A 57,338-nucleotide genomic window follows, 5' to 3' on the forward strand; every position below is an offset into this window, starting at 1 on the left:
CGCGCCTCGGGTGACAAGGATTTCCGCCCCGTTTACAACATCTACGTCGCGGTTGGCCAGAAGCAGTCCAACATCGCGCGCGTCATCGCCGAGTTGGAGAAAGCGGGCGCGATGGAAGACACGATCGTGGTCGCCGCCGGCGCCGACGCCCCGGCGTCCGCCCAGTATCTCGCGCCGTTTGCCGGCGCGGCGATGGGCGAATGGTTCATGGACAACGGCATGGATGCACTCATCATTTACGATGATCTCTCCAAGCAGGCCGTGGCTTACCGCCAGGTGTCGCTCGTGCTGAAGCGCCCGTCCGGTCGTGAGGCGTATCCCGGTGACGTGTTCTATCTCCACAGCCGCCTGCTCGAACGCAGCGCGCGCGTCAACGAGAAGAACGGCAACGGTTCGCTCACCGCGCTCCCCATCATCGAGACGCAGGCGGGCGACGTGTCCGCCTACATTCCGACGAACGTGATTTCCATCACCGACGGTCAGATTTATCTCGAAACCGACCTGTTCTATCAAGGTGTGCGCCCGGCGATTTCCGTCGGTCTCTCCGTGAGCCGCGTCGGTTCCGCCGCGCAAATCAAGGCGATGAGGCAGGTGGCCGGCCGCATCAAGGGCGACCTCGCTCAGTTCCGCGAGCTGGCGGCCTTCGCCCAGTTCGGTTCCGATCTCGACGCGAAGACGCAGGCCATTCTCGAGCGCGGCAAGCGCATCGTGGAATTGTTCAAACAGAACCAATACAACCCGATTGCCGTGGAAGTGCAGGCCGCCGTGTTGTGGGCGATGCAGAACAACTTCCTCGACGACGTCGCGGTCGAAAAGGTGAAGGATTTCCAGACGAAGCTGACTGACTTCCTGACGAGCCGGAAGACGGCCCTGCTCGACAAGATTCGCACCGAGAAGGCGATCAGCGACGCGCTGGCGGGCGAACTCAAGGCCGCCGTCGCCGAGTTCAAACAAACCTATCGTTAATTTAGTCAACGCAGCCGCTCATGCCGAGCACACGCGACATCCGCCGACGCATCAAGTCGGTCAAGAACACGGCGCAGATCACGAAGGCCATGCAGATGGTGGCCTCCGCGAAGATGCGCAAGGCGCAGCAGGCCGCCCTCGCGGGCCGGCCTTACGCCGCGTTGATGAACAAGGTGCTGGCGCACGCGACCGCCGGCGCGGGCGACTTCGCACATGCACTGCTCGATAAGCGCGAAATCCGCAAGCGGGCGGTGATTCTGATCAGCACGGACAAGGGGCTTTGCGGCGCGTTGAACACGAACTTGCTGCGCGAAGCCGCGAAGTTTGACAAGGACACGACGGTGTTCATCTGTGCCGGGAAGAAGGCAGCGCAGTGGGCCGCGCGGACCCGGCGCACCATCGCCGCCGAGTTCACCTACAAGGACAACCCGCAATTTGCCGAGGCCCGCGCCATTTCCAAGTTTGCCCAGGACCTGTTCATCAAGGGCGAGGTGGACGAAGTGGTGGTGCTCTTCACGAACTTCATTTCGACGCTGACGCAGAAGCCCGAGGCGCGGCCGATGCTGCCGATTGCCGAAATCAACGGCGTCCATGCTGGCGTGCACGGCGAACGGCCGACGCTGCCGCTGGAGCAGACCACCACGGAATATTTGTTTGAGCCCTCGGCGGAGGCGGTGCTCGGCGAACTGCTGCCCCGCGCGCTGAATTTTGAGATTTACCAGTTCCTCCTCGAAGCCAAGGCGTCCGAGCACAGCTCGCGCATGGTGGCGATGAAGAACGCAACCGACAACGCCAAGCAACTCATCAAGAGCCTGACGCTCGAATACAACAAGCTGCGGCAGGCCAACATCACGAAGGAACTTTTGGAAATCACCACCGCCCAGATGGCGATGGGCTGAGGACCAGACCCCAATTCTAAGCGCCCATGAACAAAGGCAAAATCGTTCAAATCATCGGCCCGGTCGTGGACATCGAGTTCCCCGGCCAGCTCCCGGCCATTTACAATGCGCTCACCGTGGATTTCACGCCGCCCGGCGGCGTGCCCACCAAGTTGACGCTCGAGACGCAGCAGCATCTCGGTGACAACTGGGTCCGCTCCGTCGCCATGAGCAGCACCGAAGGTCTCAAGCGCGGCATGGAGATCACCGACACCGGCAAGGCCATTGCCATGCCTGTGGGTGAAGGCGTCATGGGCCGCGTGTTTGACGTGACCGGGCAGGCCGTGGACGAGCAGGGCGGCGTCAAAGCCGACAAGTTTTACCCGATCCATCGCGAAGCGCCCGCGTTGGTGGACCAGTCCACCACGCCGCAGGTGCTGACCACCGGCATCAAGGTCATCGACCTCATCTGCCCCTTCTTGAAGGGCGGCAAGGTCGGCGCGTTCGGTGGCGCCGGCGTCGGCAAGACCGTCGTCATCATGGAGCTCATCAATAACATCGCGAAGCTGCACGGCGGCGTTTCGATGTTCGCGGGCGTCGGTGAACGCACGCGCGAAGGCAACGATCTTTACAACGAAATGATCGAGGCCGGCGTCATCAAGGTGAAGAAGGACGCCAAGGGCCATCCGGTGAAGGGCGAGAACGGCCTGCCGATCATCGAGGAAGGTTCCAAGATCGGTCTGGTGTATGGCCAGATGAACGAGCCCCCCGGCGCGCGTCTGCGCGTGGCGCTTTCGGCGCTCGCCGTGACGGAATATTTCCGTGACGAAAAGAATCAGGACGTGCTCCTGTTCGTGGACAACATTTTTCGCTTCTCGCAGGCGGGTTCCGAAGTGTCCGCGCTCCTCGGCCGCACGCCGAGCGCCGTCGGTTACCAGCCCACGCTGGCCGCCGAAATGGGCAACCTCCAGGAACGCATCACCTCGACGAAGAAGGGTTCCATCACATCGTTCCAGGCCGTTTACGTGCCTGCGGACGACTTGACCGACCCCGCGCCGGCCACGACGTTCGCGCACTTGGATGCGACCATCGTGTTGGAGCGCTCCATCGCGGAACTCGGCATTTATCCCGCCGTGGATCCGCTCGCATCCAATTCCCGTGCGCTCGCGCCTGAGTTCGTTGGTGAGGAACACTACAACGTCGCTCGCGGCGTGCAGAAGGTGCTTCAGCGCTACAAGGATTTGCAGGACATCATCGCGATTCTCGGCATGGACGAGCTTTCGCCCGAAGACAAGCTCACGGTGTTCCGTGCGCGCAAGATTCAACGCTTCCTCAGCCAGCCGTTCTCGGTGGCCGAAGTGTTTACCGGCCGTCCCGGCAAGCAGGTGCCCGTCGCGGAAACCGTGCGCGGCTTCAAGGAAATCCTCGAAGGCAAGCACGACGACGTGAACGAAATGAACTTCTACATGAAGGGCGGCATCGACGAGATCAACGAGGCGTAATTTGTGGGATCGTTGCATCGTTACCCCGCTGCAACGGTTCGCGAATCAACGATTCAACGAACATAATGGCCAGCACGCTCAAATTGGAAATTGTCACACCCGAAGCGGTGACCTACTCCGACGACGTCGAAATGGTCACCCTGCCGGGCATTGAAGGCGAGATGGGCATCTTTCCGCAGCACGTGCCGATGATGACCCAGATAGCCCCGGGCGAAATCAGTGTCCGCAAAGGCGGGCAGGATAGCCTGCTGGCCGTGGGCGAGGGATTCGTCGAAATCACCGCCGACCGGGTTTCGGTTCTGACCGACATGGCCGTGCGTGCCGAAAACATCGACGAAGCGGCGGCCGAGGCGGCCCGCAAGCGCGCGGAAGCCCGCCTCGCCGAGAAGCTCAATGGCGAGGAAGAGGCGTTGGTCCGTGCCTCCTTGAGCAACGCCCTCGCGCAAATCAACGTCAAGCGCCGCGTCCGGCACTGAGCCGTCTGCGATTTCGCGTCTTTCCACCAGCCACCGCGAGCGTGCGGTGGCTTTGGTTTTTCCGGCCTGTGCCGGTTGACGTCCGGGCGGGTTTCGGCCAGCGTGCGCCGTGATGGAACAGTTGCCGGCCTTTACCCTTGTCCTCATCGTCTCCACGGTGATGGTCTCGCTGCGGGCCTTCCAAAGCCCGGCGTTGCGCGAAAAACTCATCTTCGAGCCGCGGGCGATTCTTGAGGGGCGGGAATACCATCGGCTGCTCACTTCGGCGTGGCTGCACCTCGATGGCAATCATCTCTTTGGCAACCTGTTCACGCTCTACTTTTTTGGGCGCGACATCGAACTGGGAATGGGCGCCGGAGTGATGCTGGGCATCTACTTCGCCAGCATCCTCGGTGGCGGCCTGCTTTCACTCTGGCTGCACCGGCATCATGAGTATCGCGCGCTCGGCGCTTCGGGCGGCGTGTGCGGCATCCTGTTCGCGTGGATCCTGTTCTTCCCCGGCGGCGGCATATTCCTGTTCTTCATCCCGATTGGAATTCCCGGCTGGCTGTATGCCATCGGCTACCTGGCGTATTCGTTCTTCGCGATGAAACACGGCTGGAGCAATGTCGGTCACGACGCGCACATTGGCGGGGCGGTGATCGGACTCCTGCTTGCGGCAGCGATTCAACCCGCGGCCGTCGCGCAATCGCCCTGGCTGTTCATCACGATTCTTGCGGCGGGCGGCCTGATGTTCCTTTATCTGTGGAAAAACCCGCTGAGGCTGCCGCTGAAACATTTTCTTCCCGAGCGGCGTTCACCGCCAAAACCGCGGCCGCACCATCCGTCCGGGCCGGCGGAGGACGAGGTGAATGCGGTGTTGGAAAAAGTTTCGCGCCGCGGCATCCAAAGCCTCAGTGCGAAGGAGCGGCAAATCTGGAACGGGCGGCCCGGAAGTAGCGGCAGTCGTGGAGGCATTAACCTTCGTTCGCCAGCTGCAGAGCCTCGTCCCTCACCGCATCAGAGAGATACAAGCCACCTTTGGATTCAAGCTGGTCCAGCGTGTTGCGGACGGACTTGATGCAGCCCAGCCTCCTGGCTTGGACGATCATGCCGACCAGGCCAAAGCAGGGAATGTGCAGCCGTCGGGCGGCGAGCCGGGCTTTACGATCATCGGTCAGCAGCAAGCGGACATTCAATTCCCTGGCCAGCAACAACGCTTCAGCCTCCCCGCGCCCGAGCAGTTCAGTTCCCGGCAGACGCCCTTCTGGATTGGTCACCGGACGAAGCTCGATGAATGCGGGAAGTGCCGTGTGAAAGGCGCTCAACTCGTCCCAAACGGCCTGTGGAACGAGAACGCATTCAAACAACCGCTGAAGGAGGTGCTGTTCTCCGGCTTTGAGCAGGGTGGTAATGGCGGTGGTATCGCTGACGACACTCATGCCTGTTGATTCAGGGTTTTTCGTTCAGCGTGGCAAGGTCCGCCCGCAAATCATCCGGACCGTAATTGATGGGAATATGTCTGCGCCCCAGTTCGCCCAGCATTTGCACGGAGGAAATGCCCGCCACTTCCGCCGCCCGTCCAAGGGAAATTTCCTCCCGTTTGTAGAGGCCAATGGCGATATCCACCAGCGCGTCCTGCTCGCTCAGGCTGAGGTTCCCGAGCCGTTCAGATGGAATTGTGAGCGTCATAACGGAGCCAAGTTAGTCTTAATCTCAAGCGCGGGCAACTTGTCAGAACGGAACACGCATTACGCCTCACTTCGGCTTCATCTGCGGGAAGAGGATCACGTCGCGGATGCTTTCCTGGCCGAGGAGCATCATGCAGAGACGGTCAATGCCGATGCCGATGCCGCCGGCCGGGGGCATGCCGTGTTCGAGGGCGACGAGGAAATCGTCGTCCAATTTCTGCTGCTCGCCGCCGGCCTGGTGCTCCAGCGTGGCGCGTTGCACGATGGGATCGTTCTGCTCGGTGTAGCCGGGCGAAATCTCCTGCCCGTTGATGCAGCACTCGAAGACCTCGACGGTCGTCGGGTCGTCGGGGGAAAGCTTGGCCAGCGGCACGAGTTCCTTCGGCAGGTGCGTGACGAATGTGGGGTTGATGAGCGTGGGTTCAACGAGCTTCTCGAACACCGCGCCGGTCACTTCAAAGTCTTCGTAGCCGGTGGCGATTTCGCCTTCCATCTTCAACTCCTCGATGGCGACGCGACGGCGTTCGGCGGGACTGAGCGCGAACCAATCGGCAACTTTGCCCTCGGTCTTCTCGGCGACTTTTTCGCGGACGAGGTCTTTATATTTTGCGCACTTCCACGGCGTCTGTAGGTCGATTATTTCCTCTGTTGTCAGCTTCTCAAGCTCGGCAAGGTGTCGATCGACCTGTGGAGCCCAAGAATCTAATCCGGCTGGATGATCTGGATCATTCCAGTTCTTAAGTGCTTCTTTTGTTCGTTCGAACAGGGGGCGAATATCATTCAAGGCTGCGCGGGCAATTTCCCAATGCGGCTTTTCACTTCGGCTTGAATTGTATTTCTCACGCGCTTTGAAGATCTCACCAAGCAGCGATTTGGCAGCGTTGTGTTCTGCGGACGATGAACTTGAGGTTGCTTCAATAAACCGCCCTAAATTAGACGAGCAATAGACTAACGATTGCAGAATCTCCCTGCTCGTTTCGCCATGTCGCACGCGTGGGAACTTCAGTTTCCTCTCGGGAAATACGCTTTTTGCAATGTGAACAATCAGCGATTCTACGGTGCTCTTCATCGTCTCGTAATCGCCAAACGCGCAGTAGGCTTCAAGCATCGTGAACTCGGGATTGTGCCGGCGCGAGAGGCCTTCGTTGCGGAAGTTCTTGCCGATCTCGAACAGCTTGTGGATGCCGCCGACGAGCAGCCGCTTGTGGTAAAGCTCCAGCGCGATGCGGAGATAAAATTCGCAGCCGAGCGCGTTGTGGAAGGTCTTGAACGGTTGCGCCGCCGCGCCGCCGGGAATCGCCTGCATCGCGGGCGTCTCGACTTCCACGTAACCGCGCCCATGAAAGAACTGGCGAATCTCATGCACGATGGCGCTGCGCTTGAGAAAGGTGGCGCGCACCTCGTCGTTCCCGATGAGGTCGAGGTAGCGCTGGCGGTAGCGGATTTCGGTGTCTTCAAGGCCATACCACTGGCCGGGCGGTGGGCGGAGCGCCTTGCCGACGATGGTGAAGCGCTCGACCTTCACGCTCGGCTCGCCGGTCTTGGTGCGGAACATCGTGCCCTTCACACCGATGAAGTCGCCCATGTCGAGATGCTTGAAGACGTCGTATTGCTCGTCGCCGAGGACGTTCTTCTGTGCGTAAATCTGCACGCGGCCCGAAGTGTCCTTGAGGTCCATGAACTGGCTTTTGCCCATGTCGCGGTGCGCGGTGATTCGGCCGGCGACGGCCACGGGGGCGCCTTCGGTGAGTTCGCCGGCTTCAAACTTCGTGCGCGCCGCGCCACATTCGGTGTCGGGCGTGAACTTGTTCATAAAGGGGTTGAGACCCTTGGCGTTCAGCGCGGCGAGCTTGGCCTTGCGTTGTTCGATCAATGAATTCGTGTCGTCCATGGACATGCGACACACATGAAACACGATGCGGCCACGCCCGCCAAGTCTGGAGACGGGGCGAATTTGGAACTCAGGAAATCAGGAACCTCGGACTGTAACCGCGGAGGCGCGGAGGCGCAGAGATGCAGAGAATGAAGGCCTGCTCTCCTCTCCGCGCCTCTGCGCCTCCGCGGTGAATCTTGTTTTACCAGCCACTCCGAACTTCTTCTGGTCCGCGGCCTTGTTCGCGCAGGTGGCGGAGGCTCAAGGCGTCGTGGCGCTTGGCAAGGCGGGTGCCATGTGCGTCCGTCAGCAACGGGCAATGAAAGAAAGCCGGCGCCGGCAACTCCAGCGCCTGGTAGAGCAGGATCTGGCGTGCGGCGGAGACGAGCAGGTCCGCCCCGCGGACGACTTCCGTGATTTGCATCGCAGCGTCATCGGCGACGCAGGCGAGCTGGTAGGCGGGCACGTCGTCGTGCCGCCAGATGACGAAGTCGCCGAAGTCACGTCCGGCGATGAACCGCTGGGGGCCGAGATTGCCGTCCACGAAGGAAATGGTTTCGCCGTCGGGAACGCGGAAGCGCCAGGAGAAGCGGAGTGATAAGTGACGAGTGATGAGTGATGAGTTGGTTGCCTGCCCCGGCTGCTTGTCACTTGTTACTCGCCACTCATCACCCTTGTTCCGACAGGTTCCCGGGTAAATCGCTTCGTCATCGGCGGCGTGCGGGGCGGTGACGGCGGCCTGGATGTCTTTGCGGGAACAGGTGCAGGGATAAACCGCGCCGCGTTCAATGAGTTTGTTCAGCACGTCGCGATAGAACGGCAGGCGCTCGCTTTGGTTGTAGGGCGCGAACGGTCCGCCACAGTCCGGGCCTTCGCTCCACTCGAAACCGAACCAGCGCAAGTCCTCGAACATGGCGCGGACGAACTCGGGTTTGCAGCGGGCACGGTCGAGGTCTTCGTTGCGCAGAATGAGCGTGCCGTCGTGTTCGCGCGCGCGTTGCTGGGCGGTCCAGAACGTGCGCGCGTGGCCGAGGTGCAAATAACCAGTGGGCGAGGGGGCAATGCGGCCGCGGTATCGTGGATGGACGATTGCAGATTGTGGATTCATTCGCAACGGGTGGACGCTAGCCAATCGCTGTAACGCGGTAGCGGAAAGGAAAGCAGCGCTTGAACTTTGGCGCAGTTGAGCGAGCAATCGGGCGGACGCGGGGCGCCGTGATACTCCTTGAGCGAGGCAGCTTCGATGCGCGGATTCAACTCAGGCCAGCGGGCGGCAAGGAGTTGACCGAGTTCGAAGCGGCTCAAGCGTTCGGCACCGGCGACGTGGAAAAGCCCGGTGGCGTTCGCGAGTGCGAGTTCCCAGATGGCGCGGGCGGTGACGGAGGCGTCAATCGGGCTGCGGAATTCGTCGGTAAACAGGCGGAGCGACTGGCCTGCGTGCCACGCGTTGCGGGCTTGCTCGTCGAAGCCGCGATTGCCCTTGGGCGACTTGCCGCCGTTAAGCGAAGTGCGGACGATGGTGTGGCGTGGATTGGCGAGGACGATTTGTTCGGCGGCAACTTTTGTTTCGGCGTAGATGCCGAGCGGACTCACAGAGTCAGCTTCGGTGTAGTTGCCTTTGCGGCCATCGAAGACGAGGTCGGTGGAGAGGAAGATGAACTGAGCGTTGGCGCAAAGCTCCGCGAGTCGCGCAGTGACTTCGACATTTTGCACGCGTGCGAGCGCGGGGGTTTTCTCGCACTCGACGCTGCTGGAATTCGCGGCGCAGTGAATCACCAGGGCGGGGGACTCGGCGTGGAAACGACGGATGACGGCATCAGCGTCCGTGAGGTCCAGTTCGGCGCGAGTGAGGCCAACGACCTTCCAGTCCGATGCGAGCTTTTGGGTGCTGACGAGATGGCTGCCGATCAAGCCACCGGCGCCGGTGACCCACGCGACGGGGTTGGGGCGCGGCTCAGTCAACGAAGCGTTGGGTGAGGTTGCCGTAGGCGTCGATGCGACGGTCGCGCAGGAACGGCCAATGCGTGCGCGTGGTGTCCACGTTTGCGAGGTCGAGGTCGTGGAGGAGGATTTCCTCCTTGTCCGCGCTCGCCTTGCAGAGGATTTCACCCGACGTGCCCGCGATGAAACTTTGCCCCCAGAATTCGATGCCGTCGCCGCCCACGCCGTCGAGCACTTCGTGGCCGATGCGGTTGGGCACGCAGACGTAACAGCCATTCGCGACGGCGTGCGCGCGCTGGATGGTTTCCCACGCGCCGTGCTGGCGCGCGCCATACTTGGTCTTTTCGCCGGGATGCCAGCCGATGGCCGTCGGATAGAACAAAATTTCCGCGCCTTGCATCGCCGTGAGCCGCGCGCCCTCGGGATACCATTGGTCCCAGCAGATCAGCACGCCGATCTTGGCGTATTGGGTCTGCCACGCCTTGAAGCCGAGGTCGCCGGGCGTGAAATAGAATTTTTCGTAGTAGAGCGGGTCATCCGGGATGTGCATCTTGCGGTAGATGCCGAGGAACGAGCCGTCCGCGTCAATGATGGCGGCGGTGTTGTGGTAGAGGCCGGAGGCGCGCTTCTCGAAGAGCGAGGCGATGATGACGGATTTGTATTTCTTCGCGAGCTTGCAGAAGGCGTCGGTCGTGGGGCCGGGAATTTTTTCGGCGAGCTTGAAGTAATCGTGGTTCTCGCTCTGGCAAAAATATTGTGAGCGGAAAAGTTCCTGCGTGCAGATGATCTGCGCGCCACGTTTCGCGGCTTGTTCAACGCGGTCGAGCGTGAGGGCGAGATTCTTCTTGGGGTCGGCGGAGCAGGCGGTTTGCACCAGTCCGACCCGGACGGTGGAGGAGGAACGTTTCATCAAATCAGGACTTGGGCTGGTTGAGGCGGACGGTGGAATCCATGGCGCCGGCGGGGCCGGTGAGATGCGGCGTCCGGTTGGTGGGTTGCTGGTCGAACAACTCACGGATGAACTTGCCCAGTGTTTCGTTCGTGGGGCCGTAGCCGGAGTGGTAGATGTAGTGCTCGAGATCGTAGAGCATTTCATCGGCGTTCGGGTAGCGCGCCTCCACATCGCGCGCCAGGGCCTTGTGCAAAATCTCGTTCAACCGGTCGTCCACGCGCGGGTCCAGCGCGCGAAAATCGGGAATGGTGGTGTTCATGATGCGCCCACGGGATTCCTCGGCGGAGTCGCCCTTGAAAATGTTTCGTCCCAGCAGCAGATGGGCGAGCACGACGCCGGCGGAAAACAGGTCCGAACGTTTGTCGGTGATCTTGAAGTCCGCCTGTTCGGGACTCATGTAATCAGGCTTGCCGGCGACGACTTCGCCCTCCTGATCCACGAGAAAGCCCTTCGCCTTCGCAATGCCGAAATCGGTCAGCTTCACGTCACCTTCGAAGGCGATCATGACGTTTTTGAAGCTGACGTCGCGGTGCACGATCCCCAGCGAACGTCCATCCTTGTCCATTTTGGCGTGCGCGTAGGCCAGACCGCGGCAGACGCGGCTGACGATGAACACGGCGAGTTCCTTGGGCAGCTGGCGGCGGCGGTCGGTGAGCTGCTGCGCGAACTGTTCGAGATTCACGCCGCGGATGAGTTCCATCGCGATGAAGTAAACGCCGTTGGTTTCGCCGAGGTGATAGGTCTGCACGATGTTCGTGTGGATCAAGTCCGCCACGAGCTTGGCTTCGCCAATGAAGTTTTCGATGAACTGCTTTTGGTTCGCGTAATTCTGGCGGATGACCTTGATGGCGATGCGCTTCACGAACCCGCGCGTGCCGAGCTGCTCCGCCTCATAAACCACGCCCATGCCGCCCTCATAGATCTTCCGGGTGATCTCGTAGCGAAATTCATTTTGAATGGAGAACAGCGCCATGCCCGGTTCATCTTGGTGGACGAACCATTCAAGTCAAGCCTGTCGCCACCGGGCGAAACTGCTTATTTTTCTAGAAAATTCCGCAATTTTTCACTTGCGACGTCCTGCCTCGAAGCATTTACTCAGGCGCGAGTCGAACGACTTTTACAACAAAACAAAAACCTAACACGCACACATTATGGCAAAAGCACTCACCAAGTCTCAGGTTGCAGCAACGCTCGCCGAGAAGGTTGGCATTTCCAAGAAGCAGTCCGCCCAGTTCCTCGACGAGCTGGCCACGCTGGCCTACAAGAACGCGAAGAACACCTTCACGCTGCCGGGGCTCGGCAAGCTCGTGCTGGTGAATCGCAAGGCGCGTCAGGGCCGCAATCCCGCGACGGGCGAGACCATCCAGATCCCGGCCAAGCGCGTCGTGAAGTTCCGCGTCGCCAAGGCCTGCAAGGATGCCGTCCTCGGCGCGAAGTAATTGTTCGCCACTCTCACGGGCGCTCTGCTGGCAGAGCGCCCTTTTTCTTTTCCCGGATTCGTCGTAAACATCGCCCATGAAAATTGGCGTGGTTGGTTGTGGCGCGTTGGGCAGTTACTACGGCGCCAGGCTGTGGCAGGCGGGACATGATGTGCATTTTCTGCTGCGGTCGGATTATGACGTCGTGCGGGAACACGGCGTGCGCATCGAAAGCCCCGCCGGCAATTTCATTGCCCGTCCCTACGCGGCCCGACAGCCCGAGGAGATCGGCGCGTGCGATCTTGTGGTCATCGGACTCAAGACCACCGCCAACGATCAGTTTTCTGTATTGCTGCCGCCGCTGGTGGGCCCGGGCACCCTGGTGCTGACACTGCAAAATGGGCTCGGCAACGAGGAAGCCCTGGCCCGATTATTTCCGCCTGACCAAATTATGGGCGGCCTCTGCTTTGTGTGTCTGAACCGCCTTGAGCCGGGGCTGGTGCGCCACATCGATCAGGGCTTCATCCAGCTTGGAGAGTTTGGCCGCGCCGCGTTGCCGCGCACGCATGATCTTGCTGCCCGGTTCGTGCAGGCCGGCGTGAAGTGCACGGTCAGCGACGACCTCCGCCGCGCCCACTGGGAAAAGCTGGTTTGGAACATTCCGTTCAACGGGCTGGGGGTGGCCGGCATCGCTGGCGTGGAAGCAATGCTCTCCGGCGTGGTGCCGGCCGCGCTGCTGCGGCGCGACTGTCTGGCAACGGACGAACTATTGCGCGATGCGCGCTGGGCAGAACTGGTGCAGGCCCTGATGATCGAGGTCATTCACGCCGCCGCGAAACAGGGCCTCGCGATCCCGGAATCACTCGCTGACAAAATGATGGCGCGCACCAGGACCATGGGCGCCTACCGGGCCTCGACGCTGATTGATTTCGAGCGTGGCCAGCCGTTGGAGCTGAAGAGTTTGTTTCGCACGCCGTTGCGCCACGCAGAGCAGGCGGGCGCGGCGACACCGCTCCTGAAAAACCTCTGCGCGGTGCTGACGGAACTGGACCGCCGGCGTGCCGCGGGAGCCTGAGCCGCCGCGCTTGCCGCCCGGCGCTTCCAGTTTTATCGTGAGGCGCATCGGCAGTCTCTTTGGGATTTTTTAACTTATGAAACCGCGAGTCCGTTTTGCCCCCAGCCCCACCGGCTTTTTGCACATTGGCGGCGCCCGCACGGCGTTGTTCAACTGGCTTTACGCCCGTCATCACGGCGGCACATTCATTCTTCGCGTCGAAGACACCGATGTGGCGCGCAACACGCAGGCCGCGGTGGACATCATTCTCGACGGGTTGCGCTGGCTGGGCATTGACTGGGACGAAGGCCCCGTCACCAGTGACGCCACCGGACCAAGCCGCGGCCCCTGCGGGCCGTATTTTCAGAGCCAGCGCAAGGACGCCTACCGGCAACGCGTTGAGGCATTGCTGTCCCGCGGGCTGGCCTATGAGAAGGACGGCGCCATCCGTTTCCGGATGCAGCGCGAGCCCATCACCATTCCGGACCTCGTTTGCGGCGATATTGTCCGCCCGCTGACGGACCGCGAACAGATTGATCCGGATTTCGTCATTGTGCGTTCCGACGGCGAACCGGTGTTTCATCTGGTCAACGTGGTGGACGACCTCGACATGGGCATCACGCACGTCATTCGCGGCGAGGATCACATCAGCAACACGGCCAAACATATTGCGCTCTTCAAGGCCTTCGGTGTCGAGCCGCCCAAGTATGCGCACATTCCGCTCATCCTGAATGCCGATGGCTCGAAGATGAGCAAGCGTGACCAGGGTGCGATCATCTCCGTTTACATGGAGGAAGGTTATGCGCCCGAGGCGGTGGTAAATTATCTCTGCCTGCTGGGCTGGTCGCCGAAGGACAACCGCGAGAAAATGAGCCTCGACGAAATCATCGAGCGTTTTGATCTGCCCGGGGTGCTGCGCCACAACGCGCGTTTCGACATGGCCAAGCTGCAATGGCTGAACTGGGAATACATCCGCAGCATGCCCAACGAGCGCTACTACGAACTCGCGGTTCACGCGCTGGGCAAGGCGGGCATCAACGCGGCCGCCTTTGACGCGGCATATGTGCGGGCCGCGCTCGATACCGTGAAGGAAAAGCCCAAGACCTTTGCCGAACTGCCGGGCTGGTGTGATTTCTATTTCAACGAGCAGATTGTGTTCGCGCCCGAAGCCGTGGAGCGCGACTTCGTGCCGGCCAACCTGCCCAACCTGACCAGGCTGCGTGATGCGCTGGAGCGGATGACTACGTTCACTGCGGCCGACATCGAGGTCACGTTGAAGGCGACGGCGAAGGAACTCGGTGTGAAAGCCGGTGCGCTGGTGCATCCAACCCGCCTCGCCTGCACGGGCAAACAAATTGGCCCGAGCCTGTATCATCTGATGGAGGTGCTCGGCAAAGACCGGACCTTGGCGCGGTTGGGGCGTGCGCTCGCGCATCCGGGATTTGGCGGCTGAACCAAAGCGGTAATCCGGCCTTGCCGGTTCAACGAGCGTAGCGGCGGATGGCCATCTGCCACCAGACCGCCAGCGTCTGGTTGGGGCGCATCCACACCTGCCGGTGCAGCCAGGACATGGTGGGGGGATCGGCCAGCAGGCGCATCTTGTCGCTGGCGGGCAAGGCCGCCGGGCCTTGGGCGAGCAGTTTCTCCGCGAGTGTTTGCATCTCGGCCGGCGGACGGTTGAGCTGGTTCATCTGCTCTGCGTAAACCGGATTCAAACGCTTTTCCCGCAGCAACGACACGTGGATGGCGTTGAGATAGGGATCGAGCACGGCATCGGCGATGCCGGAGTTGGCAGGGCGCGGATTGAGGGCACCCTCCGCCTGCAGTTTCCACAGCCGCTCGCGCAGCAGGGCGATCTCCTCCGGCGGATGCGTTTCCTCCGGCGTGACGAAAAGCCCGAGGTCGCCCGCGCGCCGGCCGAGGGTGCTGCGATTGGTCAACACGCTGAGCGGCACGGCCAGCAGCATGCCGGCCAGCACGGGTGAGAACCACCAGAACACGCCGGGATCCAGCCGGACGACGAGCGTCCCCCACACCAGGGCAATCAGCATGTGCCAGCGGTGGCAGCGCAAGGCGTAACGCCAGGTGGTGCCGTCCGCCCCGCGGTTTTGCGCGCCCCAGTTGACGCCCATGCCAAGCAGGATGGTGATGACGAATTCGGTGTGCCACAGCATCTGCAACGGCGCGTGCAGCGTGGAGAACAGCGTTTCGACAACCGCGCTGGCGGTGACCTTGAGCAAACCACCAAAGGCCCGGCGTCTCTCCTTGTCCAGGGCCAGTTCGACGATGGCGAGGATTTTGGGCAGGAACAGTGCGGCCATGCAGATTGAGAAAATCAAAAAGGCGTGCGCCGTCGGGTTGAGCCCGCCGAGCCAGTAGGATTGCACGGTGATGTCGCTCAGGTCGGACATGACCTTGGACCAGCGAATCCAGCAAAACGTCAGCATGAAGGCCAGCCAGAGCGGACTGCTGAGGTAGCCGAAAATACCCAGCGTCAGGTGAATGCGGCTCCCGTTGCGCAGCCCGCGGGCGAACAGGACCAGGGCATGTTGCAGGTTGCCCTGGCACCAGCGCCGGTCGCGTTGCGCGCTTTCAATCAGGCCCTGCGGCCCCTCTTCGTAGCTGCCTTCGAGATCGTAGGCGAACCAGACGCGCCAGTTCTCCTTCAGCATCAGGGCGGCCTCCACGAAGTCATGACTCAGAATCTGCCCGCCAAAGGGTTTGCGTCCCGGCAGGTGGGGCAGGTCGCAGAACTGCATGAACGGCTCGGTGCGGATAATGGCGTTGTGGCCCCAGTAATTGCCCGTGCTCAACGTCCAGTAGTTCAGCCCGGCAATGAACACCGGCGCGTAGAGGCGGTTCGCAAATTGTTGGATGCGGCCGAAGAGCGATTCGGCGTTCACCAGCGCCGGGACGGTTTGAATCAGGCCGACCGTGGGATTCGCCTCCATCATCTGAACAAGCCGGACAATCGTCCCGCCCTGCATGAGGCTGTCCGCATCGAAACAGATGAAATAGCGGTAACGTCGTCCCCAGGCGTTCAAAAAGTCGCGCACGTTGCCGCTTTTCTTGCCCTCGTTGTTCAACCGCCGCCGGTAGTGGATGCGGCCCAGCGCGCCGAGGTCACGGACGAGTTCCAGCCAGCGGCGTTCCTCCTCGATCCACTTGTCCGGATCCGTCGAGTCGCTCAGCACGAAAAAATCGAAACGTTCGAGCTGGCTGGTCGCCCGGAGGGACTCGTAGGTGGCACGGATGCCCTCGTAAACCCGCGGCACGTCCTCGTTGTAAATCGGGACAATGATCGCCGTGCTGGTGTCGGCAATGGGCTGGCGCTGGTAATCGGCGAAGGCCGTGATGCGCGCCCGGTCCCCGAACACGCGCAACAGGAACCCGAAGATGCCGTGCATGCACCCGATGGACACGAGGAGAAACAGGATGATGAACAGCACCAGCAGGAGGGTGCGCGAGGTGGACCAGCCCGTCCGCCAGAGCAAATCGGCGAACATCAGGGAAACCACGCCGGTCAGCAGCACCGCGCAGGAGTAAAACAAAAAGACGCGCATTCCCCGACGCAGCACGGGGAGATTCACGATGACCGGCCCGGGGTCCGGGCCGGCCGGCGCCGTGTTGGGGTGGGAGCGCGCGGTGGACATTTCAACGATGCGTCAGGACAAACAGGGCGATGAGCAGGGCGGCAAAAAGAATCCAGATGCCGATCATTTTCGAATAGCGCACCTTGCGGATGCTCGAAAGGGTGGTGATCGGACCGAGGTGCAGCGGGCGGGGCGCCATTTGCGACAGTTGAAAGTCCGGTCCGGCGCGCAAATAGGCGTCGCGCATGGCCCGGACGAATTCATCCGGCCAGGGGCCGGGCCGGAGAAACTGGTCCTGCCATTTGCCCGGCATGTCCGCCAGCAGCAGCGCCAGCCGGCCGCGCGTGGAAAGCATCTGGTCGCGGTTGGTCGGCGGCTCGTGCAATACCTCGGCGAACCATTCGGTGACGACGTGGTCCATTTCCTCCGCCGCCAGTTCGGAGGCGGCGCGTTGCGGGTTGGCGGGCGCCCGCCGGAGCGCGCGTTCAATCACGAGCGCCACGAGCTGGCCCAGCAGCACCTTGTTGCGAATGCGCAGCGCATTGAAGTAGCTTTCCACCTTCGCATACGCGGCGTTCCACTCCTCCAACGGACGCCCGGCCAGCTTGCCGGGCAACTCGGTCCAACCCAGGGTGGGGTTCATGGCGGACTCCACAAATAGGTCCACGTTTCACTGACAGTTTCACTGCCCTTCTTGAGCGTGCAGCGCAGGTCAACCGGGTCGGTGTTGCCCTGCTTGGGCTGGAGCTTCAGCACGACGCGCCACGACCCGTCGGATGGATTCCGGAAGATGAGATTGTCGGTCAACGCGCCGTTGGGACTGCAACTGGCGATGGACTGGGGCGGGTCCGCCGCCGTGAACGTGTCGAGCTTTGGTCCCTTGAAATCAATGCAGATTTCGCGCCGGCTGGGTTCCCGTCCATCGGCGCCGATGCGGGTCGCGGTCACGATGTTTTCGGACAGGTGCCGGTCCGTCTCGCGCGTCCAGAACATCGTGTAGCCGAAACGATACGGTTGCAGCGGCGCGGGTTTGTCCTTGGGATCGAAGAACGCCACGATGTTGTCGAGTCCTTCGTAAGTGGTGCTGAGTTCCACCAGGTGGATGTCGCCTTCGCTCCAGTTGCCGCGCGGCTCGATCCAGACGCTGGGCACGCGGTGGTAGTAATTGAAGATGTCCTGGTAGTGGTCGAAGTTGCGGTCTCGCTGCAACAGGCCGTAGCCGCGCACGCCCTTGGTGCTGAACTTTTGATGCCGCATGACGCTGGCATTGTTCAACGGGCGCCACAGCACTTCACCGTTGTCCATGCGGATGAGCAGGCCGTCGCTGTCGTGCACCTCCGGGCGGTAGTCGTCAAACTTGCGTTCCGAGTTTTCGCCAAACCAGAACATGCTCGTCAGCGGCGCGAGGCCGAGGGTTTTGAGCGGTTTGCGTTCGGGATTGACGGCCGCAATCGTGTTCGTCTCCCGCAGGTAAAGCACCGCTTCCACGTCGGCGATGGTGGTTTCGCCCGGTTGGATGGTGAAGCTGTAGGCGCCCGCACAACTGACGCTGTCCAAAATCGCATAGAGCCGCAGGCGGTCATCATCCTTGTGCGGTTTGCCGAGCCACCAATCCGTGAAGATGGGGAACTCCTCGGGCCGGTCCGTCTCGCCGCAGTCCAAGGCCAGTCCGCGCGCGGATTGACCGTAGCGCTGGTTCTTGCCGAGCAGCCGAAAGTAGCTGGCGCCGAGAAAGGCGCCGAGTTCGTCGAACTGGTCGGGCTGGTTCAATGCATAGAGCAGCCGGAAGCCCGCGTAGCCCGTGTTGGCGGGAATTTTCCGTCCCAGATGCGTGTCACCGTAATCAAAAAATTCCTGCACAAAGCGGATGGGTTGGGAATGCGTGAGGGTGAATTCGGTAACATGCACCGGCTCCTGATAGAGGTAGCCGGGATGGAAAAATTCCACCCGGAACGGCAGATCCTCGGCGGTCCAAAGCGCCATCTCGCGCCGAAAGCGGATTTCCCGGTATTTGTCGTAGTTCAGATTGTCCTGCTTCAACACGTCCGGCAGATCGGCGCGCGGGGAATGGAAAGGTTTGCGGGCGCGTTCCTCCGCCTGCCGGGCGACATATTCAAAATTGATCTCCGCCGCCGGCGTCGGAAGAACCAGATGGACCTGCAGGAATGCAAGAACGGCCAGCGTCAGTGTGCCCAATCTCCTCATATTCGTCGGCGAGAGGAGAAGGTAAAACGCGTGCGTTGGCAAGATTCCAGCGGCGCGGAAGGTCGGGTTTCTGTGATAAACTGTTGGCAGTTAACGATCCCTTGGCTGCGGTGGGGAAGAGGCTCGACCGGTTACGGGTTGACGCGGGCCGGTGCGCCCCGGAAAATCAGGTGGTTACATGACCACGGCCAATAAAGTCACCATTTTGCGCATTCTGCTGGTGCCGTTCTTCGTGGTGGAAGTGCTTTACTTCGTGGGCACGGGCGACGAAATCCACCGCCTGCTGGCGTTGATTTCGTTCGCCGTGGCCTCGGTGTGCGATGGCGTTGATGGTTACATCGCGCGTCACTACAATCAGAAGAGCGAGCTGGGCGCCATATTGGATCCACTGGCGGACAAATTGTTGCTCGTCAGCGGCGTGGTGGTGTTGAGCTTCGATCACACGCCGCGGCTGGACCGGGTTCCCCTGTGGTTGACCGGCACCATCATCGGCCGCGATGTCGTTCTGCTGCTGGGGCTGATTGTGATTTACATGACGGTGGGCAAGGTGACTGTGCGACCGCGGATTCTCGGGAAGGTGGCCACGGTGTTTCAAATGGCCACGGTCTTGTGGATCTTGCTGCGCTGGCCGCCGGCGGCGTTGACATACATCGTGATGGGCGCGGCGGCGTGCACGGGCATCTCGGGAATTTGGTATGTGTTGGACGGCATGAAACAATTGGGCGCGCATCCCACCAGCAGCCCGACCGTCAAAAAGTCAGCGGCACCGCCGAATGGTGAAGCGTGACGAGCCGTCGTGGATTTCCTTTTATGGCAAAAGAACTCGAACTGAAACTCAAGGAAGGCGACCGGGCGCCCGCTTTTGTGGCGGCGACCAACGGCGGCGGCAAAGTTTCCCTGGCCGACTTCAAGGGCAAACACGTCATTCTCTATTTTTACCCGAAGGACGATACGCCCGGCTGCACCAAGGAGGCCTGTGCCTTCCGCGATGGTTTTGCCGCGTTCAAAAAGAAAGGCGCCGTGGTGCTGGGCGTCAGCACCGATCCGGTGAAGTCCCACGACAAGTTCGTGGAAAAGTTCCAACTGCCGTTCACGCTGCTGGCGGACGAAGACAAGGCCATCGTGCAAACCTACGGCGTTTGGGGCGAGAAAAGTTTCATGGGCCGCAAGTATCTCGGCACGCACCGGGTGACCTTTTTGATTGGTCCCGACGGGGTGATTAAAAAGATCTGGCCCCAGGTGAAGCCGGAAGCGCACGCGGCCGAAGTGTTGGCGGCCATTTGACACGGGGCCCGCAAGCCGTTAACAATGCCCGCTCGTTCATCAATCCAGAACATTCAAAAAAGAAACAAGCATTATGGCAATCGCAGTCGGCAGCAAAGCTCCTGATTTCAACCTCAAGTCCAAGAACGCTTCCGGCGTCGCCGAGGTCAAACTCAGCACCAACCAGGGCAAGAAGAACACCGTCATCCTTTTCTTCCCGCTCGCGTTCACCAGCGTCTGCACCAGCGAAATGTGCGACGTTACCTCGGGGCTTTCCGCCTACGCTCAGCTGGGTGCGGACGTCATCGGGATCAGTGTTGACAGTCCGTTTGCGCAGGAAGCCTGGGCGAAGCAGAACAACATCGCCATCACGCTGGCCAGCGATCTGAACAAGACCACGGCCAAGGCCTATGGCGTTTTGCTGGATGACCTGCTCGGTTTTGGCGCGACCGCCGCCCGCGCCGCCTTCGTGGTGGACAAGAACGGGGTTGTGCAATACGCCGAACAGACGCCCACGCCGAAGGATTTGCCGAACTTCAACGCCATCAAAGACGTGCTCGCGAAGCTCAAGTAAGCGCTGCGGACAACCTTTGGCGGGGCGGGCGGAACAAAGTTTCGCCCGCCTTTTTCTTTGGTGGGACACATTGGATTCCGGTTTTACGATCGGCCTGGCGTCAAAATGCACAAACAGCCTTGACGGTGTGCGAACCCTGCGCCAACGTAGCCGCGTTGGTGGCAAATTCCCTTTCCGTTCAAATGAACGATAGCCTTGCTGCCAATTGCTCCCGGTTGATTGACCATTCTTGAATCTTTTTCCCGGCTGGTTGTCTCACCGGTGGTTAAGCCGTCCAAGCAAGTGACCGCTTGCGTTAATCCGCAATAATCAATTTCCATCCTATGGCCAAAATGCCTGCCAAGAAAAAGGCCGCCACCAAGCGCGCCAAGTCCAAACCTGTTGTTGAACCGGCACCGTCCGACGTGGCGCTGCACGAAGCGGGCGCGCCATCCGGTGCCGACACCGAAATGGTGCCGACCGCGGAGGAAGTGGCTGCCGAAGCCAAGGCCCAGGCTGCCACCGATCAGGCGGGCGGCCCGAAGCGCGATCAACTCCAGCCGCCCACGGCGCCGGTGGAAACGATGACCGAAGAAATCGAGCCGCTGGAGCCGCCGCGTTATGAGCGTCTCCCGAGCGGCCGTCGGGATCGCATCGCCGAATCGCTCAACATCGCCGAGCTGCAGGCCATGGACATGGCGCGGCTGAACCAGATGGCCAAGAATTTCGGCGTGGAGAACTACGGCACGATGCGCAAGCACGAGGTCATCTACCAGATTCTTCAGAAGAATGCGGAGCGGGCCGGCGTGCTGTTCACCGAAGGGGTTTTGGAAGTGCTGCCGGAGGGGTTCGGCTTCCTGCGTTCGCGTTCGTTCAATTATCTGCCCTGTCCGGAAGATGTCTATGTCTCGCCTTCCCAAATCCGGCGCTTTGACCTGCAGACCGGCAACTTGATTGCGGGCCAGATTCGTCCACCCAAGGAAAAAGAACGGTTTTTCGCCCTGCTCAAGGTGGAGGCGGTGGATGGCGAAGACCCGGACAAGGCCAAGAATAAAACGCATTTCGACAATCTTACGCCGTTGTTTCCCAACAAACGGTTCATTCTCGAAACCTCGCCGGATGAACTGAACACCCGCGTGCTGGACCTCGTTTGCCCCATCGGCAAGGGCACGCGCGGGCTCATCGTCGCGCCGCCACGCACGGGCAAGACCGTGTTGATGCAAAAGCTGGCCAACGCGATTCTGAAGAACAACCCGGAGGCCTACCTGTTCATTCTGCTGATCGACGAACGCCCCGAGGAGGTCACCGACATGGAACGCTCGTGCAAAGGTGCCGAGGTGATTTCATCCACATTCGACGAGCCGCCCGAACGCCATGTGCAGGTCGCCGAAATGGTGATCGAAAAGGCCAAGCGCATGATTGAACACAAACGGGATGTGGTCATTCTGCTCGACTCCATCACCCGGCTCGCCCGCGCCTACAACACCGTGCAGCCGCACTCGGGCAAAATCCTGTCCGGCGGCGTGGATGCCAACGCGCTGCACAAGCCGAAACGGTTCTTCGGTGCGGCGCGCAACATCGAGGAGGGCGGCTCGCTCACCATCATGGCCACCGCGCTGGTGGACACGGGCAGCCGCATGGATGAGGTCATCTTTGAGGAGTTCAAAGGCACCGGCAACATGGAGGTGCATTTGGACCGCGGCCTCGTGGACCGCCGCATCTTCCCGAGCATCAACGTGGAGCGGTCCGGCACCCGCAAGGAAGAACTCCTATATCACCCCGACGAATACAGCCGCGTGGTTTTGCTGCGCCGGGCGCTGACGGGCGTGCCGCCGGTCGAGTCCATGGAACTGCTGCTGGGCAAGCTGGGCAAGACGCGCACCAACATCGAATTCCTGCTGACCATGAGCGTTTAGCCGGAAGCCAATTTGCGACGCCGGCCACGCGTGTGGCCGGCGTTTTTTGTTCGTCGAATGATGAGCATTCGACGGCTTAAATACTGTCAAAGCCCCCTAAAGCGCCCGCTTTCACCGCTTGCAGCGGCAGTTGGGGCGCGTAGTATTCCGGTGTGAAGTTTATGACGTTCGTTGTGCGCTCGCTTGGGATCCAAGGGGCAATGGGCTTGTGTCTGGTTTTTTTCCTGGCTGGTTGCAGTCGGCGGGAGGTCACCGTTTATGAGGTGTCGAAGGACACTTCGTCCGCCAATTCCGGGCCGGCCGCGTCCGCGTCCGCGCAAGATCCGCATGCCGGACTTGAAATGGCCATGCCGTCCATCAAGTGGACCAAACTTCCCGATGGCTGGACTGTCAATCCCAATCCAGGTTCCATGCGTGCGGCCAGCTTCCTGATCACGGGCAAGGACAATCAGGAAGCCGAACTCGGCGTCATCCCATTGGGCGGCATGACGGGCATGGACCTGCAACTTGTCAACATGTGGCGCGGCCAGGTGAAACTTCCCGAAGTCACTGAAAGTGATTTGGCCTCGCAATCCGCGCCCGTAAAAATCGGGGACGACGAGGGCCGGCTGTTTGAGATGGCCAGCACCGTGCCGATCATCGACGACAAGCAGAAAGGCCGCATCATGGTGGCCATGCTCAAGAAGGAGGGCACGACGTGGTTCTTCAAGCTGGCCGGGGAGGATTCATTCGTCGCTTCGCAGAAATCCGCCTTGGAAGATTTTCTCAAAGGCGTGTCATTCGTGGCGGCGCCCGCGCTGCCGGCCGGGCATCCGCCCATGGCGGGCGGCGGCGGCATGGGAATGGGCATGATGGGAGGCGGGGCGACGGTGCCGCCCGGCAGCGGTGATCACCCGGCCTGGCAGGTGCCCGCGAGTTGGACCGAGGTGGCGCACTCGCCGTTCCTGGTGGCCAAGTTCGAAGTGGCGGGCGACGGCGGGGCGAAGGCGGACATCAATGTCAGCACGTCGCCGGGCGACGGTGGCGGGCTGTTGCCCAACGTCAACCGCTGGCGCGGTCAGCTCAGTTTGGGCACAGTGGACGAGGCGGCGTTGAGCAAACTGGTGTCGGACCTCGATTTGCCCGCCGGCAAGGCAACGTTGATTGATTTTTCGGGCAGCGGTGCGGAGAACGGTGACGCCGTTCGCTGCGTGGCCATTGTGCTGCCGTTGAATGGAAACACCTGGTTCTACAAGATCATGGGCAGCGAAACCCTGGTGGCCCGCGAGAAGGATGTGTTCCTCAAGTTTGTCCAAAGCGCGAAATACTGACATGCGCCTCGAAAAGGTCTTCGATTTTCTTGCCTCGCTGAAGCTGTCGGTGGTGGTGCTGACGCTGGCGCTGGTCATTGTCTTTTGGGGCACGCTGGCGCAAGTCAACATGGGGCTCTACAAGGCGCAGAACGAATTCTTCCGGAGCTTCTTCATTTATTGGCAGCCCCAGGGCGCCACGTGGAAAATTCCCATCTTTCCCGGCGGCTACACGGTGGGCTTTGTCTTTCTGTTCAATCTGCTGGCGGCCCAGATCAAGACCTTCGAACTGTCGGTCAAAAAATTCGGGCTGGTCCTGGTGCATGTCGGACTCATCCTTTTGCTGATTGGCCAGCTCGCCACCGACATGCTGGCGGTGGAAAGCACCATGCACATCCGCGAAGGCGAGGCGAAGAATTATTCGGAAATGGACCGTTACGTGGAGCTGGCGGTCATCAACACCACGGCCGGTGATCGTGAGCGCGTGACGGCCATTCCGCAGGACGCCCTTACGCACGAGAGCGAAATCCAGGATCCGTCGCTGCCCTTTGCCATTCATGTCCGGCATTTCTATCCCAATTCCGCGGTCACGCAGGTCGATCCCATGTCCGGCGAAAAGGGCGTGGCCACCCAGGGGTTTGGTCCACAAGTTAGTGTCCGCGAGACGGCGCGGGAGACGGACATGAACCGCCGGGACATGCCCGGCGCGCTGCTGGAATTGACCACGCCGCAGGGTTCGTTGGGCACGTGGTTTGTTTCGCTGTGGATTGAGCAGCCGCAGCACGTGCACGTCGGCAACCAGGAATTTGAAGTCGTGCTGCGGCCGCAACGGCTTTACAAGCCCTACACGATCCATCTGCTCAGCTTTACGCACGAGGTTTACCCGGGCACGGAAATTCCGAAGGATTTTTCCAGCATGGTGCGCGTGCAAAATCCGCAAACCGGAGAAGACCGGCAGGTGCGCATCTACATGAACAACCCGCTCCGTTACGGGGGCGAAACCTATTATCAGGCGAGCTTCGACACTGACAACAAGGGCACCATCCTGCAGGTGGTGCGAAACCCGAGCTGGCTGACGCCGTATTTTTCCTGCGTGCTCGTGGGGATCGGACTGCTGTGGCAGTTCCTCGTGCACTTGATTCCGTTCCTGAAACGAAAGGTGGCGCTATGAAGAAGTTTCTGCCCTGGCTTGTCGTCGGTGTGTTCGCCGCCTGGGTGCTGGCCGGCCTGCTTCCGTCCACGGAAAAGACGTTCCACACCCGTGAATTCGGACAGTTGCCCGTGTTGCGCGACGGGCGCATCCAGCCGCTTGACTCCGTCGCCCGCAACTCGCTCCGCCAGCTGCGCAACCGGCAGTCCGTTCTGCTGGAGAACGGCAAGTCGATGTCTGCCACCGCCTGGTTGATGGAAACGCTGATGAAACCGGAGGCGGCGGACGACCTGAAGGTTTTCCGCATCGACAATGACGAGGTGAAGAGCCTGCTCAAGCTGCCGGTGGGCGAGAAATATTTTTCCTTCAACCAGCTTCGGCCCAATTACAATGAGCTTTCCAAGGAAGGGCAGCGCATTGACCAGATTGACTCCAAGCACCGGACGGCGTTCGAGAACCAGACGATCAAGCTCTACTCGGCGACGATGCTGTATCAGCGCCTGAAGGTATCCCTGAAGCCCGCCGGCACGGACGACTTCGCGGCGGAGTTGAAGGATTACGAGGCGGCCATTGGGCCGGGCGCGGCGGCGGTGAGCGCGCAGCAGCAGGGCAAGAGTTACGACACCAACGCTTTTGACACGATTGTGGGCTTCCTTTCGGACTACAACCGCGCGGCGCAATTTGCCACGGGGCTGTTTGTGCCGCCGACCAATCCGGCGCACACGCATCAGGACTGGAAGACCATGGGGGCGGTGTTGATGGATGCGGTGCGTGGCGAACCACTGCCGCCGGCCGTCGGCGCCTACGCGGCCATGGTTTCCTCGTATCGCCACAACCAGCCGGTCGAATTCAACCAGGCGCTGGCCAAGTATCGCCTCTGGCTGGATGAAAAAATGCCCGCCGAAGTGCGGAAAGGCCGGCAGGAGTATGCCTTCAACTTTTTTGATCCTTTCTACAAGGCCACGGTGATTTATGTGGTGGCGCTGCTCGCGGCGCTGGCCTTCTGGTTTACGTGGGGGGAATGGCTGCGCAAATCGGCCTTCAACCTGGTGGTGCTCGCGTGGGTGCTGCATACGATCGGTCTGGCGGCGCGCATGTATCTGGAGCGGCGTCCGCCTGTGACCAACCTCTATTCCTCGGCGGTGTTCATCGGCTGGGGTTCGGTCATTTTGGGCATGGTGCTGGAACGGATATACCGCGACGGCATCGGTTGCGTGGTCGCAGCCATCGTGGGGTTCGTCACGCAGGTCATCGCGTTGAACCTGGCCATCAACGGCGACACCATGGAAATGATGCGCGCCGTGCTCGACAGCAATTTCTGGCTGGCGACGCACGTGGTGACGGTAACGCTGGGCTATTCGGCGATGTTTGTGGCGGGTCTGCTGGCCATCATCTACGTCATTCGCGGCGTGTTCACCTCGTCTTTGAAGCGCGCCACGGCGGACGGGCTTTCGCGCATGATTTACGGGATTGTCTGCTTTGCCACGCTGTTCAGTTTCGTGGGCACCGTGCTGGGCGGCATCTGGGCGGATCAATCTTGGGGCCGGTTCTGGGGCTGGGATCCGAAGGAGAACGGCGCGTTGCTCATCGTCATCTGGTGCGCGGTCATATTGCACGCGCGTTGGGGCGGCCTGGTGCGGGAACGCGGTGTGGCCGTGCTTGCGATCCTCGGCAACATCATCACGAGCTGGTCATGGTTCGGGGTGAACATGCTCGGCGTCGGCCTGCACTCCTACGGGTTCATGGACTCGGCTTTCAAATGGCTCGTCTTGTTCGTCGCCAGCCAGCTGGCCTTGGTGGCCGTGGGGCTGGTGCCACTGAAAATGTGGAAGAGTTTCCAGGAGGAAGCGGACGACGCGCCCTTGCCGACACCCGCGCCAGCCAAGTAACCCGTTCGCGCCGGCCATGAAGACGAAGCCGCACTCCGGTTTGTCAGGCCAACGGTCCTTCCGCGTCGAAGCGCAACATCTGATCGACTTCGCGGGCGATGACATGCCGGCCGTGCTCTCCACTCCGTGGCTGATCAAATGGCTTGAACAAACCGCCCGCGAAACGCTGGCGCCGTTGCTGGAAGACGGCGAGGCGTCCGTCGGCAGCGAAGTGGATCTCCGGCACCTGGCGCCAACCCCTTTGGGGAGTATTGTGACGTGCGTGGCCCGGGTGATTTCGGCCGAAGGCCGACAGGTGACCTTCCAGGTTGAGGCGGCGGACGAGCGGGAATTGATCGCCCGGGGAGTTCACCAGCGCGCCGTTATTTCCAAGTCCCACTTTCTCCGCCGGGTTAACGCCAAACGCACGGCCTGAAAGCAGGAGGAAACCATTTCCGCGTCCAGCAGCCTGGCTTTCAAACTTGATCCAGCGTCTGGCCGGACAGCGCCACCAGATAGCCCTGCATCCGATTGGCTTCGTCGTTGTCATCCCGTTGCAGATAGGCGCGGTGCAGGTTGCCACAGACGCGCATCAACATGCGGCGGGCGGACATTGGCGTGAGGAATTGCTCATTCAGGCCGAAGGCGGATTGCAGCAGGTATTGCACACAGTCGGCCTTGGTCAGCAACCGTCCGCGATTGAACGCATCGATGTAAACGGAATCGGCGCTGGACTGGTAGCGGCAGACGAAGTGCCCGGGCAGGCCGATGCCACTGACTGGCAGTTGCAGCCGCCGGGCGATGAGCAGGTAAACGATGGAAAGGCTGATGGGGTTTCCGGTGCGCCGGTCGAGCACCTGGTTCAGGTGGCTGTTCCGTGGGTCGAAATAGTTTTCTTCGTTGCCCCGAAATCCCAGTTCGTTGAAGAGGTGGTCGTTGATGCGCGCCAGTTGTTCGCGGGGCGACAGGTCCGATGCGAGCCGCGGCCGGATGCCCGCCGCAAAATCATCGAGCAGGGCATGGTAGGCCTCGGCATTGACGTCTGGATAGGTCGTGCGGGCCAGCAGCAGACTGCCGGTTTCGATGTCCAGCTTTTCACCCGAACGCAGGCAGAACGACAAAAACTCATGGTCGGCGGTGCGCCGTTCAAAGTGCTGGATGATGCGCCGGGCGTTGCGCCGCAGGGACGGATCACTGCTCAACCGGTGCGGCCGCAGCCATTCGCAGACGGCGGGGCCTTGCGCCAGGATTCGTTCCTGCACCGCGTTGAACACTTCCGGGTCGTCATCACCCAGCAGTTTCAACAGCGCGGCACGCTCCCGTTCCTCAAGCGGTCGGGTGTTGCTTTGGGAGGAGGTTTTCATGCGTGCGGGGCGGGGCCATTCAAACACTCATCAGGCTGAATTCAACGAGAATCGGGCGGGCCTTTCCGACGCTGCGCGCGTTCCAAGTCAACTTGATGCAAGGTCTCCTCGAGCAAGGTGCGCCGTTCCCGTCGTGACCGGGTCAACGAATCCACGGCGTCCAGCAGGGCGCAACCCACGGCGGTGAGCGTTGCCAGCAGGCAGACCGACCAGTAGAGCAGGGTGGCGAACGGCTGAAGCCGTCCCGCGAAGACGGTTTCACCGAGGACCAGCAGCATCACGGCCAGTCCCAGGAAGAAGATGCCGGCGAGACGGCGGATCAAAGTGGAGCGGTTCATCCTGAAGCCAACCTAGCACGGCAGTCTGGCGGCGGCGACCCTCTCCTTTTAATTGGCACGCGCGGCGGAGTCGGCTAGTTTTGCCGGCGGAGCGCGGAGCAACATTGAACATGGAGGGTTATGCACATCAGCAAGCAACTGGCCATCTTTCTGGACAACCGCCCCGGCACGCTGGCGCGTCTGGCGGACGCGATGGCCGAGGCGGAAATCAACATTTACGCGATTTCAACCAGCGACACCATTGACCATTCTGTGGTGCGCCTCGTCGTGAGTGATTACCGGAAGGCGCTGCACGTCTTCGAGGAGCGCGGCGCCCTGGTGGTGGAGGACGACGTGCTGGTGATTGAAGGCGACAATAAACCCGGTTCACTGGCGCGCCTGGCCCACAAGCTGGCGGCCGCCAAGGTGAACATCGAATACTGTTACAGCGCCACCGGACCGCGGGAAAAGAAGGGGCTGATGGTGCTGCGGGTTTCGGATGCCAGGAAGGCGCTCAAAGTCCTGAACAGTTAATCTGGCTTTTTTGGCCGGTGTGGCCGCCGTGTCTTGCCCTCCGCGCCGCCCCCCGGTTCATGCGCTTTCCTCTCCTCTACGAAATCAACACACGCTGCTGGCTGCGTGAATTGTCGGCGGCCGCGGGACGCACGTTGACCCTGGCCGAAGTCCCCGAAGCGGAGATTCAACGCTGGCGGGAAAGCGGCTTCACCCACGTCTGGTTGATGGGGGTGTGGCGGAGCGGGCCCCAGGCGCGGGCGGCCGCATTGAACGATTCCAAACTGCGCCAGGCGTATGCGGCGGCGTTGCCCGACTGGCGTGAAGACGACGTGGGTGGTTCGCCTTACGCCGTGGCCGCGTATCAAGTGGCGGAAGAACTGGGCGGGGACGCGGCGCTGGCGGAGTTGCGCCGGCGGCTGGCGCAGCAGGAGATTTTGCTCGTGCTGGATTTTGTGCCCAACCACCTCGGCCTGGATCACCTCTGGCTGAAGGAGCGGCCGGAACTCTTCGTGCAAAGTCCAACGCCGTTGCCCGAGACTTTCACGGTGGAACACGCGGGGCAAATCCGCTGGATTGCGCATGGCAAGGATCCGAATTTCCCCGCCTGGACCGACACCGCGCAACTCGACTATCGGAATCCGGCCACGCGCGAGGCGATGATTCAGCAGTTGCTCGCCATTGCGGCGCGGTGCGACGGCGTGCGGTGTGACATGGCCATGTTGCTGTTGAACGACCTGTTCGCGAAGCATTGGTCGCGCTTTCCCTTCAGTCAGCCGGTGCCGGACCGGGAATTTTGGACCGAAGCCCTCGCCGCCGTGTGGCGCGTGTTGCCCGACTTCCTGTTCATCTCCGAGTCCTACTGGAATCTGGAATCCTGCCTGCAAACGCTCGGATTTGATTACACCTACGACAAGGTGCTCTACGACGAGCTGGTCTATCACGATCCCTCGGCCGTGACCCGCCATCTGCTGGAGGAAAGTTCGCCGACGTTCATCGAGAAAAGCGTCCACTTCCTGGAGAACCACGATGAGCAGCGGGCGGCGGCGGTCTTTGTGCCGGCCGAACATCGGGCGGCGGCGCTTCTCGTGCTCGGGCTGTCCGGGCTGCGAATGCTGCACGACGGCCAGCTGACCGGCAACCGCACCCGGCTCCCCGTGCAACTGCTCCGGCGCCCCGCCGCGCCACCCGACGAGGCAACCCGGCAAATCTACGATCAACTGTTGCGCGGACTGCGGAGTTCGGCGGTGGGACGGGGCGAGGCGACGTTGCTGCGCCCGCGGGCCGCCTGGCCGGACAATCAGACGTGGCGCAATTTCGTCGTTATTCAGTGGCAGGTGCATCCGGGCGAGTTTGACCTCGTGGTGGTCAACCTCGTGCCGCATCGCTGCCAATGCTACGTGCCCCTCACGATTCCCAATCTGGGCCGCGATCACTGGGTCATGCAGGATTTGCTCGGCCCGGAACGCTACCTGCGGGTGGGCGCCGACTTGGAACGGCAGGGGCTTTACCTCGATGTGCCGGCCTACGCCGCCCAGGTCTTTCACTTCCAGCCGGGCTGCTGACCGGCGGGCGGCTTGAAATTGCGCAAATTTTTTGATGACACCGCGGCTGGGCGCATGTTTGATATGCGCCGCGCTGGCGGACCCGCCGTTTTTGGGCAATAATTTCCGTCGGTGCGCGGGGGGTTGCCCGTGAAGTTGGGGATGTGGTTCTTGGGGTCCGGAGGCGTGGGGGAACTGGTTTCACTTCGCTGGTTGGTTTCAACGCGACGGAGGGTCCACGCCCGTTGGGTCGGCGGCAACGGTCAACGGCGGCGAGGCGGCAACGGCGGTTCGAAAAATGCATTGCGCCAGAGCGTTTTGTTGGTAGTAAAAATCCGACTTTAGTCATGAACATGGACAACATGAAGGAAGCCCAGGCCGGCGGTCCGCAATTGGACCTGCCGCCAAAGCAGGGACTGTATGATCCGCGGTTCGAGAAGGACGCGTGCGGGGTGGGGTTTGTTGCCAACATCAAAGGCAAAAAGTCACATGACCTCGTCCAGCAGGGGTTGCAAATTCTCCGCAATCTCGATCACCGGGGCGCCTGTGGCAGCGAGGTCAACACCGGCGACGGTGCGGGCATCCTGATCCAGATGCCGCATGAATTTTTTGAAGGCGTCTGCGGCGACGCCGGCATCAAGTTGCCGCCGTTGGGCCAATACGGCGTGGGCATGTTGTTCCTGCCGCCCGATCCCAAGCAGCGGCGGAAGCTGGAGCTGATTTTTGAGAAAATCGTCAACTCCGAGGGGCTGGAGTTCCTCGGCTGGCGCACAGTGCCCACGAACAACACTTCGCTGGGCAACACCGCCAAGTCGGCCGAGCCGGCCATCCGCCAGGCCTTCATCGGCCGGGGCGAGGGGATGGAGGATCCGCTGGCCTTCGAACGCCGGTTGTATGTCGCGCGCAAGCGCACTTTCAACGAAATCCGGTGCTCCACGCTCGATGGTGCTCAGTATTGGTATGTGTGCAGCCTGTCGAGCCAGACGCTCGTTTACAAGGGCATGCTCCTCACCGAGCAGGTCGGCCAGTATTTCCCCGATTTGAACGATCCGCGCATGAAGACCGCGCTGGCGCTCGTGCATTCACGCTTCAGCACGAACACGTTTCCCAGCTGGAGCCGCGCGCACCCGTATCGCTTCATCGCGAACAACGGCGAAATCAACACGCTCCGCGGCAACATCAACTGGATGCACGCCCGGGAGGCGCTGTTTGAAACGGACCTGTTCGGTGATGACATCAAGAAGATCCTGCCCATTGTGGACGCCAACGGCAGCGACTCGGCGATGTTCGACAATGTGCTCGAACTGCTCGTGCTGGCCGGCCGCTCGTTGCCGCACGCGATGATGATGATGATTCCCGAGCCGTGGGCGAATCACGAGTCCATGAGCGACGCGAAAAAGGCGTTCTACGAATATCATTCGTGCCTCATGGAGCCGTGGGATGGCCCGGCGTGCATCGCCTTCACCGACGGCGTGCGCATCGGCGCGTCGCTGGACCGGAACGGCCTGCGGCCGTCGCGTTATTACGTCACCAAGGACGATTACGTCATCATGGCCTCCGAAGTGGGCGTGCTGGACGTGCCGCCGGAGAACATTGCCCAGAAGGGACGCCTCCAGCCCGGTCGCATGTTCTACATCGACACGGAACTGGGCCGGATTGTTTCCGACGAGGAAATCAAGAACGCCATCGCGCATGAGCAGCCTTATCGCGAGTGGCTGAATCAGCACTTGATTCAGCTCACCACGTTGCCTGATCCCGGCCAGCTGCCCGAACCCGATCACGAAACCGTGATGCAGCGCCAGCAGGCCTTCGGTTACACGTTTGAAGACTTGCGCCTGCTGATGGTGCCGATGGCACGGGACGGCGTCGAAGCCGTGGGATCGATGGGCACCGACACGCCGCTGGCCGTGCTCAGCAACAAGTCGCAACCGCTCTACAATTACTTCAAGCAATTGTTTGCGCAGGTGACCAACCCGCCAATTGACTGCATTCGTGAGGAGATTGTCACCAACACGGTGACGACCATCGGTTCGGAGAAGAACCTGTTGAACCCCGTGCCGGAAAGCTGCCACCTGATCGAGCTCAAGTCGCCCATCCTCACGAATGAGGAGTTCGCCAAGCTCAAGCATCTCGACCAGCCGGGCTACAAGTCCATCACCTTCCCGATCCTCTACAAGGTGGACAAGGGGGCGAAGGGCCTGGAAAAGGCCATGAGCGACCTGTGCAAAAGCGCCAGCAAGGCCATCAAGGATGGCATCAACATCATTGTGCTTTCTGACCGCGGCATGGACGCGAAGAATGCGCCCATCCCGGCCCTGCTCGCGGTGAGCGGGCTGCATCATCACCTGATTCGCGAGGGCTCGCGGACGCGGGTGGGGCTCGTGCTGGAGTCGGGCGAGCCCCGCGAAGTGCATCACTTCTCGCTGCTCATCGGCTACGGCTGCGGCGCCATCAACCCGTATCTCGCGTTCGAAACGCTCGACGACATGATCCGCCAGGGTCTGTTGCCGGACATCGATCACAAGACGGCGTGCAAGAATTACGTGAAGGCCGCCGTGAAGGGCGTCGTGAAGGTCGCCTCCAAGATGGGCATTTCGACCATCCAATCCTATCGCGGTGCGCAAATCTTCGAGGCGGTCGGCATCAACGAGGCCGTCATCGACAAGTATTTCACGTGGACCGCCTCGCGGATTGAAGGCATCGGCATGGAGGAGGTTGCGAAGGAAGTGGAACTGCGCCATCGCCACGCGTTCCCCGACCGGTCGGTCAACGGGCACACCCTCGACGTCGGCGGACAGTATCAATGGCGGCGCGACGGCGAGTATCACCTGTTCAACCCCGAAACCGTTCACAAGCTCCAGAAGGCGGTGCGCAACACGGATTACCGGACCTTCAAGGAATACTCGCAGTCGGTCAACGAGCAGGGGAAGAACTGGTGCACCCTGCGCGGCTTGCTCGAGTTCAAGCCCGGCAAATCCATCCCGATTGAAGAAGTCGAGCCGATCGAAAGCATCATGAAGCGCTTCAAGTCCGGCGCCATGAGCTATGGTTCCATTTCCAAGGAAGCGCACGAGGCTCTGGCCATTGCCATGAACCGGATTGGCGGGCGCTCAAACACGGGCGAGGGCGGCGAGGATCCGGAGCGTTACACCTGGACGAACGAGCAGGGCGATTCGAAGAACTCGGCCATCAAGCAGGTGGCGTCCGGCCGCTTCGGTGTCACCAGTCATTATCTGGTCAACGCCAAGGAACTCCAAATCAAGATGGCGCAAGGCGCCAAGCCCGGCGAGGGCGGTCAGTTGCCGGGACGCAAGGTGTATCCGTGGGTGGCGAAAGTGCGGCACTCCACGCCGGGTGTCGGTTTGATTTCGCCGCCGCCGCACCACGACATCTATTCCATCGAGGATTTGGCGGAACTCATTCATGATTTGAAGAATGCCAACATCCACGCGCGCGTCAGCGTGAAGCTGGTGGCGGAAGTGGGCGTGGGCACCATCGCCGCGGGCGTGGCCAAGGCCCATGCCGATGTGGTGTTGATTTCCGGCTTCGATGGCGGCACGGGGGCCTCCCCGCAAACCTCCATCAAGCACGCCGGCCTGCCGTGGGAACTGGGCCTGGCTGAAACCCACCAGACGCTGGTGTTAAACAACCTGCGTTCGCGCATTGCGGTCGAAACCGACGGTCAATTAAAGACCGGACGCGACGTGGTGATTGCCGCGCTGCTCGGCGCCGAGGAGTTTGGCTTTGCCACCGCACCGTTGGTGACGCTGGGTTGCATCATGATGCGGGTCTGCCATTTGAACACCTGTCCGGTGGGCGTGGCCACGCAGGATCCCGAACTGCGCAAGCGGTTCACCGGCGATCCTGCGCACACGGTGAACTTCATGAAGTTCATCGCCCAGGAAGTGCGGGAAATCATGGCGGAACTCGGCTTCCGCACCATCGACGAGATGGTGGGCCGGACCGACCGTCTGGAGCCGCGCAAGGCCGTGGAGCATTGGAAGGCGAGGGGACTCGACTTCAGCAAGATTCTTTACCAGCCGGAAGTGGGCGCGGAAGTCGGCCGCTACCGCCAGATGCCGCAAGACCACGGCATCGACAAGTCGCTCGACATCACCCAACTGTTCGAGATCTGCAAACCGGCCATCGAGCGGAAGGAACGAGTTCGCGCGACGCTGGCCGTCCGCAACGTCAATCGCGTGGTCGGCACGATTACCGGCAGCGAAGTCACCCGCCGCCACGGACCGGCAGGGCTGCCCGAGGATACGATCCAAATCACATTCAAGGGCAGCGCGGGCCAGAGTTTTGGGGCGTTCATGCCCAAGGGCATGACCTTCATTCTCGAAGGCGACGCCAACGATTATTTCGGCAAGGGGTTGAGCGGCGGAAAGCTCATTCTCTACCCGCCGGCGGGCAGCACGTTTGTGCCCGAGGAAAACATGATCGTCGGCAACGTGGCGCTTTACGGCGCAACCGGCGGCGAAGTGTTCATCCGCGGCATGGCCGGGGAACGCTTCGGCGTCCGCAACTCCGGGGTGCGCGCTGTGGTCGAGGCCGTGGGTGACCACGGTTGCGAATACATGACCGGTGGCGTGGTGGCCGTGCTCGGCCCCACCGGGCGCAACTTCGCCGCAGGCATGTCCGGCGGCGTCGCCTACGTGCTGGATGAGCAGGGGGATTTCCCGGTCAAGTGCAACCAGCAGATGGTCGGCTTGGAAAAGCTCGACGATGAAGACATTGCCACATTGAAGGCGATGGTTGAAAATCACGCCATCAACACCAAGAGCGCCCGCGCGGCCAACCTTCTTGCCGGGTGGGATAAATTCCTGCCGCAATTCGTCAAGGTCATGCCCAAGGACTACAAGCGTGTGCTGGCGGCCATCAAGAAGGCCAAGGCCGAGGGGTTGACGGGTGACGACGCCCTGTCGCGCGCCTTCGAGGAAAACTCAATGGACAAAGCACGCGTGGGCGGCAGCTAGACCGATTCGATACGTTTAGGAACCTGAAAGACATCAAGCATGGGCAAACCGACTGGATTCCTCGAATACCTCCGCGAACTGCCGCTGGATCGTAATGCCATCAAGCGCATCGCCGACTGGAACGAATTCCACGAGCACATGGATGACGCGAAACTGCGCGAGCAGGCGGCGCGTTGCATGGATTGCGGCATTCCCTTCTGCCACAACGGCACGCTGGTCAGCGGCATGGCCAGCGGCTGCCCCGTCAACAACCTCATCCCCGAGTGGAACGACCTCGTCTATCGCGGACTTTGGAAGGAGGCGCTGGAGCGGCTGCACAAGACGAACAACTTTCCGGACTTCACCGGCCGCGTTTGTCCGGCGCCGTGCGAAGGCTCCTGCGTGCTGGGCATCAATGCCCCGCCCGTGACCATCAAGAACATCGAGTGCTCCATCATCGATTACGGCTGGGAGCATGGCTGGGTTGTGCCCGAGCCGCCGCAAAAGCGCACCGGCAAGAAAGTGGCCGTCATTGGCTCCGGTCCCGCGGGCCTGACCGCGGCGGCCCAGCTCAATCGTGCCGGGCACTTGGTGACCGTCTTTGAACGCGCCGACCGCGCCGGCGGCCTGCTCATGTATGGCATCCCCAACATGAAGCTCGACAAGGAAAAGGTGGTGGCGCGCCGGCTCCAGCAAATGGAGGCCGAGGGCGTCGTGTTCAAGTGCAACTGTGAGGTGGGCCGCGACCTCACGGCGCAGCAGTTGCTGGCCGAATTTGACGCCATCGTGATCTGCACGGGCGCCACCAAGCCGCGCGATTTGCCGATTGAAGGCCGTTCCGCGAAGGGCATTCACTTTGCCATGGACTTTCTCACCGCGAACACCAAGGCGTTGCTCGACGGGCACAAGAACGGCAGCTTCATCTCCGCGGAGGGCAAGGATGTCGTTGTCATCGGCGGCGGTGACACCGGCACCGACTGCGTGGGAACTTCACTGCGCCACGGCTGCAAAAGCCTGGTGCAGGTGGAAATTCTGCCGAAACCGCCGCTGGAGCGGGCCAAGGACAATCCGTGGCCCGAGTGGCCCAAGGTTTACAAGCTTGATTACGGCCAGGAGGAGGCAGCCGCGAAGTTTGGCGCCGACCCGCGTGTTTATCTGACCACGGCGAAAAAGTTCGAAACGGATGAGCAGGGGCACGTCAAGGCCGTCCATCTGGTGCAAATTCAGTGGGAGAAAAACGAGAAGGGACAGTTCATTCCCAAGGATGTCCCGGGGACCGAACGCGTCATTCCCGCCCAGCTCGTGCTCCTCGCGATGGGCTTCCTCGGACCTGAACAGCCGTTGCTCGACAGCCTCGGTGTCGAGCGCGATCCACGCAGCAACGTGAAGGCGGAGCACGGCAGGTATGCCACCAGCATTCCCAAGGTTTTCGCCGCGGGCGATTGCCGGCGCGGCCAGAGCCTGGTCGTGTGGGCGTTCAACGAAGGACGGGGCGCCGCACGGGAGGTGGACCGTTTCCTCATGGGCGTCACGGAACTGCCCTGAGGGGTTTTCAATCCGGGAGCGCGGGCCGAACAGCCCGCGCTTCTTTTTTGGCAGATCAACCGCAAGCCGTTAAAATGGGCATGGTGAGCGCAGCGACAAAACAACGCGTGGTTTTGGGCATGAGTGGTGGCGTGGATTCGTCCGCGGCCGCCGCCCTGCTGTTGGAGCAGGGCTGGGACGTGATTGGCATCACCCTCAAACTGTGGCCGCAGGATTGCGTGTCGCGGGCCGAGGACAAGTGCTGTGGCCCGCAAGCCGTGACGGACGCGCGTTCCGTGGCGCACAAGCTGGGCATTCCATTCTATCTCGTGGACGAGGCCGAGGACTTTCAGAAGGCGGTCATCAACTATTTTGCGGAAGAATACAAGGCTGGCCGCACGCCCAATCCCTGTGTGATGTGCAACGAACGGCTGAAGTTTGGCAATCTCATCAATCGCGCGCAGCAGCTCGGGGCGGATTTTATTGCGACCGGGCATTACGCCCGGGTCGAGCGCCGTGAGGACGGCTGCGTGCTGTTGCGGCGCGGTCGTGACGTGCGCAAGGACCAGAGCTATTTTCTGTTTTCGCTGCGGCAGGAACAGTTGCGCCGCGTGGTGTTTCCGCTGGGGGAATTGACCAAAACCGACACGCGCGACACGGCGCGTCATTGCGGACTCAAGACGGCCGACAAGGAGGAGAGCATGGAAATTTGCTTCGTGCCGGACAAGGATTACGGCCGCTTTCTGCAGCAGGCCAGGTTGGTTGAGCCACATCGCGGTGAAATCGTGGATCTGCACGGGCACGTGCTCGGCCATCATGACGGCATCGAGTTTTACACCATCGGTCAACGCAAGGGGCTGGGGCTTTCCTCGCCGCGGCCCTTGTATGTCGTCGAGCTGGATGCGGCCCGCAACCGCGTGATTGTGGGGGATGAATCTGCGCTGGAACGGGCGGAGTTCCGGATTGAGCGGTGCAACTGGATTCCGTTTGCCGAGCCGCCCGCCCGTTTTGAAGCGCTGGCCAAAATTCGTTACAACCACCCCGGCACGCCGGCCACGGTGACACCGCATTCGGATGGAACCGCCCGCGTCGAGCTGCACACGCCCCAGCGGGCCATCACGCCCGGTCAAGCCTGCGTGTTCTATCAGGATGATCTGGTCGTGGGGGGCGGCTGGATCGGCCGGTGAAACCGCCCGGCGCCGCCGGAGATTCACCTTGCGGGGGAAGGGCGGCTTGTTACAGTTCGCGGCGCGGCAAGTCCACCTGAACCGGTGGTCTTTTTTATTTCCAACCCTGAAGTCATCAGCACGTGAAAATTTTCAGCGGCACAGCCAATGAGCCCCTGGCCCGGGCCATCTGCAAGAATGTCGGCGTGGCCCTCGGCAAATGCACCATCAAACCGTTTCCCGACGGCGAGACGTTTGTAAAAATCGAGGATAATGTCCGGGGCGAGGATGTCTTCCTGGTCCAGCCGACGTCACCGCCCACGAACCACAACCTCATGGAGTGCTTCATCATGATTGACGCACTCCGGCGGGCCAGCGCCAAACGCATCACCGCCGTGCTGCCGTTTTATGGTTATGCCCGGCAGGACCGCAAGGACCAGCCGCGCGTGCCCATCACCGCCAAGCTGGTGGCCAACCTGCTGGTTGCCGCCGGGGCCAATCGCGTGCTGACCATGGATTTGCACGCCCAGCAGATTCAGGGCTTTTTCGACATTCCGGTGGATCACCTTTATGCGTCACCGGTCATCTATCGTTATTTGAAGCGCAAAAAAATTCCCGATCTTGTCATCGTCAGTCCGGACGTTGGTGGGTTGAAGATGGCGCACGCCTATTCGCAGTTTCTCGGTGCCGGGCTGGCCATTGTGGCGAAGTCGCGCAAGAGCGCCACGGAGGTGGAAGCCATTGCGCTCATCGGGGAGGTGGCGGGCAAGAACTGCCTGCTGGTGGACGATCTGACGGAGACCTGCGGCACCCTGGTGAGCGCCGCGGACTTCCTCAAAAAGCAGGGAGCGAGGAAGATTTTGGCCTGCGTTTCGCACGCGGTTTTGAGCCCCATCGGCATCGAACGACTGCGCAAATCAGTCATTGACGAACTTATCACGACTGATACTGTCTTCCGCCCGCCAATTGACGGGGTCAGACTGACCACCTTGTCGGTGGCGGGTTTGTTGGGTGAAGCCATCAAACGAATTCACAGCAATCAATCCGTGAATTCCTTGTTCGCTTTCAAAGATGGACGTCCCGCCTGAGCGGTGACGGTGAGTATTTGAATTGCTGAAAAAATGAAATCTGTAGCACTTAATGCCTCGGTGCGCTCGGAAATCCGCCGCAGCGCCAACAAAAAACTTCGTGCCTCCGGCCGCATCCCTGCGGTCATTTACGGGCGCAACTCCCAGCCGCAAAATCTTGATGTCGATGCCCGGGAACTGGGCAACCTGATCCTGCACGGCATTTCCGAGAACGTGCTTGTGGATTTGAGCGTCAAGGACGACCCCAAGCCCAAGCGACTGGCCCTCGTGCAGGAAGTCCAGCATCATCCGCTCAACGGCCGGGTGTTGCACGTTGATTTTCACGAAGTCGCCGAAAACGAAAAAGTCACCATCTCCGTGCCGGTGGAAACCACGGGCGAAGCCGCGGGGGTAAAACTCTCCGGCGGCGTTCTCGAACACGTCCTGTTCAAAATCAAGGTGCGCGCCCTGCCCAAGGATTTGCCCGAGCAAATCGTTCTCGATGTGAGCGCGCTTGAGATTGACCGCTCCATTCATCTTGGCGACATCAAGCCGCCCGCCGGGGTGGAAATCCTCGGCCACAAGGAAGTGGTCGTGGTGTCCTGTGCGAAACCGCGCGCCGAGGTTGAGGAAGCTCCGGTCGCTGAAGGAGCCGCCCCGGCTGCAGGCGCCGTGGAGATGATCAAAGAGAAGAAGGAAGAAGGCGCGGCTGCTGCTGCGCCCAAGGCGGGCGACAAGGCTGCCGCCCCGAAGGCGGGCGAGAAATCCGCCGCGCCGGCTGCCGACAAAAAGAAGTAATGCCGCGCGGGTGGTGGAAGCCCCCGCGGATGGGTTCCCGAGCGACGGCACATGGAAAATCTCCGGCTCATCGTGGGTTTGGGGAATCCGGGAGCCGAATACGCACGGACACGGCACAACGCCGGTTTTTTGGTGGCGGACCAGCTGGCCTCGCGCTGGAAACTGGTCTGGCAGACCGAGCGGAAGTTTAACGCGCAGGTGGCCAGGGCCACTGTTGCGCCGGGCGTTCAGGTCGTTTTGTGCAAGCCGCAAACGTTCATGAACGCCAGTGGCGAGGCCGTGCGGCCGCTGGCGGGGTTTTATCGGGTGACGGCCGCCGGCTGTTTGGTGGTGGTGGATGATGCGGATTTGCCGTTTGGCGAACTGCGGCTTCGCCTCCGCGGCAGCAGCGGAGGGCATCACGGACTGGAGTCGGTCGAGCAGCATTTGGGCACCCGCGACTTTCCGCGGCTTCGGATTGGCATTGGGCGGCAGGGCGCGGTGCGGCAGATCACGGGCCATGTGCTGGGACGGTTTGCGACGGCGGACGAACCGCTGCTCGCAGCGGTGTTGTCGCGGGCGGCGGACCAGGCTGCGTGCTGGGCCGTCGAGGGCGGTTCGAGGGCGATGAATCAATTTAACGGGACAGTTGCCTGTCCCACCAACGAAGGAAAAGAGCAGTGAAACGTTACGAAGGTTTGTTTATTCTGAATACGGCGGGCAAGGAAGAGGGTGTCAACGACCTGGTTGAGGCCATCAAGTCCGAGTTAACCGCCCAAGGCATCAAGGTTGAGACTGTGCAAAAGATGGAAAAGCGCGGCTTCTCCCGCGTTGGCGACAACAAGTTGAAGGAAGGTTACTACGTCAACTTCATCTTTGAAGCCGGCCCGGAGGCACTGCGCAAGTTGCAGCGCCATTTTGCCTTGAACGAGAATGTGTTTCGGACCCTGTTCACCGCATTGCCGGAGCCGGCGGTGGCGAAGTAATGCCGCCCGCCGCGGAAAGTCCTCATGGCCAGCTTTAACAAAGTCATCTTGGCGGGCAATCTGACCCGCGACCCGGAGCTGCGTTACACGCCGAAAGGCACCGCCGTCGCCCGCATCACGCTGGCGGTGAACCGTGTTTTTGGCGGCGAAGATGGCCAGAAGAAGGAAGAGGTCAGCTTCATCGACGTCGAAGTTTGGGGGCGTCAGGCGGAGGTGATCGGCCAATACATGAAGAAAGGCCGGCCGCTGCTGGTGGAGGGCCGGCTCAAGCTGGATTCCTGGGAGGACAAGAACACGAAGCAGAAAATGAGCAAGCTGAAGGTTGTTCTCGAAAGCTTTTCCTTCATCGACTCAAACCGCGGTGACGCAGAAGGCGGGCCTCGTCCCGCCGCCCGTCCAGCTCCCTCCGCTTCGGCGGAGCCCCTGTCGGGCGACGTCCCGCCGGAGAGCGACGACGTGCCGTTCTAATTTTTGTTCATTCCAACCGATTTGATTTTCACGCATCACGTTTATGGCCAAGACTGAAGTAATTCTCGTTCAAAACATCGTTGGGCTGGGTGGCGAATCCGACCAGGTGAAGGTTGCTGCCGGTTACGCCCGCAATTACCTGATTCCGCAGGGCCTCGCGATTCCGCTGAGCTCCGGGAACAAGCGCCGTCTCGAAGCCCTCCGCCAGCGCCGCGCCGAGCGCGAGGCGCACGAACTCAACTCGATGACCGAGCTGGCGAAGAGCCTGCAGAAGCTCGTGCTCGTCATCAAGGTCAAGACCGGCGAAGACGGCAAGATGTTCGGCCACGTCACCAATGGCATGATCGCCGACGAGCTGAAACACCAGTTCGACATCAGTCTCGACAAGAAGAAGATTCAGACCGACCACGGTTTAAAGACCTTGGGCGAACACGAGGTCGAAATGAATCTGCACAGCGACGTAAAAGCGACGCTCAAGGTGCGGGTGGAAAGCCTTAATCCGCTGCCGGCGCCGGTGGAAGCCGAGCCGAAGAAGGAGGAAGGAAAGGCCGAACGTCGGACGCGCCGCGCCGAAGGCGAAGGCGGTAAGAAGACCCGCAGCACCAAGGCGGCTGAGTAATCCACCGCTCGTTAAAAATCTGACAGGGCAGGCAATTTTGCCTGCCCTTTTTCTTTGTTTGCCAGGATCACCAGTCCTTGGTTGGGGGATGGCCGGCCGGCGGTGATTCCAGCTTCTGCAACGGCAGCACCTGCTCGTCGCCCTTCATGGCGTCCAGAAAACGGCGCGCCTGTTCAGGCGACATTTCCCCCTGACGCTGGCCGTTTGCCGTGGCTTGTTCCGCCGCCTGCTCCTGACGCTTTTCGCCTTCGGATTTGGTGGGTTCTGACGGTTGCTGCGGCTGCTTCTGCTGCTCTTGCGGCGATGGCGACGCTGGTTGCTTTTGGTCGTCCGGTGAGGGCTTGTTCTGGCCGCCTTGCTGGGGATTGGATTGTTGTTGTTCCTGCTGCTGTTGTTGCTGCTTTTGTTCGTCGGACTTTTGCTGGTCCCGTTTCCCGTTTTGTTGCTGCTGGTTCTGCTGCTGGTTTTGTTTTTGATCCGGCTTGGATTGTTGCTGATTCTGCCGCTGCTGCTGTTTTTGCTGTTGCTTCAACTGCTCCAGCTGTTGTTTGACGAATTCGTAATTGTGTTTGGCGTCTGCATCCTGCGCATTCAGCTTCAGGGCACTGTCAAAGTCGCTCAGTGATTTTTCCCACAGCTGTTGGCGGGTTTGCGGGCTGGCTTCGTTCTGACCCTGGCGGAACAGGGTGTTGCCCCGGTTGTAGTAGGCGCGTTGCTGCAGGTTCAGGTCCGGCGCGGTCGCGGCCTTGCTCAACAACGTCGCGGCCTCGTCGAATTTTCCATTTCGGTAGGCGGCTGTGCCCGCATTCAGGGCGAGCCGCGTGTCGTCCGGCCGTTTTTTCAGCAACCGCTCGTATTCGCTCCTGGCCTTGTCAAAGCGCCCGCTCTGGTAATCGCGCAATGCGCCGGCCGCCGAACCCCATGCCAGGGGCGGCAGCAGGAAAACCGCGAGCCAAAGTGCGACCACCGCCTGTCGTTTCGCGACGGGCAGTGACCCTGTCGTCGGGGTGGATTTGCCCAGTCGCGCCGGCAACAAGATTTCGCCGAGCAGGAGCAGGATGGCCAGCGCCAGCGGCCAGTGGAATTGTTCGTGGTAATCCTTGTAGAGCCGGGCTTCAGATTCGGTCCGGGGCAGCGGTGCCAATCCCTTTTCATAAAGCGTTTCAATGACCTTGGAGCCGCGCAGCGGCAGATAAAATCCATGTCCGGCTTGGGCGATTTCCTTCAGCAGCGTTTCGTCCAGCCGGGACTTCACGCGGTTGCCGTTTTCATCGCGGACGGATTCGGGCAGCAGCACGCCCTCGGGCGAGCCGATCCCAATGGTGAAAATGCGCAGCCCGGCCGCGGCTGCCTTGCGGGCGGCCTCGACGGCGTTGGCATCGTGATCTTCACCGTCGGTGAAAAGAACCAGCACCTTGTAGCCATCGCCTTCCTTGAAGGCCGCTTGTGCGGTCGCGATGGCCTCGGCGATGGCCGTTCCTCCCTGGGGCAGGGTGTTGACGTCCAGCATGTCCACGCTCTGACGAAAGGCCGATTCATCAATCGTCATCGGGCATTCCAGGAAGGCGTCGCCGGCAAAGGCCACGAGCCCGAGCCGGTCTGACTTGGCGGTCTGCATCAAATCCAGCGCGGCCAGTTTTGCGCGCGCCAGCCGGCTCGGTGCGATGTCGTCAGCCAGCATGGATTTGGACGTGTCAATCGCCACCACGACATCGAGACTTTTCTGGTGCGCTTCCTGCCAGGTGAATCCCCATTGCGGACGGGCGAGGGCGATGACCAACGCCGTCGCGGCCCCGACCAGCAGCAGCGCGCGAAGCTGTTCGCGGGCGGGCGAAATCCCGACGGCCAGCTCCGGCAGCAGCCGTGCCTGAACGAACGCGGTCAACAAGCGCCGCCGGTTGCGTCCGGCCCACCACAGAAATGCCATCAACGCCGGCGGGACGACCAGCAGCAGCCAGAGCACGTGCGGATGGGCAAATCTCATGGCAGCCTCCGCCAGACGGTGTTGCCCAGCCCGAGTTCGGCAAACAACAACAGCAGGCCCGGCGCAATCAGCCAGCCGGCCAGTTCCTCATAATGGGTGAACCGCTTTACGTCCATTTCGGTCTTCTCCAGCTTGTCGATCTCCGCGTAGATGTTTTGAAACCGCTGCGCGTTGTCGGCGCGGTAGTATTTGCCGCCCGTCTTGTCGGCAATCTTCTGCAACGTGCCTTCGTCAATGTCCACCGGCACCATCTGATACGTGTGCCGGCCGAACACGTCCACCACGGGAAACGGCGCTTGCCCGCGGGTGCCGATCCCGATGGTGTAAACTTTCACCCCCAGCGCGGCCGCGGCCTCGGCGGCCGTCAGCGGCGGAATCTTGCCCGCGTTGTTCTGCCCGTCCGTCATGAGGATGACGATCTTGCTCTTTGCCTTGAGGTCGCGCAGCCGGTTGACCGCCGCGCTCAGCCCCGAGCCGATGGCCGTGCCGTCCTCGATCAGATGCAACTTCAGCCGGTCAATGTTCTGTTCGAGAAAATCATGGTCGAGCGTCAGCGGGCAGGCGATGTAGGCCTTGGCAGCAAAAGCCACCAAACCAATGCGGTCGTTGGGCCGCTTGTCGATGAACCGCTTCAACACCTGCTTGGCCATGTTAATGCGGTTCACGCGCTGGCCGCCGATCTCGAAATCTTCCGACTCCATGCTGCCTGAGAGGTCAATCGCCACAACGATGTCCACCCCGCTGGCATGAATGGTTTGTTCGCTGCGCGAGAGCCGCGGCTGGGCCAGTGCCACGATGAACAGGGCCAGCGTCACCCAGCGCAACGCCGCCAGCACCCGTCCCGCGCGGGAACGCGTGGGGCCGCCGATGCCCGCCACCAACTTCGTGGAGGAATACACAAACGCCGCGGGCCGCCCGCGTTGGCCTTTCAGCCACGCCGCCAGGGGCAGTCCGAGCAGCAGCAGCAACAACCAGGGATGTGCAAACGTTATGACCATCACGATGAAACGGCTGCGGCGGATTCATTGACGCCCGGGGCGGCCAGCGGGCGCGGCTCGGTTTCGTCCACGAGCCGGCCCGCGGCGCCGTGCAGGTCGCGCAATTCGGCCTCCGTGGGTTCGTAACGCGCGAATTTGACCAGATCGCAGCGCTGAAGGAAGTCGCCGAGACTTTCCTTTTGCGCCGGATTGAGCAGCTGCGTTGCCTGCAGCTCGCGCAAAAATTCCTCGGTGGTTCGTTCCGGGGCGCGGAAGTCGAAGCGTTCCTCCAGATAGGTGCGGAGCGCATCCGAGACGGCGATCACAAACGGCTTGGGCTCGTGCAACCAGCGCAACGCCGCTTCGAGCCGTTGACGTGCCCGAACGTGGGGCGGGATGAGTGGCGGCAGCGGGACCTGCTTGCGCCGGGAAAGGAACCACGCCGTCACGCCAATGATCAAGCCCGCCACGGCCAGCGCAGCCAGCGTCCACCACAACCACGCCCAGCCGCTGGGGATGGCCACGGGCGGTTTGATGTCGTGCAGACCGTTGGTTGCGGTGACTGCGTTCCAGTTCGTTTGTGCCAGCGTTGCCATGCTCAACCTCGCAACCGTCGCTTTTCCCGCGTCTCGAAGAACCGTCCCAAGGCCACCCCGTAGGGCTGATCCGTGCGCAATTGAATCGCGTCAATCCGGGCCGAGCGGAACATGCGGTCCAGTTCCGCCTGGTTCCGCCACTGACGCAGGGCGAAGGCATTGCGGTTCGCGTCCGAGCCGGTGTTGATTTCGACGACTTCACCCGACTCGGCATCCTCCAGCACCAGCCGGCCCAAATCGGGCAGCTCAAATTCATAGCGGTCCGCGATTTGCACGGCGACCAGGTCGTGCCGGCGGTTGGCCTGCTTGATGGACGTTTGGAAATTGCGAATGTCGGCCGGCTTCGGTTCCACCAGCGCCGGGGCGAGAAAGTCGGACACCATCACCATGATGGCCCGATGCGCCAGCATGCGGTTGGCAAACTCCAATGCGCCGGGCAGATCCGTCCCACGACGCTGCGGCTCGAAGAACAGCACTTCGCGGATGACGCGGAGCACGTGCTTCCGGCCCTTGCGCGGCGGGATGAACTTCTCCACCTCGTCGGTGAAGAGGACGAGGCCCACCTTGTCGTTGTTGCGGATGGCGGAGAAGGCGAGCACGGAGGCGATCTCGGCGGCGAGTTCCCGCTTGGACTGCGCCTGCGAGCCGAACCGCCCGGAGCCGCTGACGTCCACCACGAGCATGAGCGTGAGTTCGCGTTCCTCGACGAACTTCTTCACGAACGGATGGTTCATGCGCGCGGTGACGTTCCAATCGATCGAGCGCACCTCGTCGCCGGGCTGGTATTCGCGCACCTCGTCGAAGTTCATGCCCTGGCCCTTGAAGACGGAATGATACTGGCCCGCGAGCGTTTCCGTCACGATGCGGTTCGTGCGAATCTCAATCTGCCGGATTTTTTTGAGGATCTCGCGGGGGATCATAGTCTTTGCTCAGTTACTTAATGATCCGGAAGCATCCAAAGAGTGAGAGCCAAGCCAAACGCGCAACTGACCTTTAACCACACCTGATGTTTCTATTTCAACAAGCATCACATCGAGGCGACGATGAGGTGTGACTGTAAAATAGTAATACTTTATCTGGCTGCCGCCCCCATCGTAGCCGCCTGCCATATTGGTGTGTTTTCCAAACAGTTTTTCGAGTGCCGATGCTGAACGTGCTTGTAGAACCTTTTCAACCGGCGGAAGCGATTTTTTGTATACCGCTTCGAACCAAAAAGAATCTCCTTCTCCATCCAGTCTCACTCTTGATCCATCCCCCCAGCGGTCACGGTTTACTGAGCGAATAACAACTTTCCGCTCGGTGGCGCTGCCAACCCACTCTTCTTGGTGTTTCGGATTGAGAACCATTTCAATCGGTTGCGACAGTTTGTTGGTTACTTGATGGTTGCTTTCAAGCGCTTCAGCTAGAGGAGGCCAGACTGGCGAAGCTTCGCGCCGTGGCGTCGTTGAGCAACCGCTCAGCACACTGAAGCAAACCAATGAAATCCAGATGATAGGCTCGACCCGCATACGACTCACGGCACAGGCAACTCATCAAAAATCTTCTGGATGATGTTCTCGCTGGTCTTTTCCTCGGCCTCGGCTTCGTAGGTGATGGCCACGCGGTGGCGCAGCACGTCCATGCCGATGCTCTTCACGTCCTGCGGGGTCACGTAGCCGCGGCCCTTGAGGAACGCATACGCCTTGGCCGCTAGCGTCAGCGCGATGGTCGCGCGCGGCGAGGCGCCGAGCTGGATGAATTCCTTTACCGCAATCTTGTAATGGTCCGGGTCACGCGTGGCGCAGACCACGTCCACGATGTAGTCCTTCACCTTGTCGTCCACGTAGATGTCGTTGATGACTTCGCGGGCCTTGAGGATTTGCTGCGGGTCCACGACGGCTTCGGTATGCGGCTGACCGCTGGTGCGCGCCATCATGTCGAGGATTTGCCGTTCTTCGGTGCGCGTCGGGTAACCGATTTTTAGCTTCAACATGAAGCGATCCACCTGTGCCTCAGGCAGGGGATAGGTGCCTTCCTGTTCGATCGGGTTCTGCGTCGCGAGCACGAGGAAGGGTTCCTCCAGCCGGTAAGTCTGGTCGCCGATGGTGACCTGCTTTTCCTGCATGGCTTCGAGCAGGGCGGATTGCACCTTGGCGGGCGCGCGGTTGATTTCGTCGGCGAGGACGAGGTTGGCAAAGACCGGGCCCCTGCGCGTGGTGAAGTTGCCGGACTGCGGGTTGTAAACCTGCGTGCCGATGACGTCGGCGGGCAGCATGTCGGGCGTGAATTGCAGGCGGGCGAACTTCACGTGCATGCAGTTTGCCAGCGACTTCACCGCGAGCGTCTTGGCCAGGCCGGGCACGCCTTCGAGGAGGACGTGTCCGTTCGCGAGCAGTCCGATGACGAGCCGCTCGGTGAGGTATTGCTGGCCGACGATGACCTTGCTGAGTTCGTTGAAGAGCGGGCGGGTGAAGGAGCTGGCTTCCGCAACCGCCGCGTTGATGGCCGTTAGTCCCGTGTTCATGGTCGCAAAATGTTAACGACAGAAAGACAGGCAGGCCAGCAGGGTGTTCAAAAAATCCGGGGAAAACGGAAGCCGCGGGCCGCGTCCAATGCCCACGAAGGCTGTCATCCAGGCCGGCATGATAAAAAAATTTGCGTCCGAAAATTCTCGCGAGCCGCCGCCGGTTTTTCCAAACTCCGCCCGATGTCGAACCAACCCGTTGCCGCTCCTGCTGCGCCCAGCAAAGCGCAGGTGTTTGTGCGTCGCTTGGGGAGCTCCTTGCTGCTGTGGGCCGTCGTCATCGGAGCGTTGTTCTCGGGCAACCGCTTTCTGTCCGATTACGTGTTTCTCGCCATCATGCTGGTGCTCTCCGTGGCGGGATTGCTCGAGTTCTACGGCATCGCCCAAAAGCGGGACCTGGTTTGCTTCAAGGGCTGGGGCATCGCGGCGGGCGTGTTGATGACGGTGGGCATCTTCCTGCATTGCACGGGCAAGCTTGGCATTCACAATTCGCCCTCGCGCGTCAACGATTTCGAGACAAGCTTCCTCATCCTGTTCGTGCTCGGGCTCTGCGTGCGCCAGTTCATGGCGCGGAGCAACACCGCGGGCATCGTGGCGATCTCCACGACCCTCTTCGGCCTGATGTATGTGCCGTGGCTGTTGAACTTCATCACCCAGATCAACTATTTCCCCGTGCTCACGCCGGGCGACGGGACGTTCTTCGTGCTCTACTTCATCCTCGTGACGAAGTTCAGCGACATGGGCGCCTACGCGGTTGGTTCGTTGATTGGCAAGCACAAGATGATTCCGCGCATCAGCCCCGGCAAAACGTGGGAAGGTTTCGGCGGGGCAATCCTGGTTTCCACCATCGCCAGCGTGGTGTTCGCTCATCTGGCCAAGGCCCACCTGCTGGGAATGAACCTGAAACACGCCATCATCCTCGGGGTGATTCTCAGCGTCAGTGCGGTCATCGGCGACCTGATTGAATCGCTCTTCAAGCGTGAAGCGGGCCTCAAGGATTCCGGCAAGCTGTTCCCGGGGATTGGCGGCATTCTCGATCTGCTCGACAGCCTTTTGTTCAACGCGCCCATCATGTATCTCTATCTGCGGCACATTCTGACGCATCCCTGATAACAATGAAGAACGTCGTCCTGCTCGGCTCGACCGGCTCCATCGGCACCTCGACCCTCAAAGTGGCCGGGGACTTGCCCGACAAAATCCGCCTCGTCGGCCTGGCGGCGGGCAACAATTCCGAGTTGCTGCTCGATCAAACGCGCAAATTTCAGCCGGCGGCCATTTCCATCAGTGACCCGTCCAAGGTGAAGGAACTCAGCGACACCCTCGGCACGGCCGTGGAAGTTTATTCCGGCGATGACGGTCTGCTGAAGCTGGCCACCATGCCCGGGGCGGACATCGTGTTGATTGCCATCGTGGGCACGGCGGGTTTGCAGCCGGCCTTGGCGGCGATCCGCGCGGGCAAGGACATCGCCATTGCCTCGAAGGAGATCCTTGTCATGGCCGGTGAGATCGTGATGCGCGAGGCGCGCAAGGCCGGCGTGCGCGTGCTGGCCGTGGACAGCGAACACTCCGCCATTTTTCAATGCCTCGACGGCAAACCGCCGGGATCGGTGCGCAAGCTCTGGCTGACCGCGAGCGGCGGCCCGTTCCGCAGCAAGGCCGACTGGCCCAAGGAACGTTTTGGCGAGATCACCGTCGAGCGCGCGCTCAAGCATCCTTCGTGGGTGATGGGCCGCAAGATTACGATTGATTCCGCCACGCTCTTCAACAAGGGCCTCGAGATGATCGAGGCGCGCTGGCTGTTTGACATCGAGATGGCGCGCGTCGGGGTGGTGGTGCACCCGCAGAGCATCGTGCATTCCATGGTGGAGTTTGTGGACGGCTCACTCATCGCGCAGCTCTCCACGCCCGACATGTGCCTGCCGATTCAATACGCGCTGACGTATCCCGAACGGGTTGTCAGCGACCGTGTGCAAACCAATTTCCCGCGCATTGGTTCGTTGACCTTCGAGGAGCCCGATGTGGAGCGCTTTCCGTCCATCGAACTCGCGCGTCGTGCGGGCGAAACCTGCGGCACCATGCCCGCCGTGTTCAACGCGGCGAACGAAGTCGCCGTGGACGCGTTTGTGAACGGCAAAATAAACTTTCCGCAAATCACCGAAACCGTGCGTTGCACGATGGACGCCCACCGCGTCACCGAGCATCCGACACTGGAGGAGATTCTGGCGGCGGATGCCTGGGCGCGGCGGGCAGCGGTTTCAGTCTGAAGCCGCGAGGGAGAGTGTTTGGGCCGCGACGGGACGAAGGCTGATCAGGAGGGTTTGGCCAGCTTCTCCAGCGTCGTGCCTTCGCGCAATTGGAGCACGGCATTCAGCTTCGGGACGTATAATTGCGTTTCGCTGGGCAGCTTCGCGGCGATGGCGTCGAAGGTCTTTTCTTTTGCCTGCCTGAGTTTGTCCTGAACCCGCCCGGCGCCGGCGTTGTAGGCGGCGACCGCCAGGGGCCAGTCGTGAAACTGGTCATACAACGTCCGCAAATGGCGCGCGGCAGCATCGGCGGATTTTTCCGGATTTTTGCGTTCGTCCAACGGCCAGGTTGTCAGGCCAAGCGATTTGGCCGTTTGCGGCATGAGCTGGTAAAGTCCGACGGCCCCCGCAGGACTGCGCGCCTTCGGGTTGAAATCCGATTCCACCTCGGCGAGCCAGAACAATTGCGGCGGCAGCCCGTGCCGGGCAAAAATGCGTTTCAGAGCGGGTTCAAATTTTTGGGCGCCAGCCGGACGGGAACGATTCTTGAGCAGTTTGGACCAGGTGCTGGTTTCCAAAGCGGCCGAGGGAGCCGGTTTGCGGGGCGCGGGATTTTCCGGTTCCTGGCGCGGTGCGGGGATGGCTCGGTCCATCTGTCCCGCCGCATCGAAGTAATCGAGTCGTGGGCGGAGCCAGTCAGCGTAGGGCTGCGTGTCCGGATTCGCTTCGAGCAGGCGCAGGCCTGTTTGCGCGGCGTCCTTCAAGGCGGCGAGGTCGAGCACGTAATCCTGGTCAAATTCGGCCTGCAACTGTTTCAGCACGGCGCGCACTTTTTCCTGGTCCAACGTGCCGAGTTGGGCCGGCACGTCATCATCCACGTTTTCTTCGAGGAATTGCTGACCCATGTCGAACAGGTCATCCGCCGAAAGCGTGTCGTTGCTTTGGGCGAAGACAGCCAGCGGCGCAGCGGCGAACAGCAGGATGGCCCGGCGACGATTCATGACGGCAACGTTGCGCAGCGCGCCGGGGCTGGCAACCCGTAAAAGTGACGGTGCCGCGCCTTGGTGGGCACCGCGGCCAGAAGCGGGTGGCAAATCACCGCGCCTGTAGCATAGTGCAGGGGGCTTTCCGTGGCGGTCTGATGAACGCACGTCAACGGGCGGATGTCCAAACCGGGCGACGTATTGCCGAGAATACATCATGAACTACCAACCCATTGAGAATTACGGCGTGATTGGCGATCTGCACAGTGCCGCCCTGGTCGGGCGCGACGGCTCCATCGATTTCATGTCGTTTCCGCGGTTCAATTCCCCGACCATTTTTGCCGCGCTCCTCGATCACGCGCGGGGCGGACGCTTCAAATTGAGTCCGCAGATGGGCGAAGTGCGCAACAAGCAGCTCTATCTGCCGGATTCAAACATGTTGCTGACGCGCTTTCTGGGCGTGGACGGCGTGGCAGAGGTCTCGGATTTCATGCCCATCACGGACATGGGCCACGCCCACAATCTGGTGCGGCGCGCGAAGGCGGTGAAAGGCGAGGTGCACTTCCGCATGCTCATGGCACCGCGGTTTGACTACGGCCGGGCCGAGCATCGCGTGGAAAAGAAGGACGGTGAGGTGCTGTTCGTTTCGCGAGGCCGGGACGGCACCGCCCTGCGTTTGCGGTCCGAGGTGCCGGTAAAAATCGTCAACGGCGATGCCGTGGCGGAATTCAAGTTGCGGGCGGGCGAAACAGCGGCGTTTGTTTTGGAGGAGGCGGTGGCCGGTGCCGCGTCGCCGTCGTCGGTGCCGCGTTACGTGGAAGATTCGTTCAAGCAGACCCTCAACTTTTGGCGGAGCTGGCTGGCGCGTTCCCAATACCGCGGCCGCTGGCGTGAGGTCGTTGACCGCTCCGCGCTGACATTGAAGCTCCTCACGTCGGCGCCCAACGGATCAATTGTCGCCGCGCCCACGTTCGGTTTGCCGGAGGAGCTGGGGGGCGTGCGCAACTGGGATTATCGCTACACGTGGATACGGGATGCATCCTTCACGATCTACGCGTTGATGCGGCTGGGTTATACGTCCGAAGCCGCGGCGTTCATGCGATGGATTGAAGCGCGCTGCAACGAACTGAAACCGGACGGGTCGTTGCAGTTGATGTATGGCATCGACGGCGGACACGATCTGACGGAGCAGGAGCTGACCCACTTCGAAGGCTATCACAAATCGGCGCCCGTGCGCATCGGCAACGGCGCCTGCGGCCAGTTGCAGCTCGACATTTACGGCGAGCTGATGGATTCGGTCTATCTCTACAACAAATATGGCGAGCCCATTTCCTACGATTTTTGGGAGAATCTGGTCCGGCTGATCGACTGGGTTTGTGACCATTGGGAGCAGCCGGACGAGGGCATCTGGGAAGTGCGCGGCGGGCGGCAGGAATTTTTGTATTCCCGCATCATGTGCTGGGTGGCCGTGGACCGCGGCATCCGGCTGGCGACCAAGCGCTCCTTTCCCGCCCCGTTGCCGCGCTGGTGTGCGGTGCGCGACCGCATTTACCAGGACGTTTACGCGCATTTCTGGGATCGTGAACTGCAGGCTTTCGTGCAGCACAAGGGCTCCAAGTGTCTGGACGCTTCTTGTTTGCTGATGCCGCTGGTCAAGTTCATCAGCGCCAGCGACCCGCGCTGGATCAAGACCATGAAGGCGATCGAGGAGACGTTGGTGGAGGATTCACTCGTGTATCGCTATGACACCCGCAACGGCGGCGACGGGCTGTCGGGCGGCGAAGGCACCTTCAGCATGTGCTCCTTCTGGTATGTGGAATGCCTCGCCCGGTCTGGCGATCTGGAAAAGGCGCGTTTCTGTTTCGAGAAGACGCTGGGCTACGCCAATCACCTGGGACTCTTCGCCGAGGAAATCGGACCGCTGGGCACGCAGCTGGGCAATTTCCCCCAGGCCTTCACGCATCTTGCTCTCATCAGCGCCGCCCACGAGCTTGAGCGGCGTCTGGAGAAGGGCTGAGGAAGTTTGCCGGCCGCCGGGGCGGGACCGGCCGCCATGCACGGGGCTCAGGCTTCCAGGTTCGACCGGAGGAAGGCGCAGAGCGCGCCGGGCTCATTGGCCTGGACGAGCTCGGCACGGAATCCCTCATCCATCACTTTGCGGGCCAGGCGTGAGAGAATCTTCATGTGCGCGTTCGCCTGTTCCTCCTCCCGGATGGCCATCAGAATGATGAAATTTACCGGCTGATGATCAAGGGAGCCCCAGTCCACGGGCGTGCGGAGTTTGAGAATCACCAAGGAGCTCTTGAGCACAGCGTCGGATTTGCAATGCGGAATCGCAAACCCGTGACCGAATCCGGTCGAATAGGCGGCTTCGCGCTGCCAAATGGCCTGCTCCAGCAGATTGGGGTGCTCGCTGCGGCCCACGACATAGAGCTGGTTGACGGCGTGTTCAATCGCGTCCTCCTTCGTAGCGCAGTCGGCGTCCAGCAGCACCAGTTCCGGCGCGATCAACGGGGCCAGCCGGCGGGTGGCGTGTTGTTCGGTCAACGCCATGACTTCGTCGGCGGTTTCGCGGTTCAACGCCTCGGCCGCCAGTTCCCGGCAGGCCGCGGCGGGCCACGAGGCCAGTTCCGCCTTCAACGCCATGACCGCCGTGGTGGCGACGCTGATTTCGTCCACACCGAAGCCGACGAGCAACGGCATGCATGGCGCCTGCGCCCCCATCTCTCCGCAGATGCCAACCCATTTGCCCGCCGCGTGCACGTCGTCCACGATTTTTTTGAGCAGCCGGAGAAAGGCGGGTTGCAGCCGGTTTTGCAGGCGGGTGAGGCGCGGATTGGCGCGGTCGGCTGCGGCAAAATACTGGAGCAGGTCATTCGAGCCGATGCTGAAGAAATCCAGTTCCTGGCAGAGCTTGTCCAGCAGGAAGGCGGCGGCGGGCACTTCAATCATCGCACCAACGGGCATGCGCGGATTGAAGGCGATGCCCTGGCTGGCGCAACGCGCCTGTTCCTCCTGAATGATCCGCCGCACCCAGCGCACTTCGTCCATGCTGGTCACCATCGGGATCATGACCTTGAGCGTGCCGTGCGCCGAGGCCCGCACCAGCGCGCGGATTTGCGTGCGGAAAAGGGATTCAAATTCCGGGTAGATGCGAACAGCGCGATAGCCGAGGAACGGGTTTTCCTCGGAGGGCAGCTTCAGGTAGGGCAGGGGCTTGTCGCCGCCGATGTCCACCGTGCGAATGATGACGGGCCGGTCGCCGGCTTCGCGCAGGATGGATTGATACTCCTCAAACTGCTCGGCTTCGTCCGGCGGCATGTCCCGGTCGAGAAACAAAATCTCGGTGCGCAGCAACCCGATGCCCTCCGCGCCTTCGGCAAAAACCGCGGCGGCTTCTTCAGCGGTGGCAACGTTGCCGGCCACTTCCACGTGGTGGCCATCCGACGTCATGCCGGGTTGATGAATGAAACGGCGTTGATAGCCGCGGCGGGCGGCCAGCCTTTTTTGTTCCTTGCCGTAATACTTGCGGATGGATTCGGTGAGGTCAGTGACCAGCAGTCCGGCGTCACCATCCAGGATGGCCTCCCGGCCGTGGAGCCGGGCCGAGGCCAGTTCGGGAATGCCGGTGAGCGTGGGAATGCCAAACGAGCGCGCCAGAATGACGGTATGCGACGTGGTGCCCGCGTGGCCGAGGACGAGGCCCTTGAGCCGCGAACGATCCAGGCGCAGGAACTGTCCTGGCGTCAGCGTCTCGGCGACAACAATGGCGGTCTCGGGCAGCTTCACCTCCGCCGCCCCGGCCTGTTTGCCGTGGATCTGGCGCAACAACTGGGAACACACATCCCGCACGTCAAGGGCGCGTTCGCGCAGCAGCAGACTGTCCGAGGCGGCGAGAATGCTGGTGAAATGCGCCTCGGCATCGGCAATGGCGCCTGCGGCGGTCCGCCCGGGCTGCCGCAGTGATTCGTGGAGCTTGGCGCGAAATTCCGGATCGCGCGCCACGGAGCGGTGCGCCTTCAACAGGTCGCGTTCGAGTTGCGACGTGTGCCGCGTCATCCGTTCCTCGTAATGATCCACCAACGAAGTCAGGGCGGCATCCACGGTGCGGATTTCCGCGGCCAAATCCACGTCGCCGGTCAGAGGAATGGAGGCGGGCACCTGCAGGCCGCAGATCTGCACGACCTCCCCCTGGCCGATGCCGCTGACAACCGGCAGGCCGTGGCGGACCGTGGCGCTCGTCTCGCGCAGCACGGGCGGAAGCGGTGATTTGCCGTTGCTGCTGCGCGCCGGGGCGGGCGGCAGGGCATCGTCGCAGTGCGGGAATTCGCGGGTCAGAAATCCGGAGAGCACGGCCATGGCCTCGGCTTCATCGGGGCCGCTGATTTTCATCAGACAGGGGTCGTTCTTGCGGATGTCCGCGCCGACGATGGCGAGGACGCTTTTGCCATTGGCCGCCCGGCCGGTGCGGGAGTTGGTGAGGACCACCTCCGCCCCAAAAGCACGCGCGATTTCCTCGAAGGCGCTGGCCGGTCGGGCATGCACCCCGTTGGGCAGGGGACAAACGAAGTTGAATTCGAGCGACATTCCTTGGCGGTGGCCTCAACTGGTCGTGCACTGGGCGAGGATGCCTTCGGGATTTTTCAAGGCTTCCTGGACCGGCACCTGAATTTTCCGGATGTTCGCAAAGCGTTCGGGCTGCTCCAGCGCGATGTCTGTGGCCAGGATGGCGACGGCGGCGGCGTCAATTTCGGGCTGGGTCAGTTCGTTTTCGATGCCCATGGCGCCCTGGGTTTCGACCTTGATGGTATGGCCCATTTTTTTGGCGGTTTTTTCGAGTTTTTCGGCCGCCATGTAAGTGTGGGCGATGCCGGTGGGGCAGGCGGTTACGGCTACGATTTTCATGATGCTGCGGATGCCGGCCCCAAGGCCGGCTTTTCGGTTAGTTTCTTCAATGTGTTGATGGTTATGGCCGTGGTGGCCGCGCCGGCGAGAATGGCCAGCACGTAAACCATGCGGTTGTCCACGACCGGCAAAACAATGGGGCCGCCATGCGGTGCATGATCGCCCACGCCGCCCAGCATGGCGACGACGGCGGCGACCATCGAGCCAAACATGATCGAAGGGATGACCCGCACGGGATCCGCGGCGGCAAACGGGATGGCGCCCTCCGTGATGCCAATCATGCCCATGCCCAGGGCAGCCAGCCCGGCTTCGCGCTGCTCCTCGCCCCATCGTTTGCGGCCGAGCAGGGTGGCGAGGCCCAGGCCCAGGGGAGGCGTGCAAATGGCGGCCGCGCACGCGCCCATGATGGCGAAATTATTCTGCTGGATCATGGCCACCCCAAAGAAAAATGCGGTCTTGTTGACCGGCCCGCCCATGTCGAAGGCGATCATCGCTCCCAGCACCATGGCCAGAATCACCTGCGAACCGCTCTGCATGTTTTCCAAGCCTTGGTTGAGGGTGATCATCAGTTTTGCCATGGGCAGATTCAGCGCGAGCATCAGCATGCCGACCGGCAAGGCAGATATAATTGGAATGACAATAATCGGCATGATCGGCTTGAGCATTTTCGGCGTAGGCAGCTTCTTCAGCCAATTGACGATGTGGCCGGCGATCAGGCCGATGATCAGCGCTCCCAAAAAACCAGCGCTGACCGTTTTGCCGTCGATCGTTTGATTGGTGCCGGCGATCAAGCCGCCCACAAAACCAGGAACCAGCCCCGGTTTGCCGGCCATGCCGAAGGCGATGAATCCGCCCAGCACGGCGGGAAACAATTTGAAGGCCGTGACCCCGATGGTGAACATGTCCTGCACAAACCAGGGGCCCTGCGTCGGGTCCGGCCCACCATGTGCATCCAACAAATGGAAATGAAAAGCATAGGCCAGCGAAACGGCGATAAGAATTCCCCCGCAAGCAATCAGCGGAATGACGTGGGAAACGCCGGTCAACAGGTATTGCTTGTGTTTCTCCAGTATGGCCTTCATGAGACGGAACGACCCGTTGATGATCTGCACATTGGTCAGCTTACCGGGGCATGTTCCGGACCGGCGCGAGGGGCAGCAAGAGGAAATATGTAGCTTTTCTAGTATTATTGTAACTATTTTCAGCTAATCGCTTTCGTTAATCACCAGCCCTGAACATCTCTCGTGGTTCGGCGCGGAAACGCTGTCCGGATGAAC

General features: G+C 61.3%; 52 protein-coding genes. 31 read left to right on the forward strand and 21 right to left on the reverse strand.

Annotation, left to right across the window (positions count from 1 at the left end; genetic code table 11):
- The 6 genes from atpA to VFV96_12940 all read left to right on the forward strand — a co-directional run.
- Window positions 1-966, forward strand: a 966-nt coding sequence (gene atpA, locus VFV96_12915) for a F0F1 ATP synthase subunit alpha (protein ID HEU5071299.1), incomplete at its 5' end; no start/stop codon positions are given.
- A gap of 20 nt (window positions 967-986) precedes the next feature.
- Window positions 987-1,865, forward strand: coding sequence for an ATP synthase F1 subunit gamma (gene atpG / locus VFV96_12920; GenBank protein ID HEU5071300.1), 879 nt, complete (start codon window positions 987-989; stop codon window positions 1,863-1,865).
- A 26-nt stretch (window positions 1,866-1,891) separates the two neighbouring features.
- Complete coding sequence (gene atpD, locus VFV96_12925; GenBank protein HEU5071301.1) at window positions 1,892-3,346, forward strand: F0F1 ATP synthase subunit beta; 1,455 nt, start codon at window positions 1,892-1,894, stop codon at window positions 3,344-3,346.
- Window positions 3,347-3,411: 65 nt separating this feature from the next.
- Window positions 3,412-3,822, forward strand: coding sequence for a F0F1 ATP synthase subunit epsilon (locus VFV96_12930; GenBank protein HEU5071302.1), 411 nt, complete (start codon window positions 3,412-3,414; stop codon window positions 3,820-3,822).
- Window positions 3,823-3,934: 112 nt separating this feature from the next.
- A complete protein-coding gene (locus tag VFV96_12935) occupies window positions 3,935-4,882 on the forward strand; it encodes a rhomboid family intramembrane serine protease (GenBank protein HEU5071303.1) in 948 nt (315 codons plus the stop codon).
- A 19-nt stretch (window positions 4,883-4,901) separates the two neighbouring features.
- Window positions 4,902-5,252, forward strand: a complete 351-nt coding sequence (locus tag VFV96_12940; GenBank protein ID HEU5071304.1) for a hypothetical protein — start codon at window positions 4,902-4,904, stop codon at window positions 5,250-5,252.
- Between the two features lies 1 nt (window position 5,253).
- Here VFV96_12940 and VFV96_12945 read toward each other — a convergent pair whose 3' ends face one another.
- From VFV96_12945 to VFV96_12970, 6 genes are all read right to left on the reverse strand, one after another.
- Window positions 5,254-5,493 (reverse strand): UPF0175 family protein, encoded by a 240-nt coding sequence (locus tag VFV96_12945; protein ID HEU5071305.1) that lies wholly within the window; start codon window positions 5,491-5,493, stop codon window positions 5,254-5,256.
- Window positions 5,494-5,559: 66 nt separating this feature from the next.
- The gene (locus VFV96_12950) at window positions 5,560-7,224 is read right to left on the reverse strand and encodes an amino acid--tRNA ligase-related protein (protein HEU5071306.1); all 1,665 of its coding nucleotides are present in this window, start codon (window positions 7,222-7,224) and stop codon (window positions 5,560-5,562) included.
- Window positions 7,225-7,567: 343 nt separating this feature from the next.
- Window positions 7,568-8,473, reverse strand: a complete 906-nt coding sequence (gene gluQRS, locus VFV96_12955; GenBank protein ID HEU5071307.1) for a tRNA glutamyl-Q(34) synthetase GluQRS — start codon at window positions 8,471-8,473, stop codon at window positions 7,568-7,570.
- A complete protein-coding gene (locus VFV96_12960; GenBank protein ID HEU5071308.1) occupies window positions 8,470-9,327 on the reverse strand; it encodes an SDR family oxidoreductase in 858 nt (285 codons plus the stop codon). Before VFV96_12960 ends, gluQRS begins: the two co-directional genes overlap by 4 nt.
- A complete protein-coding gene (locus tag VFV96_12965; protein ID HEU5071309.1) occupies window positions 9,320-10,216 on the reverse strand; it encodes a carbon-nitrogen hydrolase in 897 nt (298 codons plus the stop codon). Before VFV96_12965 ends, VFV96_12960 begins: the two co-directional genes overlap by 8 nt.
- 4 nt (window positions 10,217-10,220) lie before the next feature.
- Window positions 10,221-11,231, reverse strand: a complete 1,011-nt coding sequence (locus tag VFV96_12970) for a serine/threonine-protein kinase (GenBank protein ID HEU5071310.1) — start codon at window positions 11,229-11,231, stop codon at window positions 10,221-10,223.
- A gap of 178 nt (window positions 11,232-11,409) precedes the next feature.
- Here VFV96_12970 and VFV96_12975 point away from each other — a divergent pair, with 178 nt between their 5' ends.
- The 3 genes from VFV96_12975 to gltX all read left to right on the forward strand — a co-directional run bounded on the left by VFV96_12975 (window position 11,410) and on the right by gltX (window position 14,183).
- Window positions 11,410-11,697, forward strand: coding sequence for an HU family DNA-binding protein (locus VFV96_12975; GenBank protein ID HEU5071311.1), 288 nt, complete (start codon window positions 11,410-11,412; stop codon window positions 11,695-11,697).
- 76 nt (window positions 11,698-11,773) lie between these two features.
- On the forward strand, window positions 11,774-12,751 hold the full coding sequence (locus VFV96_12980; protein ID HEU5071312.1) for a 2-dehydropantoate 2-reductase: 978 nt from the start codon (window positions 11,774-11,776) through the stop codon (window positions 12,749-12,751).
- A gap of 76 nt (window positions 12,752-12,827) precedes the next feature.
- Window positions 12,828-14,183 (forward strand): glutamate--tRNA ligase, encoded by a 1,356-nt coding sequence (gene gltX, locus VFV96_12985; protein HEU5071313.1) that lies wholly within the window; start codon window positions 12,828-12,830, stop codon window positions 14,181-14,183.
- A gap of 28 nt (window positions 14,184-14,211) precedes the next feature.
- Here gltX and mdoH read toward each other — a convergent pair whose 3' ends face one another.
- The 3 genes from mdoH to VFV96_13000 are packed head-to-tail and all read right to left on the reverse strand — an operon-like array spanning window position 14,212 to window position 18,528.
- The gene (mdoH, locus tag VFV96_12990) at window positions 14,212-16,383 is read right to left on the reverse strand and encodes a glucans biosynthesis glucosyltransferase MdoH (GenBank protein ID HEU5071314.1); all 2,172 of its coding nucleotides are present in this window, start codon (window positions 16,381-16,383) and stop codon (window positions 14,212-14,214) included.
- A gap of 1 nt (window position 16,384) precedes the next feature.
- The gene (locus VFV96_12995) at window positions 16,385-16,966 is read right to left on the reverse strand and encodes a hypothetical protein (GenBank protein ID HEU5071315.1); all 582 of its coding nucleotides are present in this window, start codon (window positions 16,964-16,966) and stop codon (window positions 16,385-16,387) included.
- Window positions 16,963-18,528: a glucan biosynthesis protein G gene (locus tag VFV96_13000; protein ID HEU5071316.1), complete on the reverse strand. Its 1,566-nt coding sequence runs from the start codon at window positions 18,526-18,528 to the stop codon at window positions 16,963-16,965. Before VFV96_13000 ends, VFV96_12995 begins: the two co-directional genes overlap by 4 nt.
- A gap of 178 nt (window positions 18,529-18,706) precedes the next feature.
- On the opposite strand from VFV96_13000, the gene VFV96_13005 reads away from it, so the two are divergent.
- The 8 genes from VFV96_13005 (at window position 18,707) to VFV96_13040 (ending at window position 27,003) form a co-directional block, all read left to right on the forward strand.
- Window positions 18,707-19,315 (forward strand): CDP-alcohol phosphatidyltransferase family protein, encoded by a 609-nt coding sequence (locus VFV96_13005; protein HEU5071317.1) that lies wholly within the window; start codon window positions 18,707-18,709, stop codon window positions 19,313-19,315.
- A gap of 23 nt (window positions 19,316-19,338) precedes the next feature.
- The gene (gene bcp / locus VFV96_13010; protein HEU5071318.1) at window positions 19,339-19,812 is read left to right on the forward strand and encodes a thioredoxin-dependent thiol peroxidase; all 474 of its coding nucleotides are present in this window, start codon (window positions 19,339-19,341) and stop codon (window positions 19,810-19,812) included.
- A 73-nt stretch (window positions 19,813-19,885) separates the two neighbouring features.
- Window positions 19,886-20,365: a redoxin domain-containing protein gene (locus tag VFV96_13015; GenBank protein HEU5071319.1), complete on the forward strand. Its 480-nt coding sequence runs from the start codon at window positions 19,886-19,888 to the stop codon at window positions 20,363-20,365.
- Between the two features lie 323 nt (window positions 20,366-20,688).
- Window positions 20,689-22,260, forward strand: a complete 1,572-nt coding sequence (rho, locus tag VFV96_13020; protein HEU5071320.1) for a transcription termination factor Rho — start codon at window positions 20,689-20,691, stop codon at window positions 22,258-22,260.
- Between the two features lie 347 nt (window positions 22,261-22,607).
- Window positions 22,608-23,570 carry a hypothetical protein gene (locus tag VFV96_13025; protein ID HEU5071321.1) on the forward strand — a complete coding sequence of 321 codons (963 nt, stop codon included), beginning with the start codon at window positions 22,608-22,610 and terminating at the stop codon, window positions 23,568-23,570.
- Window position 23,571: 1 nt separating this feature from the next.
- On the forward strand, window positions 23,572-24,720 hold the full coding sequence (locus VFV96_13030; protein ID HEU5071322.1) for a cytochrome c biogenesis protein ResB: 1,149 nt from the start codon (window positions 23,572-23,574) through the stop codon (window positions 24,718-24,720).
- Window positions 24,717-26,588: a cytochrome c biogenesis protein CcsA gene (gene ccsA, locus VFV96_13035; GenBank protein HEU5071323.1), complete on the forward strand. Its 1,872-nt coding sequence runs from the start codon at window positions 24,717-24,719 to the stop codon at window positions 26,586-26,588. The genes VFV96_13030 and ccsA overlap by 4 nt, the downstream gene beginning before the upstream one ends.
- A gap of 16 nt (window positions 26,589-26,604) precedes the next feature.
- A complete protein-coding gene (locus tag VFV96_13040; protein ID HEU5071324.1) occupies window positions 26,605-27,003 on the forward strand; it encodes a thioesterase family protein in 399 nt (132 codons plus the stop codon).
- A gap of 40 nt (window positions 27,004-27,043) precedes the next feature.
- On the opposite strand, the gene VFV96_13045 is transcribed toward VFV96_13040, so the two are convergent.
- Window positions 27,044-27,931 (reverse strand): transglutaminase-like domain-containing protein, encoded by an 888-nt coding sequence (locus VFV96_13045; GenBank protein HEU5071325.1) that lies wholly within the window; start codon window positions 27,929-27,931, stop codon window positions 27,044-27,046.
- A 41-nt stretch (window positions 27,932-27,972) separates the two neighbouring features.
- Window positions 27,973-28,269: a hypothetical protein gene (locus VFV96_13050; GenBank protein ID HEU5071326.1), complete on the reverse strand. Its 297-nt coding sequence runs from the start codon at window positions 28,267-28,269 to the stop codon at window positions 27,973-27,975.
- Between the two features lie 120 nt (window positions 28,270-28,389).
- Here VFV96_13050 and VFV96_13055 point away from each other — a divergent pair, with 120 nt between their 5' ends.
- The 11 genes from VFV96_13055 (at window position 28,390) to rplI (ending at window position 41,870) form a co-directional block, all read left to right on the forward strand.
- Window positions 28,390-28,782, forward strand: coding sequence for an ACT domain-containing protein (locus tag VFV96_13055; GenBank protein ID HEU5071327.1), 393 nt, complete (start codon window positions 28,390-28,392; stop codon window positions 28,780-28,782).
- Between the two features lie 59 nt (window positions 28,783-28,841).
- On the forward strand, window positions 28,842-30,326 hold the full coding sequence (locus VFV96_13060; GenBank protein HEU5071328.1) for an alpha-amylase family glycosyl hydrolase: 1,485 nt from the start codon (window positions 28,842-28,844) through the stop codon (window positions 30,324-30,326).
- Between the two features lie 326 nt (window positions 30,327-30,652).
- The gene (gene gltB / locus VFV96_13065) at window positions 30,653-35,284 is read left to right on the forward strand and encodes a glutamate synthase large subunit (protein HEU5071329.1); all 4,632 of its coding nucleotides are present in this window, start codon (window positions 30,653-30,655) and stop codon (window positions 35,282-35,284) included.
- A gap of 39 nt (window positions 35,285-35,323) precedes the next feature.
- The gene (locus tag VFV96_13070) at window positions 35,324-36,808 is read left to right on the forward strand and encodes a glutamate synthase subunit beta (protein ID HEU5071330.1); all 1,485 of its coding nucleotides are present in this window, start codon (window positions 35,324-35,326) and stop codon (window positions 36,806-36,808) included.
- Between the two features lie 83 nt (window positions 36,809-36,891).
- A complete protein-coding gene (gene mnmA, locus VFV96_13075) occupies window positions 36,892-37,974 on the forward strand; it encodes a tRNA 2-thiouridine(34) synthase MnmA (protein ID HEU5071331.1) in 1,083 nt (360 codons plus the stop codon).
- A gap of 122 nt (window positions 37,975-38,096) precedes the next feature.
- Entirely contained in the window at window positions 38,097-39,041 is a 945-nt protein-coding gene (locus tag VFV96_13080; protein HEU5071332.1) for a ribose-phosphate pyrophosphokinase, read from the forward strand.
- Between the two features lie 33 nt (window positions 39,042-39,074).
- Window positions 39,075-39,818: a 50S ribosomal protein L25 gene (locus VFV96_13085; protein HEU5071333.1), complete on the forward strand. Its 744-nt coding sequence runs from the start codon at window positions 39,075-39,077 to the stop codon at window positions 39,816-39,818.
- Between the two features lie 51 nt (window positions 39,819-39,869).
- On the forward strand, window positions 39,870-40,481 hold the full coding sequence (gene pth, locus VFV96_13090) for an aminoacyl-tRNA hydrolase (protein HEU5071334.1): 612 nt from the start codon (window positions 39,870-39,872) through the stop codon (window positions 40,479-40,481).
- Window positions 40,478-40,783, forward strand: coding sequence for a 30S ribosomal protein S6 (locus VFV96_13095; protein ID HEU5071335.1), 306 nt, complete (start codon window positions 40,478-40,480; stop codon window positions 40,781-40,783). Before pth ends, VFV96_13095 begins: the two co-directional genes overlap by 4 nt.
- A 24-nt stretch (window positions 40,784-40,807) precedes the next feature.
- Window positions 40,808-41,251: a single-stranded DNA-binding protein gene (ssb, locus tag VFV96_13100; GenBank protein HEU5071336.1), complete on the forward strand. Its 444-nt coding sequence runs from the start codon at window positions 40,808-40,810 to the stop codon at window positions 41,249-41,251.
- A gap of 43 nt (window positions 41,252-41,294) precedes the next feature.
- Entirely contained in the window at window positions 41,295-41,870 is a 576-nt protein-coding gene (gene rplI, locus VFV96_13105) for a 50S ribosomal protein L9 (protein HEU5071337.1), read from the forward strand.
- Between the two features lie 67 nt (window positions 41,871-41,937).
- Here the strand turns inward: rplI and VFV96_13110 are convergent, their stop codons facing one another.
- From VFV96_13110 to VFV96_13135, 6 genes are read right to left on the reverse strand one after another with little or no spacing between them, the layout of a single operon-like run.
- The gene (locus VFV96_13110) at window positions 41,938-43,854 is read right to left on the reverse strand and encodes a VWA domain-containing protein (protein HEU5071338.1); all 1,917 of its coding nucleotides are present in this window, start codon (window positions 43,852-43,854) and stop codon (window positions 41,938-41,940) included.
- Window positions 43,851-44,852: a VWA domain-containing protein gene (locus VFV96_13115; GenBank protein HEU5071339.1), complete on the reverse strand. Its 1,002-nt coding sequence runs from the start codon at window positions 44,850-44,852 to the stop codon at window positions 43,851-43,853. The genes VFV96_13110 and VFV96_13115 overlap by 4 nt, the downstream gene beginning before the upstream one ends.
- Window positions 44,852-45,427, reverse strand: coding sequence for a DUF4381 family protein (locus VFV96_13120; GenBank protein HEU5071340.1), 576 nt, complete (start codon window positions 45,425-45,427; stop codon window positions 44,852-44,854). The genes VFV96_13115 and VFV96_13120 overlap by 1 nt, the downstream gene beginning before the upstream one ends.
- A gap of 2 nt (window positions 45,428-45,429) precedes the next feature.
- The gene (locus VFV96_13125) at window positions 45,430-46,347 is read right to left on the reverse strand and encodes a DUF58 domain-containing protein (protein ID HEU5071341.1); all 918 of its coding nucleotides are present in this window, start codon (window positions 46,345-46,347) and stop codon (window positions 45,430-45,432) included.
- 9 nt (window positions 46,348-46,356) lie between these two features.
- Window positions 46,357-46,944: a hypothetical protein gene (locus VFV96_13130; protein ID HEU5071342.1), complete on the reverse strand. Its 588-nt coding sequence runs from the start codon at window positions 46,942-46,944 to the stop codon at window positions 46,357-46,359.
- Window positions 46,941-47,930, reverse strand: a complete 990-nt coding sequence (locus VFV96_13135) for a MoxR family ATPase (protein ID HEU5071343.1) — start codon at window positions 47,928-47,930, stop codon at window positions 46,941-46,943. The genes VFV96_13130 and VFV96_13135 overlap by 4 nt, the downstream gene beginning before the upstream one ends.
- Window positions 47,931-48,113: 183 nt before the next feature.
- On the opposite strand from VFV96_13135, the gene VFV96_13140 reads away from it, so the two are divergent.
- Complete coding sequence (locus VFV96_13140; protein ID HEU5071344.1) at window positions 48,114-49,040, forward strand: CDP-archaeol synthase; 927 nt, start codon at window positions 48,114-48,116, stop codon at window positions 49,038-49,040.
- Between the two features lie 5 nt (window positions 49,041-49,045).
- On the forward strand, window positions 49,046-50,194 hold the full coding sequence (locus tag VFV96_13145; GenBank protein HEU5071345.1) for a 1-deoxy-D-xylulose-5-phosphate reductoisomerase: 1,149 nt from the start codon (window positions 49,046-49,048) through the stop codon (window positions 50,192-50,194).
- Between the two features lie 44 nt (window positions 50,195-50,238).
- Here the strand turns inward: VFV96_13145 and VFV96_13150 are convergent, their stop codons facing one another.
- Window positions 50,239-51,174: a lytic transglycosylase domain-containing protein gene (locus tag VFV96_13150; GenBank protein HEU5071346.1), complete on the reverse strand. Its 936-nt coding sequence runs from the start codon at window positions 51,172-51,174 to the stop codon at window positions 50,239-50,241.
- Window positions 51,175-51,373: 199 nt separating this feature from the next.
- Between VFV96_13150 and VFV96_13155 the strand changes: the two genes are divergently transcribed.
- Window positions 51,374-53,173, forward strand: a complete 1,800-nt coding sequence (locus tag VFV96_13155) for a glycoside hydrolase family 15 protein (protein HEU5071347.1) — start codon at window positions 51,374-51,376, stop codon at window positions 53,171-53,173.
- A 47-nt stretch (window positions 53,174-53,220) separates the two neighbouring features.
- Here VFV96_13155 and ptsP read toward each other — a convergent pair whose 3' ends face one another.
- From ptsP to VFV96_13170, 3 genes are read right to left on the reverse strand one after another with little or no spacing between them, the layout of a single operon-like run.
- Window positions 53,221-55,743 (reverse strand): phosphoenolpyruvate--protein phosphotransferase, encoded by a 2,523-nt coding sequence (ptsP, locus tag VFV96_13160; GenBank protein ID HEU5071348.1) that lies wholly within the window; start codon window positions 55,741-55,743, stop codon window positions 53,221-53,223.
- Between the two features lie 15 nt (window positions 55,744-55,758).
- On the reverse strand, window positions 55,759-56,061 hold the full coding sequence (locus VFV96_13165) for a PTS fructose transporter subunit IIB (protein ID HEU5071349.1): 303 nt from the start codon (window positions 56,059-56,061) through the stop codon (window positions 55,759-55,761).
- The gene (locus VFV96_13170; protein ID HEU5071350.1) at window positions 56,058-57,143 is read right to left on the reverse strand and encodes a PTS fructose transporter subunit IIC; all 1,086 of its coding nucleotides are present in this window, start codon (window positions 57,141-57,143) and stop codon (window positions 56,058-56,060) included. Before VFV96_13170 ends, VFV96_13165 begins: the two co-directional genes overlap by 4 nt.
- Window positions 57,144-57,338 lie beyond the last annotated feature (195 nt).

Source organism: Verrucomicrobiia bacterium (assembly GCA_035765895.1).
Taxonomy (GTDB): Bacteria; Verrucomicrobiota; Verrucomicrobiia; order Limisphaerales; family DSYF01; genus DSYF01.

Bases quoted from the DNA above. Each gene is read 5' to 3' on its own strand.
- atpG (HEU5071300.1), top strand. From the start codon at position 987: ATGCCGAGCACACGCGACATCCGCCGACGCATCAAGTCGGTCAAGAAC.
- atpD (HEU5071301.1), top strand. From the start codon at position 1,892: ATGAACAAAGGCAAAATCGTTCAAATCATCGGCCCGGTCGTGGACATC.
- VFV96_12930 (HEU5071302.1), top strand. From the start codon at position 3,412: ATGGCCAGCACGCTCAAATTGGAAATTGTCACACCCGAAGCGGTGACC.
- VFV96_12935 (HEU5071303.1), top strand. From the start codon at position 3,935: ATGGAACAGTTGCCGGCCTTTACCCTTGTCCTCATCGTCTCCACGGTG.
- VFV96_12945 (HEU5071305.1), bottom strand. From the start codon at position 5,493: ATGACGCTCACAATTCCATCTGAACGGCTCGGGAACCTCAGCCTGAGC.
- gluQRS (HEU5071307.1), bottom strand. From the start codon at position 8,473: ATGAATCCACAATCTGCAATCGTCCATCCACGATACCGCGGCCGCATT.
- VFV96_12965 (HEU5071309.1), bottom strand. From the start codon at position 10,216: ATGAAACGTTCCTCCTCCACCGTCCGGGTCGGACTGGTGCAAACCGCC.
- VFV96_12970 (HEU5071310.1), bottom strand. From the start codon at position 11,231: ATGGCGCTGTTCTCCATTCAAAATGAATTTCGCTACGAGATCACCCGG.
- VFV96_12975 (HEU5071311.1), top strand. From the start codon at position 11,410: ATGGCAAAAGCACTCACCAAGTCTCAGGTTGCAGCAACGCTCGCCGAG.
- VFV96_12980 (HEU5071312.1), top strand. From the start codon at position 11,774: ATGAAAATTGGCGTGGTTGGTTGTGGCGCGTTGGGCAGTTACTACGGC.
- gltX (HEU5071313.1), top strand. From the start codon at position 12,828: ATGAAACCGCGAGTCCGTTTTGCCCCCAGCCCCACCGGCTTTTTGCAC.
- mdoH (HEU5071314.1), bottom strand. From the start codon at position 16,383: ATGTCCACCGCGCGCTCCCACCCCAACACGGCGCCGGCCGGCCCGGAC.
- VFV96_12995 (HEU5071315.1), bottom strand. From the start codon at position 16,966: ATGAACCCCACCCTGGGTTGGACCGAGTTGCCCGGCAAGCTGGCCGGG.
- VFV96_13000 (HEU5071316.1), bottom strand. From the start codon at position 18,528: ATGAGGAGATTGGGCACACTGACGCTGGCCGTTCTTGCATTCCTGCAG.
- VFV96_13005 (HEU5071317.1), top strand. From the start codon at position 18,707: ATGACCACGGCCAATAAAGTCACCATTTTGCGCATTCTGCTGGTGCCG.
- bcp (HEU5071318.1), top strand. From the start codon at position 19,339: ATGGCAAAAGAACTCGAACTGAAACTCAAGGAAGGCGACCGGGCGCCC.
- VFV96_13015 (HEU5071319.1), top strand. From the start codon at position 19,886: ATGGCAATCGCAGTCGGCAGCAAAGCTCCTGATTTCAACCTCAAGTCC.
- rho (HEU5071320.1), top strand. From the start codon at position 20,689: ATGGCCAAAATGCCTGCCAAGAAAAAGGCCGCCACCAAGCGCGCCAAG.
- VFV96_13025 (HEU5071321.1), top strand. From the start codon at position 22,608: ATGCCGTCCATCAAGTGGACCAAACTTCCCGATGGCTGGACTGTCAAT.
- VFV96_13030 (HEU5071322.1), top strand. From the start codon at position 23,572: ATGCGCCTCGAAAAGGTCTTCGATTTTCTTGCCTCGCTGAAGCTGTCG.
- ccsA (HEU5071323.1), top strand. From the start codon at position 24,717: ATGAAGAAGTTTCTGCCCTGGCTTGTCGTCGGTGTGTTCGCCGCCTGG.
- VFV96_13040 (HEU5071324.1), top strand. From the start codon at position 26,605: ATGAAGACGAAGCCGCACTCCGGTTTGTCAGGCCAACGGTCCTTCCGC.
- VFV96_13045 (HEU5071325.1), bottom strand. From the start codon at position 27,931: ATGAAAACCTCCTCCCAAAGCAACACCCGACCGCTTGAGGAACGGGAG.
- VFV96_13050 (HEU5071326.1), bottom strand. From the start codon at position 28,269: ATGAACCGCTCCACTTTGATCCGCCGTCTCGCCGGCATCTTCTTCCTG.
- VFV96_13055 (HEU5071327.1), top strand. From the start codon at position 28,390: ATGCACATCAGCAAGCAACTGGCCATCTTTCTGGACAACCGCCCCGGC.
- VFV96_13060 (HEU5071328.1), top strand. From the start codon at position 28,842: ATGCGCTTTCCTCTCCTCTACGAAATCAACACACGCTGCTGGCTGCGT.
- gltB (HEU5071329.1), top strand. From the start codon at position 30,653: ATGAACATGGACAACATGAAGGAAGCCCAGGCCGGCGGTCCGCAATTG.
- VFV96_13070 (HEU5071330.1), top strand. From the start codon at position 35,324: ATGGGCAAACCGACTGGATTCCTCGAATACCTCCGCGAACTGCCGCTG.
- VFV96_13085 (HEU5071333.1), top strand. From the start codon at position 39,075: ATGAAATCTGTAGCACTTAATGCCTCGGTGCGCTCGGAAATCCGCCGC.
- pth (HEU5071334.1), top strand. From the start codon at position 39,870: ATGGAAAATCTCCGGCTCATCGTGGGTTTGGGGAATCCGGGAGCCGAA.
- ssb (HEU5071336.1), top strand. From the start codon at position 40,808: ATGGCCAGCTTTAACAAAGTCATCTTGGCGGGCAATCTGACCCGCGAC.
- rplI (HEU5071337.1), top strand. From the start codon at position 41,295: ATGGCCAAGACTGAAGTAATTCTCGTTCAAAACATCGTTGGGCTGGGT.
- VFV96_13110 (HEU5071338.1), bottom strand. From the start codon at position 43,854: ATGAGATTTGCCCATCCGCACGTGCTCTGGCTGCTGCTGGTCGTCCCG.
- VFV96_13115 (HEU5071339.1), bottom strand. From the start codon at position 44,852: ATGGTCATAACGTTTGCACATCCCTGGTTGTTGCTGCTGCTGCTCGGA.
- VFV96_13120 (HEU5071340.1), bottom strand. From the start codon at position 45,427: ATGGCAACGCTGGCACAAACGAACTGGAACGCAGTCACCGCAACCAAC.
- VFV96_13125 (HEU5071341.1), bottom strand. From the start codon at position 46,347: ATGATCCCCCGCGAGATCCTCAAAAAAATCCGGCAGATTGAGATTCGC.
- VFV96_13135 (HEU5071343.1), bottom strand. From the start codon at position 47,930: ATGAACACGGGACTAACGGCCATCAACGCGGCGGTTGCGGAAGCCAGC.
- VFV96_13140 (HEU5071344.1), top strand. From the start codon at position 48,114: ATGTCGAACCAACCCGTTGCCGCTCCTGCTGCGCCCAGCAAAGCGCAG.
- VFV96_13145 (HEU5071345.1), top strand. From the start codon at position 49,046: ATGAAGAACGTCGTCCTGCTCGGCTCGACCGGCTCCATCGGCACCTCG.
- VFV96_13150 (HEU5071346.1), bottom strand. From the start codon at position 51,174: ATGAATCGTCGCCGGGCCATCCTGCTGTTCGCCGCTGCGCCGCTGGCT.
- VFV96_13155 (HEU5071347.1), top strand. From the start codon at position 51,374: ATGAACTACCAACCCATTGAGAATTACGGCGTGATTGGCGATCTGCAC.
- ptsP (HEU5071348.1), bottom strand. From the start codon at position 55,743: ATGTCGCTCGAATTCAACTTCGTTTGTCCCCTGCCCAACGGGGTGCAT.
- VFV96_13165 (HEU5071349.1), bottom strand. From the start codon at position 56,061: ATGAAAATCGTAGCCGTAACCGCCTGCCCCACCGGCATCGCCCACACT.
- VFV96_13170 (HEU5071350.1), bottom strand. From the start codon at position 57,143: ATGAAGGCCATACTGGAGAAACACAAGCAATACCTGTTGACCGGCGTT.